Source organism: Cupriavidus sp. MPR-AND1C, assembly GCF_058809705.1.
Genome location: NZ_JBXASU010000016.1, coordinates 55,266 through 106,052, shown reverse-complemented (window position 1 = coordinate 106,052; position 50,787 = coordinate 55,266). Strand labels below are relative to the sequence as shown.

The following is a 50,787-nucleotide window of genomic DNA, read 5'->3' as shown; positions in this document are numbered from 1 at the left end:
AGCCCGGTCTCTTCCAGCGTGACCGCCACCTGGGCCAGCAGCGGTCCCTGCGAGGTGCCGTTGACGAACCAGTCGTAAATCTGCGCGGCAATCAGCGTCGGCGTGGAAAAGAAGAAGGGATCGATCCAGTTCATCCGTCCCGCCAGCTCCCAGCCGCCCAGTCCTGCCACCAGCAGGCCGATGCGCAAACTGACGATCAGCCAGTACCGTTTGTTTATGCTGCGCTTGGCCTCGCGCTCGAAAATCTCATCGGAAATCGCGGTCATTGCTTCCATTGTCACTTCCATTGTCTTAGGTTCTTGGCCAGTCCACTAATCGATGTGGACTTCCTCGCGCAGGTCCGCCCAGATCTCACGTGACAGTTCGACAAAGCGTTTGTCATAGCGGATCTCCGAGGTCACGCGCGGACGCGGCAGGTTGATCTCGTAGACGCGCTTGAGCGTGGCCGGGCGCGCCGTCAGCACGAGGACCCGATCGGCCAAGGCGATGGCCTCTTCCAGGTCATGCGTGACAAACACCACCGAGCCGGTGTTTTGTGACCACAGCTGCAGCAACTCGTCCTGCATCAGCGTGCGGGTCTGCATGTCGAGCGCGCTAAAGGGCTCATCCATCAGCAGGATCTGAGGATTGTTGATGAAGGTCTGCGCCAGCGCCACGCGCTTGCGCATGCCGCCCGAGAGCTGGTGCCGGTAGTGGTTGGCGAACTTGGCCAGCCCGACCTTGCGCAACCATTGTTCGGCCAGGGCGTAGGCCGTGTCCTTACTGCTGCCGCGGAAGAGCGGTCCGGCGGCGACGTTGTGCAATACCTTGTTCCAGGGAAAGACCGCGTCGGCCTGGAACACGAAGCCGATGCTCGGATCGATCCCGTTGACGCGATTGCCATTCAGGCGGACCTCGCCCGCGCTGGGCTTGAGCAACCCTGTGATCAGGCTGAGGGTGGTCGATTTGCCGCAGCCGGTCGGCCCAACGATGGCGACGAACTCGCCTTTGCCCACACGCATCGAGAAGTCTCGCAGTGCGACGGTGGCGGTGCCATCGGGTGAAATGTACCGGCAGGAGACACGCTCGAACTCGATAGCCGGGGTGTCTGGTGACGTTGTCTTGATCATGGAGAATCCTTGCTGCCGCCGGCCGGTGGCGCGGGCGGGTTGTGACATCACGGGGTCAATCCACCGGTTCATTTGACCCGTTCGACAAACTCGTTGGAGTAGGTACGATTGAGCTCGACATGCTTGCCTTTAACGGTCGGATCGAATGAGGCGAGCACCTTGAGCACCGTTTCGGGGCCGCCGGCGGGCATCCTGCCGTCGTCCGTGAACATGGGCAGCGAGGCGCCCAGGGCCTTGACGTAGAGCTCGCGGTTATTGCCGTAGTAGTCCTTGGGCATCTTCTGCGCGATCTCCTCGGCGCTGTGGGCCTTGATGAAGCGCATGGTCTTGACGAAGGCGCGCGTCAGCTTCTGCACCTGCTCCTTGTGCCCTTCCACCCAGGCGCGCTGCATATAAAGGCTGGAGGCCGGATAAAGCCCGCCCAGTGCCTGGGTGGTGCCCTCGGCCGTGCGCATGTCGACCAGCACCTGCGCCTCGCCCGGCACCTTGCCGAACACCACCACGGCCTCTACTTCCTTGCCCTTGCTCTGCAGGTCAATGGTGTGATCGTAGAAGCCCACCACGCCCTGCACCGCGCCGGCCAGCAGTTCGTTTTCGGCGTCGACCCCGGCCGGCTTCGAGAGGATCTCGACGTCGAGCCCCTCCTCCTTGAAGTAGCCCAGCTGCTCGGTCAGCCTGGCTGGCAGGTAGATGATCTTGGTCGCGCCGCCCACCATGATCGACAGCTTGCCATCGGCCGCGCGAACCGTGCCCGCCGCCGCCAGCGTTGCGAACATGACCGCGAACACGCCCTTGCTGATTGCATTCATGCCTGTCTCCTTTGTTTGGGTGCCCGGGCCCGGCAACCGAGCCGTTGCGGGTCCTGGTACCCGGGCGACCTCTGCCATGCTTGCCCGGGCCACCGCACTGAGGTCGACTCATTCTAGGCAGCGAAATCCTTCAGCCAGCTTTCTCCACCGTTAAGGGAAAGTCCCGAGGACATAGCAGCCGCATTGACAGGTAGTTGACAGCCTTCCCTTCGTAGAATCTGGCCCGTGGTTGGCTGAATCAGCCAGCAATTCCGGCAGCAGAAGGCCACGTCCGGTTCGCAAGGCATAGCCGGCGCAAGAGCTAGGACCTCGCTGGCGGACGCGTTTCGCGTCCCTTCACCACAAGAGGCGCTCCTGACCCAAGGGCACAGGCCGGCCGACAAACTTCAATGAGACTGCCATGGCTCGCGCCGTTGCTAAGGAGCGCGTATGCCACACGGCTAGCCGGTGCAGTCTCTCACATCGCAATAGGAAAATAGATGGAATACCGCGCAAGCGAAAAAATCCCCACCACCCTGATCCCTGGCGATGGAATCGGACCAGAAGTGGTGGAGGCAACCGTCAAGGTCCTCGACGCGCTCGGCGCCCCCTTCGCGTGGGACATCCAGCAGGCCGGCATGGCTGGTATCGAGTGCGGCGGCGATCCGCTGCCGGACGCTACGCTGGACAGCATCCGCCGCACCGGCCTCGCCCTCAAGGGACCACTGACCACGCCGGTGGGGGGTGGCTTTCGCTCGGTCAATGTGCGCCTGCGCGAGGCATTCAATCTCTATGCCAATGTGCGGCCGGCCCGCACGCTGGTGCCGGGACGCTTCGAGGATATTGACTTAGTGCTAGTGCGCGAGAACGTGGGCGGTTTCTACGTGGCGCATGATTACTACATTCCGGTCGGCGACGATCCGCATGCGGTGGCGGTGTCCACCGGCACCAACACGCGCGACGCGTGCCGGCGAATTGCTCGCTTCGCCTTCGAGTATGCCGTCAGGAACGCGCGCAAGAAGATCACGGTGGTACACAAAGCCAATATCCTCAAGGCCCTGACCGGCATCTTCCTTGATGCCGCGCGTGAGGTGGCCAAGGACTACGCCGATCGCGTGATCATGGACGACCGCATTGTCGATGCCTGCGCCATGCAACTGGTGCTGAACCCCTGGCAGTTCGACATGCTGCTCTGTACCAATCTGTTCGGTGACATTCTGTCGGACCAGATCGCCGGTTTGGTGGGCGGGCTAGGCATGGCGCCGGGCGCCAATATCGGCGAGCATGCGGCAATCTTCGAAGCCGTGCACGGCTCGGCTCCCGATATTGCGGGCAAGGGCATCGCCAATCCGATTTCGCTGATGCTTGCCGCTGGCCTGATGCTCGAGCACGTTGGCCGACAGGACATGGCCTTGCGGCTGCGCCAGGCCATCGAGCAGACGCTCAACGTGGATCAGGTGAAGACCGGCGACCTCAAGGGCACGGCCTCCACGCTGCATTTTGCCGACGCCGTGGCGAAGCGCATCGCTTTGTCCCGCTGAGGCGCGAGTTCCGAACGCCATACCGATGATCAGACCAAGGGCCGGGCTGCTGGATAGTTTCGTTGTACCGCAGCACCGGCCTTCAACCGCAAGGAGACACTTCATGCAAACCACCTCACATACTTTACCTCCCGCCGAGGCGCAGCAAACCGCAATCAAGCCGCGCTTCTGGCCCGAAGGCTGGTGGAAGTTAATGGAGTTCCGGATCGGTATCATCCCGCTGCCGGTTTACGTGATCCTGCTCGCGCTGATCGCGGGCTTCGCAGTCACTGGCAAGGTCCCCGGCGAGATCTCGATGGCGATCGCCGTGCTCGCCTTCTTTGGCTTCACCTGTGCGGAAATCGGCAAACGCCTGCCGATCATTCGCAACATCGGTGCCGCTGCGATCTTCGCGACCTTCATTCCGTCGGCGCTGACTTACTATCACCTGCTGCCCAAGCCGATCCTGAGCCTCACGACGGAGTTCACCAAGTCCACCAACTTCCTGTATCTGTTCATCGCGTCAATCATCGTTGGCAGCATTCTCAGCATGGACCGAAGGGTGCTGATACAGGGCTTCATCAAGATATTCATTCCACTAGCGGTCGGCTCGATCGCAGCCGGCATCGTCGGGACGGCCGTGGGCACGGCGCTTGGACTCGGCGCGCACCATACGTTCTTCTACATCGTGGTGCCGATCATGGCGGGCGGTGTCGGCGAAGGCGCGATTCCGCTGTCGATCGGGTACTCGGAGATCCTCCATCTGCCTCAGGGCGACCTGTTCGCGCAAGTGCTGCCGCCCGTGATGCTTGGCAGCCTCACCGCGATCATCCTGTCCGGCGTGCTCGACAAGGTTGGCAAGCGCTTTCCGCACCTCACCGGCGAAGGGCGCCTGCAAGTCGGCGAAGAAGACGAAATGGACCCGGTTCAGGAGGAGATTCGCGGGCATATCGACGTCACCCATATCGCGGCGGCGGGGATCACGGCCATTACGTTGTACCTGCTCGGGCTGATGTGCCGCAACCTGTTCGGGCTGCCGGCGCCGGTCGCCATGCTGTTCCTCGCGGTGCTGGTCAAGATCACCCGTGCCGTGTCTCCACCGCTGCAGGAAGGTGCCTTCGTCGTCTACAAGTTCTTTTCGACGGCGGTGACTTATCCGCTGCTGTTCGCGATCGGCGTGGCGATGACACCGTGGGACAAGCTGATCGCCGCGTTCACGCTCGCCAACATCGTAACGATCGTCGCGACCGTGACGACGCTGATGGGCACGGGCTTCGTGGTTGCGCGGATGCTGAAGATGCATCCGATCGATACGGCGATCGTGAACGCATGCCACAGCGGGCAGGGCGGAACCGGTGACGTCGCGATCCTGACGGCTGCCAACCGGATGACGCTGATGCCGTTTGCGCAGATCGCCACGCGCATCGGCGGCGCGATCGTCGTGACGCTTACGCTGATCGTGCTGGCGCATATGGGGTGATGCGCAGATATCGGCGTACTGACGGTTGGCGCGGGTGTGCATAGTTGGCCATGCACCTTGAGAGAAGCCTCGTATGCACAACGACATCCGGACTATTTTCTATGCGACGGACTTGAGCGAGCGCTGCGAAGAGGTACTTGCTCACTCCATCGGCATGGTCAACCAATGTCGTGCGAGGCTACAGGTGCTCACCGTCATTCCGGACCAGCGCGAGACCTCATTGATTGAGGTCGACTCGCTCGTGCCACACGCGGTCCTGAACAAATACCACGATGGTCGCACCCAGCGGGTCAAGCAGCATATCGAATCACGCATTGATGCCTTTCATGCCGTGCGCGCATTCGCTAACAACGAGGAAATTGCATGAGCACTTCGAACTCGCAACTCACGACCACCGTGCTGATGACACCGGATATGGCAAACTTTTCTGGCAACGTCCATGGAGGAGCGATTCTGAAACTTCTCGATCAGAACGCTTATGCTTGCGCAAGTCGATACGCCGGGCGCTATGTGGTCACGTTGAGCGTTGATCGAGTTACGTTTCTGGAGCCGATACACGTTGGCGAACTTGTCACATTTCTGTCCAGCGTCAACTACACGGGCACGTCTTCCATGGAGATCGGAATCAAGGTGCTGGCCGAAAACATTTGCTCGCAGCAGACGCGGCACGTGAACAGCTGCTTCTTCACAATGGTCGCGGTCGACGCCGAGCGCAAGCCGGTCGCAGTAACGCCGTTAGTGCTGACGACAGCGGAAGAAAAAAGGCGCTTTGCTGCAGCCCAAATCAGACGGACTATCCGCCAGGAACTCGGTGCCCGCTGCCAGGCCGCGGAAGCCATTGCGGCAGTCTAGACGGCATAGCGCCGTCATCATCCAATGCATTTCATTCCGGAATGCATGTCCAAATATGCGCCCAAAAGCGAGCGCGGATGATTGGCCCTGCCGTGGCCGGCGCGTCGACGCCGGGCGCCTGCGCCTGAGCTTGGACGAACACATGCTCAAGCCGAAGGCGTGAGCTGCCTGCTACACGGCCTCGTCGCCCACGGCGCTGCGGATCCGCGCGGCAAGCTTCGCCAGTACGCCCGCCCGGCCGCTACCGGCATCCCGAAACTATCGTCACGACAAGCGGCCGCGGCAACATTCCGGATGCATCAAGATGCCGCTCCACGTAGTCACGCAGGTCGGCCTCAATGGCGGCGTGGAGCGATGTCGGCACCTCTTCCCACAAACGCATCGACCGCGCATGCGCAACCGCCTGGTCGATGGTGAGCGACTCCATCGTTTGGATCCGTTCTTCCCGGACCGCGTGAAAACCGCCGGCGGCCAGCGTCCCGGCAGGCTGGTACTCGGCTTTGGGCCGCGCGTGGCTCAGTGCCACGTGGCGGCCGACAATGTCAACGATGGCCTCTCGAAAATCGCCTGCGTCGTTCTTGTTGACGACGGCGAAGGCCGCGCCTGGCATCAATACACGGCGGATGTTGCGCACTGATGCACCGTCCGAGAACCAGTGGAACGCGCCGAAGGCGGTAGCCCCGCCGAATGCCGCATCGGCAAAATCCAGGCGATCGGCACCCATTACGTGGTACGCGCCCGCCCGCCCCAGCCGGCGCGCCTCGTCGATCATGTCAGGGTCAACGTCGATCCCGACCGGGCGAAAGCCGCTCGCGGTCAGTTGCCGGGTGGCGATGCCCGTGCCGCATCCGATGTCGAGGATGGCTTGCGTCTGTGCGGCCGCCAGAATATCTGCGACCTTGTCCATCACTGCCGTGCTGTAGGACTGGCGTGCCTGGTTGTAGATGGCTGCGGATTCGCCGAATGACATGCGTGGGGTACCCCTGAGATGATGGCCGGTCAGGCCAATCCATGAAAGACAGTCAGCCCGGGTACACAGACGACGCCACCGGGTCGTGCATCATGAAGCGGTCGCGGCCGTTGCGCTTGGCCTGGTACATGGCAGCGTCGGCCTTTTCGAGCAGGAACTCCAGCGACGGCGACGCCGGGATTTCGCAAACCGCGCCGACACTGATGGTGACGCACGGGTGCTCTGGCCAGCCGCCGTGCGGCAGCGCCAGCGAGCGCACGGCATTGAGCAGGCGCAAGCCGACTTCCCGCGTCTCGGCGGGCGCGATCGCCGGCAGCACGATGACGAACTCTTCGCCGCCAACGCGGGCGCAGAAGTCGCTGGGGCCGTTGCGCATGGCTTCGCCGATGGCGGCGGCAACACGGCGCAGGCATTCGTCGCCGTGCACGTGGCCGTGGAGATCGTTGTACTGCTTGAAGTAATCGACGTCGATGATCAGCAGGCCGACGGGAATGCCGCGCTCAAACGCGTCGGCTATCGCGACGGCGGCCTCGCGCTGGAAGTAGCGCCGGTTGAGCGCGCCGGTGAGCGCATCGCGATACAGGTCCGCCTCGATGCGCGAGAGCTTTTCCTCGGTCTCGCCGAGCCGCACCGCCAGGCTGGAGTTTTCCTCCGTCAACGCATGCTCGCGCGAGCGAAAGCGCGTGACGTCGCGCAGGAACACAATGATCCCGACCGGCTGCCGGTGCAGGTTGCGCACCGAATCCACGGTGAGCTCGTAGTCGACGCGCGCCTGCGAAATCAGGTGCGAGCCGCCGCTGCCGGGTGCGCCGCTGCGGCTGGCGGCAATCGCGTCCCGCCAGGCAGGCGGAAACGCGCTGCCCCGCTCTACCCCCGCCAGCAGGCGCCGCGCGGCAGGGTTGAAGTCGACGATGATGTCGTTGGCATTCACGATCACGCAACCCTCTTGCAAGGCATCGAAGACCCTGAGCCTGGCGTAGTGGCCAACGTCATCCAGGTGCCTGCGCAGCGCGCATACCCACACCAGCACCGCCGTCACCGCGAAGGTGGCGGGGGTCAGGTCGCCGCCCAGCGGACCCGTCCATCCGCGCAAGTACGCGATATTGGCCACCAGCGGCAACGCCAGGCCGCCCGCAAGCACCGCCCTTCCCCCGCGGGGCAGGCTGCTGTTTGGCACCCGGGCCGTCAGCAGGAAGTAAACGCTGATCAGCAACAGCAGGTAGGTGTAGGCAGCCGCAGCGGCGTATCCCGGGCCATGGCCGAAGACGGCGCCCGGCGGTGCGCCCCCCGGCACCAGCCGGATCGATGTCCAGATCAGGTGATGCCGTTCGTTGGTAAAGACCAGGGCCAGCGTCACGATATTGATGACGATGGGCAGGGATAGCAGCGACCAAGGGATGACGAATCTTGGCCGGCTGAGCTGGACGATGGCGCAGAGCCAGCCGATGGGCACGGCGACAATGCCGACATATTGCACCTTGGCCCACAGGATGCGGGTTTCCAGGTCGACGGAGTTCAACTCGAGCAGGCGGCCGCCGCTCCATAGCGCGCTCCCCAGGGCCAGCGCCAGGAAGGCCTTGACGATGGGATCGTCCCGCCGTGTCCAGGTTGCGACGGCAACCGTCAGACTTCCGACGACCGCAAAGGTGAGGCAGAGGACAAGGGGGTACGAAGGCATTCGGCCGGTTCCAGGACACGCCCGCCGGCAGCGCCAGCGGTGGATTCTCCGGTCGGATTATAAAGCGGCGCAGCGCGGCCGATCCGTGTCGCGGAAAGACTGAGGCGCTTGCCTGGACGAATGCGCTCTTGTGCAGGCAGCTATGCGGCCGGACTTCGAACTGGCCGTCTAAGCCGATCGGACATCTCCTTGAGCGGCATGGCCAGGATGGCATCGAGCAGCCGGGCCTCGCCGCCATCCGGCGTGGCCTCAGCTTCGACTTGCGACCGGACCTCATTCGTGGCCTGCGCTACGGCAGCCATCACTGCGTCGAGCTCATAGGCCGCCGCCGTTGGACTCAAGCCAAGTTCCTGCCCCGCTTGAATCAGGTCGGTGCGCTGGAGGTCGCCGTAGTGCCTGGCGGCCCCGATCGGCATGGACAATTCGGAATCCGGCCAGTACGGCGCGGTGTCGCGAAAGTTCTTGGTGTCGTACACCACGGTGCTGACGATATCGTAGAACGGTGCAAGGCTGGCCCCCACCCCACTCCGCGCTCCTCCCTCAAAACCCCAACTGCCGCGCGGCCAGGTCTTTCATGATTTCCTCCGACCCGCCGCCGATCATCATGACCTTGACCTCGCGGTACACCCGCTCGCTCAGGGTGCCGCGCATGAAACCCATGCCGCCCAGGATCTGCACGGCCTGGTCTGCGCAGAACTGCATGGCCTGGGTGGCCTGGATCTTGGCCATGCAGGTGCGTGCCACCAGTTGCGCCGGGTCGCCGGCCTGGTGCTGCACGCGGTAAGCCAGGTCGTAGACGAGGTTGCGGGCGGCTTCGATGCGCAGGGCCATGTCGACCAGCTTGTGGCGGATCACCTGGCGCTCCACCAGCGGGTGGCCGAAGGTGCTGCGCTGGCGCGCCCAGTCGAGTGCTTCGTGCAGGCAGGCTTCGGCATAGCCATAGGCGCTGGCGCTCATCCCCAGCCGCTCGGCGTTGAAGTTGCGCATGATGACCTGGAAGCCGCGGTTCTCTTCGCCGATCAGGTTGGCGGCCGGGATCCGGCAGTTGTCGAAATGCAGGTGGGCGGTGTCGGAGGCGAGCCAGCCCATTTTCTTGAGTTCGGTGCGGGTCAGGCCGGGCGGGTTGCCTTCGATCAGGAGCAGGGAAATGCCGCCTGCGCCCTTGTTGGCGGGATCGGTGCGCACCGCGGTGGTGATGAAATCGGCGCGCATGCCGGAGGTGATGAAGGTCTTCTCGCCGTTGACGATGTAGTGGTCGCCGTCGCGCACGGCGGTGGTCTTCAGGCTGGCCACGTCGGAGCCGCCGCCGGGCTCGGTAATGGCCAGGGCGGCGATCTTGTCGCCAGCGATGACCGCGGGCAGCACGCGTTCCTGCAGCGCCTGGCTGCCGGCCGCGACGATGGGCGGCACGCCGATGGAGTGGGAGTGCAGCGACGCGTTGACGCCGCCGGAGCCGCAGCGGGCAAACTCTTCGGCCTGGATCAGGTGATAGAAGATGTCGCCGGGCGTGCCACCGAAGTGTTCCGGGTAACCGAGCCCGAGCAGGCCGACTTCCCCGGCGCGGCGGTACAGCGCGCGGGGAAAGGTCCCGGCTTCGTCCCAGTCATTCACGTAGGGTGTGAGCTCGCGGGCGACGAAGTCGCGCAGCGTGCTGCGGAACTGCGCGTGCTCGGCGGTGAAATAGTGCGCAAGGGGCGGCAGGGTCAGGAGGCTCATCGTGGGTCCTGTTAATGGAGCTGTCGGTGGGGCTGTCAGTGGGCTTTCGGGTCGGGGGTGGCGTGCGGCATGCAAGCCGGCATCCCTCGACCATAGGCCGCGCCGTGCGCTTCGTCTTGCGCAAAGTGGTTGGCCCCGCCAGACCCCAACCAACCACTTAACCACTTAACCACTTAGCCAGGCGGCATGCGATCGAGCTGCCGGGCGGATGCCTCCAGCCCTTGCAGGATGCTGTCCGCCACCTTTTGCGGGAAGCCGTCCGGCAAGGCGGCGCTGACCGTGGCAATGACCGCCGGCGTCTGCGCAACGAGCCGCTGGATGATGCCTTCCGCATCCGGGCCGTGGAAGCACTTGGGCGCCATGGCGTTGAAATGCCGGCGCTGCACGTCCTTGAACAGGTAGTGCCGGTTCTTGCCGGCCACCGCCATGGCCAGCTTGGCCTTGTGCCATGACCACTGGTTTGCCCCAAAGCCAACCACCGGCCAGATCGACATCACGTCATAGAGCGGCGTCATCCGGTAGCGCCCGCCCGGCAGCAGGCGGATGCTGAAATTCTTGGCATGCCCATCGGGCGCCGCCAGCATCCAGAACAGGATCTGCGTGGCGAGGAAGATCTCCAGGTCTTCGTCGGCATGGGTGGATTGCCGCAGGATCTGGGCGATGTCGCGCATGCCCGGGCCGCCGTCCGCTTCGTACTTCAGGTGCGGGGCGACGCCGAGCGCCTGGCAGAAATCCTCCTGCGGCAGGCGCAGGATCCAGCCTCCCGAGGAATGCATCTGCCGGTCGAAGCGCTGCACGCTCAGGACCTTCTGGCTGGCGAAGGTCTTGATTTCGCTATGCGCCACCGGCAGGCCATAGGCGGCGAGGATGGTCAGGCAGAGCCACTCGTTCTCGACCGAGGTACTGAGGTCGGCCCGCTTGTTGCCCACCAGCCCGAGCGGCAGCTTGAGGATGTGCGTGGTGGGCGTGGCGCCGTGGGGCTTCATCCACTGGTTGCCGTGCCACAGCAACGCGGTCTTTTCCTGCGCGCCGGCCAGGGAGATGCGGAAGTCGTCGGCATCGTCCTGCGCGCCCATGCCGGCGGGGCTGACCGTCTGCCGCAGCAGCTTCTCAATGTCGGAGTCGGATTGCGGCGTGCCGTCGATGCGGTCATGGCCTACCGGCTGTTCGTTCTCGCCGAGCAATTGCACGGCGCCGACGCAATCGCGGCCGATGGCTTCCAGCAGGTCGAAGGCTTCCGTGGTTGCCGCCTTGAAGCGCGTGGCCAGGCGCTTGCGGATGGCGTCGCTGTCGGGCAGCAGGTTGTCGAAGTAGTTGCGCACCCGGTCGCCCTTGAGCGGGGAGGTATCTACACCGAAGGGAAGCGACAGGGAAAGTGGGCGTCCGGCGGGCGAGGCCAGCCAGCCTGGGTCGTACTGCAACGCCATGTCGCCCCGCGTGGGGATGCGCCACGTCCCTACCCGCTCGCCATTGGCCCATATCGACAACGCCCGCGCATGCGATCTGCGGCCCATGGCTACCACTCCACCGGCGAGGCTTCGGCGCCCGCCGCGCGCCTATCCTGCACGACGAGTTCCAGGCCGAGGACGCCGATCAGCGCCAGCAACTGGTCGGCGCTGATGCTGCCCGGGTTGAGCTCCATGTGGGAGATGCGGCTCTGGCTGACATCCAGCCGCACGGCCAGGTCCGTCTGCGACAACTTGGCGGCGCGCCGTGCGGATTGCAGCACTTGCCCGAGCTGGCTAGGGGTGGTGAGCAGCTGTTTCATCTTGGTGATCCGGAGTTACCCATCAAATGCGTAATCTCACTTTACAAACAATATGGGTAAATTGCAAATACCAACTAAATGGGTATTTTTCAATTACCCATGTCATGCGTAACCCATGTCCACCGCGATGACGCTGCCGCCTTGCGCAGCGACCCAGCCACTTTCCGCAAGCCTTGCCCCACGCTACTTGGCTACGCTTGCCGCTCTGACCTGCCCCGGGTCTTTGCCGCATCCAATTTGCCATCCAACGCCAGGAGAGTCCGCATGACTGCCAACCCGCCGCCCGCCACCATTGGTGCCGCCCTTCGCCAGGCCAGCCAGCGGTGGGGCCAGCGCACCGCCTACCTCTGCGGGCAGCAGGCCCACAGCTTTGCCGGGATGGAGGCCAGCTCCGCGCGGCTTGCCTGCGGGCTGCTTGGCCTGGGCATCGCCCGTGGCGAGCGCATCGGCGTGATCGGCCTGAACCAGATCGAGTGGCTGCAACTGTTCTTTGCCGCAAGCCGCATCGGCGTGGCGGTGGTGGGCCTGAGCGTGCGCTACCGCGACAACGAGATCGAGCATATGGTCAACGACAGCGCGGTCAAGGCGGTCTTCACGGTGCCGGAGTGCGAGGGCTTTGATTTTCCAGGCATGCTGGCACGGCTGGCGCCGCGCATGCCGGGCTTGTCGCATGTGGTGCTGATCGACCCAATCGACCCAATCGACACGGCGCCATCGGCCGACACCAGCTCACTGCGGCTTTCCACGCTGCTGGCTACCGCGCCGGACCCGGCCGTGCTGGCAGCCGCCGAGGCGCAGGTCGTGCCGCAGGACCTGGCCATGGTGATCTACACCTCGGGCACCACCGGGCGGCCAAAGGGTGCGGGACTGTCCCACCGCAGCATGCTGGCGGCGGCCCTGGCGCAAGCGCGCCATGTGCGCACGACCGAGGCCGACCAGATCCAGCTGGCCCTGCCCTTGAACCACGTGGGCGGCATCACCTGCGGGGTGCTGAACTTCCTGTTGGGCGGCGGCACTTGCGACCTCGTGCCAGCCTTCAAGGCGGACCTGGTGCTCGCCAGGATGCGCCAGCACCCGCCCACCATCTTCTCGGGCGTGCCAACCATGGCCACGTTGCTGCTGATGCACCCCGACTCGGCCAAGGTGGATTTCTCCTCCGTGCGGCTCGTGATCGTGGGCGGCGCCACCGTGGATGCCGCCCTGCTGGAGCAACTGCAGGCCCGCATGCCGCAGGCGACGGTGATGAACCTGTACGGCCTCTCGGAATCCTCCGGGGCGATCGTCATGACGCCCTGGGACGCGCAGCGGCAGGACCTGATGCAATCGATCGGCCGCGTGTTCGACAGCGCCGAGGTGCGGGTGGTCTCGTTTGCCGGCGAAAGCCTGGCCACGGGCGAAATCGGCGAGCTCTGTTACCGTGGCGCGGGCGTTTGCCCGGGCTACGTCGGCGGCGCGGCCGGGGAGGATGGATTCGATGCCCAGGGCTGGCTGCACTCGGGTGACCTGGGTTTTGTGGACGAACGCGGCTATATCCACCTGAAGGGACGCAAGAAGGATATGTATATCCAGGGCGGCTTCAACGTCTATCCGGCCGAGATCGAAGGCGTGATCGCGCGGCACCCGGCGGTGATGATGGTCGCCGGCATCGGCGTGCCCGACCCCGTGCTGGGCGAGATCGGCCGCTACTACATCGTGCCCAAGCCAGGCTGCCAGGTCTCCGAGCAGGAAATCCGCGCGTACTGCGGGACCCGCCTGGCCGATTACAAGGTGCCGCGCCAGGTAGTGCTGCGCGAAGCGCTGCCGCTCACGCCGGCCGGCAAGATCCATAAGGCGGCCTTGCGTACTGAGGGCGCGCCGGATACCCCTGCCCGGCGCGCCTAGCCGGGCATGCCGCTGCCCACCTCCGCACGCTCGCCAATCAGGGCGAGCTTGCGCGAGCCGGCAAAGATATCGCTGGGCTTGAGCCCGAAGGCCTGGCGGATGGAATGGCTGAAGTGGGTGGAGTCCGGATAGCCGGCATCGAGCGCCACATGGGCCAGGTTGGAGTCCTGGGTGACATAGTGCAGCAGGCTGCGGGCGCGCTTCCAGGTCCGGAAGCTGCGAAACGGCGTGCCGACATCCTCCTTGAACAAATGCAGGAAGCGCGAGAAGGACAGATGGGCCGATGCGGCGCATGACTCGGCCGTGGCCGTGGCAGACGGCGCATTGCGGATGCGCTGCACCGCGGCCTCGATACGCGGGTCCAGCTTGCGCGGCGCCAGCGCGTGCCCGAAGAAGATCTGGTCGAAGCTGTCCGCCTGCAGTTCCAGCTCCCGGCCGCGCTCGCTCAGGTAGGCATGCGCCTGGCGCACATGGCGCACAAAGGCCGGATCGTCCACCGGCCCTGCCCGCTCGCGTATCACCGGCGGCAGGCGCGCCAGGTCGATGCTCTCCGCTTCCAGTGCGAGGTCGCAGATCATGCGGTCGTCGCAAGCGACCGAGTGCGGCATGTACGCCGGCACCACCGCCAGTTCCGTGGATGCCCAGGGTCCGTCGTCAAACCGGATGCGGATAGGGGCGCGCAACGCCACGTAAATCAACAGCCCACCCATGGTGCGGACCGAAGGCGAGCCAAGCAGGCCGGCGTAAAACAGCCTGTCGGGGGTGAGCCACATCACCCGGCCGGCGCCGTTCCGGGCGCCAGGCGCCACGGTCGTCGCTGGCGGGCACGCAATGCCTGGTGCTTGCATCTGCATGTCCTTGTCTCCTGCTGGCACCGTCCGCGCCCCGATGGGGGCGTCGTCAGGCCTGCTGGTTATTTGCTCTCGGTGCGCCGCCATGATGCGATGCAAAAATGCGACGCAAAAAGCAGCGTAGCCGGGGCTACCGGCTACGTCTTGCGTCAGGTGGCTATGTCAGGTGGCTATGCCGGCCGCAGGCGGGCCCGGTGCTCAGCCCTTGTCATGGTGCTCATGGTGCGCTTCGTGGTGCTCATCGTAATGCTCGCGATACCGCTGGCGCAACGCGAACTTCTGGATCTTCCCGGTGGACGTGGCCGGCAATGCCGCCAGCAGCAGCACCGCCTTGGGCACCTCGAAGCCGCCCAGGTGGGCCTTGCAGTGCGCGCCCAGTTCGTCCTCCTCGACCCGCGCGCCGGGCTTCAGGGTCACGAAGGCCGTCACCGCCTCGCCCCAGCGCGCATGCGGCAGCCCAACCACCGCCACATTAGCGACGGCGGCATGGCGCAGCAACACTTCCTCGACCTTGATCGAGGGCACGTTTTCGCCGCCGCTCTTGATCATGTCCTTGATCCGGTCGAGGAAAAGCAACTGGCCATCGTCGTCCAGCACGCCAAGATCGCCGGAGTGATGCCAGCCAAAGCGCTGCACGCGGGCGGTAGCCTCGGGGTCCTTGTAATAGCCCAGCATCACGTTCGGCCCGCGAAACACGATCTCGCCGGGCTCGCCCGGGCCGAGCAGCCGGCCGTCGTCGCTCATCACCGCCACCTCGTTGACCACCGTGCCCACGCCCCAGAAGGCGCCAAAGCGCTTGCGCTGCTCCTGCGCCTCGAAAATGGTGGCCGCCGGATACATCTCGGTCTGGCCCGAGCACAGGACGAAGTTGGGGCAGAACGCATCAAGCAGGCGCAGCAGCAGGTTCTTGGGCAGCGGCGCCATGCCGTAGATGCACAGCCGCACGCTGGAGAGATCGGTCGCGGCGAACCGCGGGTGCTCCAGCATGGCCCGGTACATCATCGGCAGCGCCACCACCACGGTGACGCGGTGCCGGGCCAGGTCCGCCAGCACCCGGGCCGGATCGAAGCCGCGCCCGATCACCACGGCATGGCCGCCCAGCAGCGCGCTCATGGTATTGCCATGCTGCGCGCAGTGGAACATCGGCAGCAGGCAGGTAAAGACTTCACTCGCCGTCCCGCAGCCGGTATCGACCAGGTTGGCCGCCAGCACCGAATGCACCGAGGCGTGGGAGTGCATGACACCCTTTTGCGGGCCGGTGGTGCCGCTGGTGTACATGATCTGCGCCAGTTGGCCGCTGGCGATGTCCACATCCGGCAGCGTGGCCGGCTGGCCGGCCAGCGCGTCGGCATGCCGGGTAATGGCTAACCCGGCCAACCCGGCCAGCCCGGCCATCTCATCGGCCACCTCGCCCGCCGGCTCCAGCAACACGACGGCAATGCGCGACGCCGCGACCAGCTCGCCGATGCCGGGCCGCGCCAGCACGGACGCGTCCGCCACCAGGCGCGTCACTTGCGCGTGTTCCAGGATGTACTGGATCGCATCCGGCGCCAGCGCCGTGTTGATCGGCACCCACACCATGCCTGCTTTCTGGATGCCCAGCAGCGCCACGATCATGTCGATCGAGTTGTTGCACAGCATGCCGACACGCTCCGCGCTGCGCATGCCCTGGGCCAGCAGGTAGTGGGCAAACTGGTTGGTGGCGGCGTTCAGCGCTGTATAGCTAAGACTGTGGTCGCCCTCGATCAATGCGGTCCGGGCGCCGAAGCGCCGGGCGCCACGGTGGATCACATCGCCCAGGGCGATGCGCCCGATGCGCTCGCGCGCCTGTTCCGTTGCCGTGCTCATGGTTGTCTCCGGTTGCTCATGGATGCCGCGCGCGCTCAGTTCATCTTGGGCGGCGCAAGCAGGTCGCTGGCCGGGATCCACTTGTCGCCAGCCACCTTCATGATGCGGATGCGGTCGTTGCTCAGGCGGTTGCTGGCGGAGACATTGAAGCCCGGGTTGCCCAGCGCGTCCTGCGGTAGCTTGGTCGACTCCATGACGGCATTGAAGGACTCCGCGCTCAGGTTGCGCCCGGCCTTGTCGGCGATGGTGGCGAAGGTGGTGTAGGCGTAGTAGCTGAACATCGAGTACACGCCCGGGTCTTCATTGAAGCGTTTCTTGTAGGCGGCTGCCCATTGCCGTACCGCCGGGTTTGCATCGTCCGCATAGGGCAGCATGATGAAGGCTGCCGCATGCAGGCCCTCCATGGCCTTGCCGCCCAGCAATGGCACCTGGTGCGCGTAGTTGGCCGAGGTGCCGGCGAAGACCGGGTTGAAGCCAATCTTGCGCGCTTCCTGGACGGAGGCGATGTACTCGCGCATCGTGGAGGCGTTGAACACCAGGTCGCAGTTAGCCGCCTTGAGCCGCGCCATCTGCGAGGAAAAATCGGTGGCGCCGCGCTTGTACGACACCTTCTCCACCAGGGTCATGTTCCTGCTCTTGAGGTAGGCCTGCACGCCTTCCACGGATTCCCGCCCGTAGTCGTCGTCCTGGTACAGCGCGCCCACCCGCTGGTAGGGCTTCTGTTTGAAGAAATAATCCATGATGGTGGTGGACATCAGGAAGTTGGACGGTCCCAGCGCGATCTTGTATGGGCTGGCCGGCTCATACATGTCGCGCGCGGCGCTCTGCGGCATGAAGTTGAAGACCTTGCTTTGCACCAGGAACGGCAGCGTGGCCATATTGGGCGCGGTGCCCAGGTGGCCGATGATGGCAAACACGCCATCCTGCGTGACCAGCTTCTGCGCGGCCAGCACGGCCCGCTTGGGCTCGTAGCCATTGTCTTCCACCACCACCCGCAGCTTGCGGCCCTGCACGCCGCCGCGGGCGTTGATCTCTTCCACGGCCATGGTCATGCCGTTGCGCGACTCCTTGCCGTAGTTGACGATCGGGCCTGACATATCGGTGATCAGGCCGAGCACGATTTCCTTGTCGGTGACGCCGCGCGTCTGCGCGCTCGCGCCGGCGCTGAGCGCGAGCGCAATGGCGGCGATGGTGGTCTTCAAGATCATGGTTGTCTCCTTGTCTTATCGGTTCGTTGCTTTCTTGGTGGTTGCCTTGGCTTCAATGCACGCTCTGCGGCGGCTTGGGTCCCGACTGGATCCTGCTTTGCACGGACCGCGAGTCCGGCGGAAATGAGATAGGCGCCTGGGAGATAGGCGCCTGGGAGATAGGCGCATGGGAGATAGGCGCATGGGAGATAGGCGCATGGCCCTGTGCCTGGCCGCCCGGTGCCGCGGCATCGGCTGGGGCTTCGGCTGCGGGCGGCGGTGCGGACCAGTCGGACAAGCGCTGCCCGCTTTGCGCCAGCGCCGCCAGCAAGGGGGAGATGTCCCAGTAGTCGTAAGGATTGCCGCGCAGGCGGGCGTAGCGCTCCAGCCCGGCTTTGACGCGGGGCAGGCCAATGCTGTCCGCCTGCCACACAGGGCCCCCGAGATAATCGGGAAAGCCATAGCCGGCGGTCCACACCATGTCGATGTCTGCGGGCCGGCAGGCCACGCCCTCCTCCAGCAGCTTGGCGGCCTCGTTGATCAGCGGAAAAATCAGGCGCTCGACGATCTCGGCATCGGTCATGTCGGTGCGCCGGGCGATGCCGTGCGCGCGGCCCAGCGCGGCGCAGATGCGCTCGGCCTCCGGGTCCGCCACCGGTTCGCCGTCCGGATAGCGGTAGTAGCCCGCGCCGCTCTTGCAGCCGAGCCGCCCCAGCATGAACAACGTACGCACCACCGCGCGATAGGCGGGATCCGGCGGCAGCCCCCCGGCCTTGCCGTACTCCAGCACGATCCTGGCGCCCGTGTCGATCCCGGCCAGGTCCAGCATGCGGCACGGCCCCATCGCCATGCCGTAAGCCTGCATCACGGCATCCAGCCGCGCCGGGCTCACGCCCTCCATGAGCAGGAACTCGCTCTCGCGCAGGTAGGCTTCGGCCATGCGGTTGCCGATAAAGCCGAAGCACACGCCCGTCACCACCGCTACCTTGCCGAGCCGCCGGGCCAGGTGCATGGCCGTCATCAGCACATCCGGCGCGGTGGCGCTGCCGCGCACCACTTCGATCAACCGCCCGCCATTGGCCGGGTTGCGGAAATGCAGCCCGGCGAAATCGTGCGGCCGGCCGCAGGCCTCGGCCAGCACCTCCACGTCCAGCGTGGAGGTATTGGTGGCAATGATTGCCCCGGGCTTGCAGGTCTGGCCGAGACGGGCGCACACCTGCTGCTTGAGCGCCATGTCCTCCACCACCGCTTCGATCACCAGTTCGCAGCCGGCCAGTGCGGCGTAGTCCAGCGTGCCGGCGATCAGGCCCATGCGCCTGGCCACCTGATCGGGCTGCAGCCACCCGGCCGCGGCACTGGCCTCGTACTGGGCGCGCACGCACGCCAGGCCCTTGGCCAGCGCCGCGTCGCTGGCCTCGACCAGCGTTACCGGCAAGCCGGCGTCCGCCAGGCTCATGGCGATGCGCCTGCCCATGGTGCCGGCGCCCACCACCCCGGCCGTATGCAGCGCGCGCGGCGTGGTGCCCGAGGGCAACCCGGGCACGCGGGCCGCCTGGCGCTCGGCAAAGAACAGGTGGCGCAGCGCCCGCGATTCCGGCGACGCCACGCAGGCGGCAAGCAAGGCGGCCTCCACCGCCTCGCCCTCGGCGAACGGCAGCGTCGCTGCCGCCTCCACCGCTTGCACAATTGCCGCTGCCGCGGGATAGCGCGCACGCTCCTGCGTGGCGCGCTGCAAGGCCCGCGCGAAGAAGTCCGGCGGGAGCCCGGCAACAGGCGCGGACAGCGTGGACAGCCGGCGCGGCGGCGCCAGCCCCTCCAGCAGGCCTTCCAGAAAATGAAGGCCAGCGGCCAACGGCTCGCCCGGCACCAGCGCATCGACGATGCCGGCGGCCAGCGCCGCCTCGGCGTCGAGCATGCGCCCGCTCAGCATCAGGTCCAGCGCCAGGTCCGCCCCGCAGGCGCGCGGCAGCCGCTGGGAGCCCAGCGAGCCGGGCAGCAGCCCCAGCTTGATCTCGGGCAGCCCGACCCGCGTGCCGGGCACGGCCACGCGGTAATGGCACGCCAGCGCCAGTTCCAGCCCGCCGCCCAGCGCGGTGCCGTGCAGCACGGCCACCACCAGCCGTTCGCTGGCTTCGATCCTGGCCAGGATACGGTTGTAAGGCGCAGCCGTGAAATCCGGGGCATCGAACTGGGCGATGTCGCCGCCCGCCACGAAGGTCCGGCCCGCGCACCAGATCAGCAAGCCATCGAGGGAGGAATCGGCCTCGAAGGCGGCCACCTTGGCATCCAGCCCCGCCACCGTCGCCACCGAGAGCGCGTTCACCGGTGGATGGTCGATGCACAGCAGGCCGATACGGCCGTGCCGGACCAGGCTGACGGGAACCGCTTTGTCTGCGTCGCTCATGGCGCCTCCTGTCGGGGCCGCTTGCTTTCAGGCCACCTTGGGTTCAGGCCACCTTGGCCAGGTACATCGACTCGATCAGCGCGCTGTATTTGTCGTTGACCAGCTTGCGCTTGAGCTTCATGGTGGGCGTCAGTTCCTCATCTTCGGCGCCAAGGCGGGTCTCGATCAGCCGGAATGCCTTGATCTGCTCGACCCGTGCGAACTGCTTGTTGACACGGTCGATCTCCTGACCCACCAGCGCGATCACCTCCTTGCTGCGGCACAGCGAGCCGTAGTCGGAGAAATGCACATCGTGTTCCTGCGCCCACTGCTCCACGTTGTCCTGGTCGATCATCACCAGGCAGCTCAGGTAGGGCCGGCGGTCTCCGATCACCACGGCGTCGGTCACATAGGGGCTGAACTTGAGCTGGTTCTCCCACTCGGATGGCGTGACGTTCTTGCCGCCGGCGGTGATGATCAGGTCCTTCATGCGATCGGTGATATAGAAGTAGCCCTGCTCGTCCACCCGGCCCACGTCGCCCGTGCGCAGCCAGCCATCGGCCATGGTCTCGGCGGTCTTGGCGGGCAGGTTCAGGTAGCCCATGAAGACCTGCGGGCCCCGCACCAGCAGCTCGCCTTCCTGCGAGACCTTCACCTCGGTATGCGGCAAGGCAATGCCGATGCTGCCCGGGCGCGTCCGCCCGGGCGGGTTGCAGGTAGCCGCGCCGGTGATCTCGGTCATGCCCCAGAGCTCGTGCAGCACGATGCCCAGCGCCATATACCAGCGGATCAGGTCGGGCGAGATCGGCGCCGCGCCGGTCACCGCCAGCTGCACGCGGTTCAGGCCCATCATGCGGCGCACGTTGCCCAGCACCAGCGTATCGGCCAGCCAGAGCTTCAGGCGCGCGGCCAGAGGCAACACCGTTGCCTGCCCGTCCTCGCGCACGCGGGCCTGCCCGGCGGCCAGCGCCCAGTCATAGGCCCAGCGCTGCAGGCGGGTCGCTTCCCGGACCGCGATGGTCACGCTGGAATACAGCTTCTCCCACACCCGCGGCACCGCCAGGAAGGCGTCGGGCTGGATCTCGCGAATGTTGTCGAAGATGGTGTCGGGGTTCTCGACAAAGTTGACGACGGCACCGGACAGGATTGAGTAGTACTCGCCAAAGATCCGCTCCGAGACGTGGCACAGCGGCAGGAAGGCCATGCGCTCGCCGATGGTGGTGGCCGGGAGGAACTCGCGCAGCGTCAGGCAGCTGCGCAGCACATTGCGGTGCGACAACATCGCGCCCTTGGGCCGTCCCGTGGTGCCGGAGGTATAGACCAGCACCGCCAGCGCGTCGGCGCTGCCGGCGGCCAGCCGCGCCGCCACCAACCCCGGCTGCCGCGCCCGCGCTTGCCTGCCGAGCGCCAGCAGCGCGTCAAAGCTGAGCACGCCGGGGTCATCGAAGCCGGCCAGCCCTTCCATGTCGTACACGATCACCTTGCGCAGCCGTGGCAGGCGCTCGCGCACCTCCAGGTACTTGTCGAGCTGCTCCTCGTTCTCGGCGAAGAGCATGACGCTGCCCGAGTCGTGGCAAAGATACGCCACCTGCGAAGGCGAGTCGGTGGGATAGATGCCGCTGACCACCGCACCGGCGGTGAGCGCGCCAAGGTCGCTCCACACCCATTCGCGGTTGGTGCTGGACAGCACCGACACCACCTCGCCTGCCTGCAGGCCCAGCTCGGCAAGGCCGGCGGCGACATCGGCCACGATCTCGCCCACTTCGCGCCAGCGATAGCTGCGCCAGACGCCGAGGTCCTTTTGCCGCATCATCACGGCGTCGGCGCGCTGGGCCACGGCGTGCCAGAACATCTGCGGCAGGGTCTCGAATGCCGCTTCGGAAAGGGGCTGCATGGTGTGCGCCGTCGCCATTGTCATTGCCTTTGCCATTGATTGCTCTCGACTTGGTGATCGGTTAGCGCGCTAGCGCCAGGTCTTGCGCTTTTTCCAGCGGCGCTCGCCGCGCACGCCGTTGTCCTTCATGCCCAGGTAGAACTCCTTGATGTCGTCCTTCTCGCGCAGCACGGCGCAGGTGTCCTCGGCCACGATGCGGCCGTTCTCCAGCACATAGCCATAGTCCGCCGCGTTGAGCGCCATATTGGCGTTCTGCTCCACCAGCAAGATGGTGGTGCCGCGCTCGCGGTTGATGCGCACCACGATTTCGAAGATGTCCTTGGTGAGCTTTGGCGACAAGCCCAGGCTGGGCTCGTCGAGCAGGATCAGCTCCGGCGCGGCCATCAGCGCGCGCGAGATCGCCAGCATCTGCTGCTGGCCGCCCGAGAGCAGGCCGGCATCCTGCGCGGCACGCTCGCGCAGCACCGGGAAGTAGTCGTAGACCATCTCCATGTCGCGCGCCACGCCGTCGCGGTCGCGCCGCGTATAGGCACCCATCAGCAGGTTGTCGCGCACCGACAGCAGCGGGAACACCTCCCTGCCCTCGGGCACGTGGCTCAGGCCGCGCCGCACGATCTGGGCCGGATCCATGGCAGCGATGCTCTCGCCCCTGAAGGTGATGCTGCCGCGCGTCGGGTCCAGCACGCCGGAAATGGTCTTGAGGATGGTGGTCTTGCCGGCGCCGTTGGCGCCCAGCACGGTGGCGATGCTGCCGCGCTGCACGGCAAGGCTCACGCCCCGGATCGCCTTGACCGGGCCGTAGGCGCTTTCCACGTTGGCCAGCGCGAGCACTGGCGCGTGCTGGATTTCGCGCATCTTGTCTGCGCCTTGCATCAGGTTCATGCCGCCCTCCGCAGTGAGGCTACGTCGTCCACGGTCCCCAGGTAAGCTTCGATCACGCCGGGGTGCGCCTGGACCTCGGCAGGCGTGCCCTGCGCCAGCACCTGGCCCTGGTTCATCGCCAGCACCCGGTCCGACACGCGCGACACCAGGCTCATGTCGTGCTCCACCATCAGCACGGTGATGCCCAGCTCGCTCTGGATATCGCGGATCCACCAGGCCATGTCCTCGGTCTCCTCCACATTCAGCCCGGAAGACGGCTCGTCCAGCAGCAACAGCCGCGGGCTGCTGCACAAGGCCCGTGCCAGCTCCACCACCTTGCGCACGCCATAGGGCAGGCCCGCCACCAGCGCGTCGCGGTGCGCCTGCAGGTCCAGCAGCTCGATCATCTCCTCGGCCGTGTGGCGCGCGGCCAGCTCCGAGCGGCGCGCGGCGGGGGTAAACAGCAGGTCCGCCCAGAAGCCGCTGGCGCGATGCGTGTGGTGGCCGATCAGCAGGTTCTGCAGCACCGTGGCGTGCTCGAACAGCTCGATATTCTGGAAGGTGCGCGCGATGCCCTGCGCGGCGATCGCGTGTGGCGGCAACCGTGTCAGGCTGCTGCCCTGCCACAGGATTTCGCCGCTGGTGGGTGGATAGATGCGGCTGATCAGGTTGAACACCGTGGTCTTGCCGGCCCCGTTGGGCCCGATCAGCGTAAAGACCTCGCCGCGCCGCACATCGAAGCTCACGCCGCCAAGCGCCAGCACGCCGCCAAAGCGCACCGACAGGTCGCGCACGCTGAGAAGAGTGTCTGTCATGCGGGCCTCCTTATTTCAGGCGCTCGGAGCGCTGGAAGGCCTTCTGGCGCCGGAACATGCCCTGGCGATAGAAGGGAAACAGTTCCAGGTATGTGCGGATCTTGCGCCAGCGTCCGTACAGCCCCATCGGCTCGAACAGCACGAAAGCCATCAGCACCAGCCCGTACACCAGCGCCTGCAGGCCGCTGGCCTGCCCGATGGCAGGCGGCAGGAGATCCTTCGCCAGCACGATCATCTGCGGCATGACGATCAGGAAGATCGCGCCAAGAAACGCGCCATGCACAGAGCCCAGCCCGCCCACCACAACCAGCAGCAACAAGTCGATCGACTGGGCAATGCCGAATTGCTCGGGCGAGATATAGCGCAGCTTGTGGGCATACAGCGCCCCCGCGATGCCAACCAGCGCGGCGGACAACGCAAACGACAAGGTCTTGTAGCGCGCCAGGTGGATGCCCATGCTCTGCGCCGAGATCTCCGAGTCCCGGATGGCGATGAAGGCCCGCCCCGTGGCGCTGCGCAGCAGGTTGAGCACGGCCAGCGTGGCCAGCAGGCAAACCGCGAGCGACAGGTAGTAGAACGCCACCGGCCCGTCAAGCACATAGCCCCACAGCTGCGGCGCGGCCACCGGCAGGCCGGCATTGCCGCCGGTCACGCTCTCCCAGCGCGCCAGGACCTCCTCGACGATCAGGCCGAAGGCCAGCGTGGCGATCGCCAGGTAGATGCCCTTGACGCGCAACGCCGGCAGTCCCACCACCATGCCCGTCAGTGCCGACAGCGCAGCCGCGGCCAGCAAGGCCGGCACGAAGGGCACGCCGTGGCTGGTCAGCCAGGCCTGCGTATAGGCGCCCACGCCAAGGAAGGCCGCATGTCCGATCGACAGCAGCCCGGTGTAGCCGGACAGCACCATCAGGCCCAGGCCCGCAATGGCGTAGATCAGCACAAAGCCAAGCTGCGCGATCCAGTAGCTGCTGGCCCAGCCCGGCGCGATCAGCAGGCAAGCCATCAGCAAGCCGTACCAGAACACATGGCCCGGGTGCCTGGCCAGGCGCAGGTCCTGGCGATAGTCGGTCTTGAAGAGGAATCGCATCGTGTCTCTACACCTTTTTGCGCAGGTTCTCGCCGAACAGGCCGTTCGGCTTGACCACCAGCATGATCAGCACCACGACATAGGCCGCGACGTCCTTGAAGCCCTCGGGCAGGTAAAAGCCCGCCAGCGACTCCACCACACCGATCACCAGCCCGCCCACGATCGCGCCCGGCAGGCTGCCGAAGCCGCCCACCACCGCTGCGGGGAAGGCCTTGAGGCCGAGCATGCCCATGCTGGCGTGAACAAAGGTGATGGGCGCCAGCAGCAGGCCGGCGATCGCGGCCACCGACGCCGATAAGCCCCAGACCAGCCCGTTGAGCCGCCGCACCGGAATGCCCATGTAGTAAGCGGCAAGCTGGTTCTGCGAGCTGGCCTGCATCGCCACGCCGATGCGGCTGTAGCGGAACACCAGGTAAAGCACCACGCAAAGCGCCGCGGTGACGCCGATCACTGCCACCTGCTCCACGCTCAGCACCAGCGCGCCGGTGCGCCACACCATGCCCTGGTAAGGCACCGGCAAGGTATGCGTGCCGGCGCCGATGCCCGGCACCATGGTGATCAGCCCACGCATCACGTAGCCCATGCCGATGGTCAGCATCACCACGGTGAACTGCGGCTGGCCCAGGATGGGGCGAATCGCCAGGCGCTCGACCAGCATGCCGAAGCCAGCCATGCCCGCCACTGTCAACGGCACGGCAAGGACCAGCGGCAACCCGAGCATGGTCAGCACCACGCCGGCGAAGGCGCCCAGCATCATGAACTCGCCTTGCGCGAAGTTCACCGTCTCGGTCGCCTTGTAGATCAGCACAAAACCCAGGGCGATCAGCGCGTAGATGCAGCCCAGCGCGATCCCCGAGATCGTCAATTGCAGGATCTCCAATCTTGTCTCCTGTGCCGGCCGCCCCTTGCCGCGCGCGGTGCGCGGCAAGGGGCCGGTCTCGGAATTGGGTGAGTCAAGCGCGCCCGATGGCACCGGGTGCGATGCGTGCCGTCTTGCGCTTCGCCGCGTTGCGACTGCTGCGATTGCTGCGACTGCTGCCACCGTAACAAAACTACCGGTGCGGCTCTTGTGTGGACTGGCTGTATATGGATTGGGGATTACCCATGGGTAACGCGGCTGGCGCTGTGCGCCGCCAGGGGATCAGCGGCGCACCAGCACCACCGCAAGCTCGAACGCGCCGCTGGGATGCGCGACAGCGTCAAACGGCGGCTTGGGCCATTCCCATTGCTGGGCCGGGAACAGCGCGCGCATGGCGTTGATGTCGCAGTGATACGGCGGCCCTTCCACCATGCCCTGGCCTGCGCTGTCGCGGCGCATCTGCATGAACAGCGCCAGCAGGCGTGCGCCGGGACGCAGCCAGCCATGGAGCTGGGCGGCGTAACGGGTCCAGTGGTCGGGGTGCAGCGCGCACAGGCAGGTCTGCTCATAGATGGCATCCACCGGCGTGGCCGGCTGCCAATGCAACACGTCTGCCTGTTCCAGGTCCGCTTGCAGTCCGCCCGGCGCCAGCCGGGCAAGCGTGCGGGCCAGCGCCCCGGGCGCGTAGTCGATACCGATGACCCGCGCGCCATGCGCGGCCAGCGCGGCGACTTCCCAGCCACCGCCACAGCCGGGCACGATCACACGCTCCCCGGGCTGGATGGCGCCTTGGGCAAGCCAGGCCAGGAGTTGCGGGCTGGCGGCTTCGCGCTCCCAAGGGGTTTGCCCGGATTCGAAGCGGGCTTGCCAGAAGTCGATGGTTGGTCCTGCCATTGGGGCTCCTGCGGTTTTTTAGAATTTCCCAGCCGAGTTTGGAGGTTTGCGTTCTGCTGGTTCTTTCGCCATGCTCCACCCGTACCCCCTACCTCCTACCCTCTTACCCCTGCCCCATCTCCCTCAACCTGACCTTCAACACCTTCCCCGTCGGATTGCGCGGCAACGCCGCCACCACCCGCAACGCACGCGGCAGCTTGTAGCGCGCCAGGCGCGGTTGCGCGAAGGCCTGCAGTTCCTCCAGCGTCAGGCTGGCGCCCGGCTTGAGCGCCGCCACGGCTACCACATGCTCGCCCCAGCGCTCGTCGGGCGCGCCGATCACGGCGACTTCGGCAATGGCCGGGTGCTCGTACAGCACGCTTTCGACTTCGGCCGGGTAGACGTTCTCGCCGCCGGTAATCACCATGTCCTTCAAGCGGTCGCAGACGTAGTAGAAGCCTTCTTCGTCGACATAGCCGACGTCGCCGGTGCGGAACCAGCCGCCGTCGTAGAACGCCGCGGCGCTGGCGTCCGGGCGGTTCCAGTAGCCTTTCATGATGTTGCCGCCACGCGCGCAGATCTCGCCGCGGGCCTGCGGCTCGGTCAGTGGCTTGCCGTCGAAGTCGCGGATGCAGACTTCGGTCATCATGGCCGGCGTGCCACAGGAGCCGAGCTTGTCCTGCGCGCGCTCCGGGGCGAGGAAGGTCGTCGCGGCGGCGGTCTCCGTCAGGCCGTAGCCCTGGTTGACCGGGATGCCGCGCCCGGCGAACAGGGGCAGCAGCGGCTCGGGCATGGGGGCGCCGCCGACCGAAATGGTCCGCAGGCTGGACAGGTCCGCCTGCGCGAAATCCGGGTGCTGGCTGACGAACAACAGCATGGCGGGCACCGCGAAGCTGACCGTCACGCGGTGTTCAGCCACCGCCTGCATGACGGCTGCGGGGTCGAAGCTGCGCTGCAGCACGAGATGGCCGCCCGCCATCAGGATGGGCAAGCTCACGCAGCACATGCCGCCAACATGGAACAGGGGCGCGAAATTGAGCGCGACATCGGTGCTGGCGAGGTCGCTCAGCATCATCACGTTCAGGTTGTTGGCCCAGAAGTTGCCATGCGTGAGCATGGCGCCCTTGGGTTGTCCGGTGGTGCCCGAGGTGTACATGATCGCGGCCACATCATCCGGATCGGTGGGCACGGCCGGCGGCGCGGCACCGGCTTGCGCCATCCGCGGCAACAGGCCTTCCCAGCCCGGCGCGTCGGTGCGGCGCAGGTAGCGCTGGCACTCCAGCGCCGGGCGCGCTTCATCGATCAGGCCGGCGTAGTCCTCATCGGCGAACAGCGTATGCACGCCGGCATCATTGAGGATAAAGGCCAGCTCCGGCCCGGTGAGCCGGAAATTGAGCGGCACGAAGATGGCGCCCAGCCAGGCGCAGGCGAACTGCGTCACCAGGAACAGCGGGTCGTTCAGGCCAAGGTAGCCCACGCGCTGGCCGCGTCCGACGCCGCCCGCCGCCAGCACGGCGGCCATCTTCCCTGCGTCGGCCACCAGCTCGGCATAGGTCCAGGTCTGCCCGGCGCAGGTCAGCGCGGGGCTGCGGGGGCTGCGCGCAGCGCGGCGGCGCAGCCATTGCGCCATGCCGAGCGCCAGGAAGGCGGCGCTGTCCGCTTGGGTGGACGATGCTGTCGACGATGCTTTGTTCATAGGCTGCTTCCTCGTTCAATCGTTGCAGACACCGCCAGCGCGCCCTGCCCGGCGCGCGCCTCGCCGGTTGTCTTACCTGCCGGTCCAGACCGGCTTGCGCTTGTCGTTGAAGGCGGCCAGGCCTTCGCGTGCGTCTTCAGTCATCGCCAGCAGCGCGATCTGGCTTTCGGTATAGGCGATGCCTTCGGAAAAGCTCATCGACGCCATGGCTTGCATGGCGTACTTGCCGCGCCGGATCGCGGTGGGCGACTTGTCGGCCACGCGGGCGACCAGCCATTCGGTGCGCGCGTCCAGCTCGCCCGGCGCGGCCAGGTGGTTGACCAGGCCGGCGGCCTTGGCCTCGGCGGCGGAAAACGGCTCGCCGCTGATGCACCACTCGCGCACCAGCCGGGGCGGCGCCAGCGTTTGCAGCAGGCTCAGCACCTGCATCGGGAACACCCCCACCTTGACCTCCGGCAGGCCAAACACGGCGTTGTCGGCGGCCACCGCCATATCGGTCATGCACAGCAACCCCATGCCGCCGGCCATGCAGGTGCCGTTGATCCGCGCGATGCTGGGCAGCGTGGCTTGCTGGGATTCGCGCAGCATGTCGGCATAGTCCACATTCGGCTGCGAGAGGTCGAAGGCAAAGCCCTTGCCCGGCTGCAGGTCGCCACCGGCGCAGAAGGCCTTGTCGCCGGCGCCGGTCAGCACGATGGCACGGATGGCGGGGTCTGTGTGCGCGGCGCGGTAGCCCGCCCGGATGCCGGCCACGACTTCCTTGTTGATGGCGTTGCGCTTGTCGGGCCGGTTGATGGTGATCCAGAACGCGGCGCCGCGTTTTTCATGGAGGACGGCTGGGGTTTCCGATTCGCTCATGGTGCTCCGCTGGTTAGGCTGTGTCGGTGTGTTGAAACTCGGCCTGGCGCGTGACGTGGCAACGGGCTCAGGCCACTCGGAGCGCTCAGGCGGCAGCCTTGACCGGTTCCGCCGGCGGCGCCTCGAACTCGATTTCCGCGATCACGCGCATGGCAGCGGCCTGGTCGCCAACCTGCACGTGCACGGCGCCGACCCGGCCGGCGGCCGGGGCCACGTGGATGTGCTCCATCTTCATGGCTTCCAGCGTGACCATGGGCTGGCCCGCCTCGACCTGGTCGCCGGCGGCCACCATCACGTTGACCACCCGGCCGTTCATCGACGCGCGCAGCTTGCCGTCCCCGGCAGCCTCGCCAGCCCTGGCGGCGGCGGCCCGGGTGTGGTCCTCGATGCGCAGCGGCGTGCCCTGGTAGTGCAGCAGCAGCGTGCTGGCGTCGCGATGGAAGGTGGCGCTCTCGACCAGGCCATCGCAGCTGAAACGTACCGAATGCGCGCCTAGGGCGATGGTCTCGAAGGCAAAGCGCGACTCGCCCATGGCAACCGCGAAGCGATTGCCTGCGCCATATGCCAGGCTGGCCTGATGCTCCGCCCCGTTGACCCGGTAGCGCAGGCCGATGGGCAGCGTGGGGGCCAGGCTCGCGGCTGGCGCGCCCGGCTGGCGCTCCGGCGAGGTTTCATACAGGAGCAGCGCCGCCAGCGCGGCGGCGCGCTGGCGTAAGGCCGCATCGGGCTGCAGCAGCGCGTCCTGGTGCTGGCCGATGAAGGCGGTGGTGGCCTCTCCCGCGGCAAAGGCGGGATGGGCGAGGCAGCGGCCAAGGAACACCTGGTTGGTGGTCACGCCAAGCGCCACCAGGTCTTCCAGGCCTTGCGACAGCTTGCGCCGCGCTTCGTCGCGTGTTCCGCCGTAGCTGATGAGCTTGGCGATCATGGAGTCGTAGTACGGCGGGATTGCGGCGCCACTGCCCAGCGCATGTTCCACGCGCAAGGCGGGCGGGGCCTGCCACAGTGCAATCTCGCCGCTTTGCGGCATAAAGCCTTGATCGGCGTCTTCGGCGCACAGGCGCACTTCGATGGCGTGGCCGGAAAAGCGCACGTCTTCCTGCCTGAGCGGCAGCGGCTCGCCTGCGGCAATCCGCAGTTGCAGCGCCACCAGGTCCAGGCCGGTGATGGCCTCGGTCACGGGATGCTCCACCTGCAGCCGCGTGTTCATCTCCATGAAGTAATAGTTGCCGTCGCGGTCGAGCAGGAACTCCAGCGTGCCCGCGCCTTCGTAGCCGATCGCCTTGACGGCGGCCACGGCGGTGGCGCCCATGCGGGCCCGCAGCTCGGCGCTCACCGCGGGCGATGGCGCCTCTTCGATCAGCTTCTGGTGGCGCCGCTGCACCGAGCAATCGCGCTCGCCCAGGTGGATGGCGTTGCCATAGCGGTCCGCCAGGATCTGGATCTCGATATGGCGCGGTTCCACCACGGCCCGCTCCAGGATCACCTCAGGGTCGCCGAAGGCGCCCTGCGCTTCCGAGCGCGCGCTGCGCAGCAGCTCGGGAAAGGCCCGCGCGTGCGGCACCAGCCGCATGCCGCGCCCGCCCCCGCCTGCCGTGGCCTTGATCATGACCGGGAAGCCGATGCGCTCGGCCTCGGCGCACAGGCGCGCCTCGTCCTGGTCCTCGCCCTGGTAGCCCGGGATGCACGGCACGTCCGCGGCCATCATCAGCCGCTTGGCGCCGGCCTTGTTGCCCATCGCCACGATGGACTCGGCCGACGGGCCGATGAATACCAGCCCCGCCTCGCGGCAGGCGCGGGCAAAAGCGGCATTCTCCGCCAGGAAGCCGTAGCCGGGATGCACGGCGTCGGCGCCGCAACGCCGCGCTGCCTCGATGATGGCGTCGATGCGCAGGTAGGACTGCGCCGGCTGCGCCTGGCCGATATACACCGCCTGGCCGGCTTCCTGGACATGGCGCGCGCCGGCATCGGCGCTGGAGTAGACCGCCACCGTGCGGTAGCCCAGCGCGGTGGCGCTGCGCATCACGCGCAAGGCGATTTCGCCCCGGTTGGCGATCAGGATCTTTTGAAATGGCGTGGGCTGCTTCATGGTGGCCTGGTCTGCTCTCTTGTCTTTTGCTTTGAACGCTTACTTCGACTGGGGGAAGGTGCCCATGAACTTGCACAGGATCTGCATCATGACCTCGTCGGCGCCGCCGCCGATGGAGGTGAGCCGCCCATCCCGGAAAATGCGCGAGATCGGGCTTTCCAGCACGTAGCCCATGCCGCCCCAGAACTGCAGGCAGCGGTCCGCCACCTCGCGCGACAGCCGGCCGGCCTTGAGCTTGGCCATGGTGGCCAGGCGGGTGGCATCCTCGCCGCGCACCATCATCTCCACGGCGCGCCAGCACAGGGCGTGCAGCGCTTCCACCTCGGTCTGCAGCTCGGCCAAGGTGTAGTGCACCCACTGGTTGTCCAGGATGGAGCGGCCAAATGCCTTGCGCTCGCGGGTGTACTCGATGGTGAGGTCGATCGCCTTGGCGCATCGGCTGGCGGAGCTGAGCGCGCCCCACAGGCGCTCTACCTGGAACTGTTCCATCTGGTAGGTAAAGCCCATGCCTTCCTCGCCGATGCGGTAGCGCTGCGGCACCCGCACGTCGTCGAAGTACAGCTGCGCGGTATCGGACGAGTCCATGCCGATCTTGCGGATCTTCTTGGCCACCGAAACGCCGCGGGTCTTCATGGGCACCACAATCAGCGTCTTGTTGCGGTGCGGCGCTGCGTCCGACGTATTGGCCAGCACGCAGCAGAAGTCGGCCTGGGTGCCATTGGTGGTCCACATCTTGCCGCCGTTGATGATGTAGTCGTCGCCGTCGCGCCTTGCGGTGGTCTTGATCGAGGCCACGTCGGAGCCGCTGCCCACCTCCGAGACGCCCAGGCAGGCCACGTACTCGCCGCGGATCGCGGGCGCCAGGAATTCGCGGCGCAGCTCCGCGCTGCCGTGGTGGGCCAGGGCCGGAGTGGCCATGTCGGTCTGCACCCCGATGGCCATGGGCACGCCGCCGCAGTTGATGTCGGACAGCGTCTCCGCCAGCACCGCGCTGTAGGAGTAATCGAGGCCCATGCCGCCATCGGCTTCCGGCTTGGACAGGCCCAGCAGGCCCAGATCGCCCATCTTGCGGAAGACCTCATGCGCGGGGAAGATCTCGGCCTCTTCCCAGGCGTCGACGTGCGGATTGATCTGCTCGGCGATAAAGCGCTTGATGGTGGCGCGCAGCGCCTCGTGTTCGGGTGTCAGTAGCATGTCGCTGGTCTCCGTTTGTTCTTTTGCATGTCTGTTCCGGCTGAGTCCGTGGCTAGTCCGTGGCTGTCAGGGCCGGGCAACCCCGAATTGCATGGCTTGCGGCGTCCTGGCATCGCCCTCGCGGCAGATCGCCAGCACATTGGCCAGCACTGCGCGCGTATTGCGCGGGTCGATCACGCCGTCGTCCAGCACGTGGGCGCTGGTGACAAACACGCTCATCTGGCGGTCGAAGCGCTCGACGATGCCTTTCTGCAGTGCTTCCAGCTGGTCGGCATCGGCCTGCCCGCCTTTGCGCTTCATGGCGGCCTCGGTCACGATGGCCATGGTGCGCGCGGCCTGCTCGCCGCCCATCACCGCGGTCTTGGCGTTGGGCCAGGAGAAGCAGAAACGCGGATGGAAGCCGCGCCCGCACATGCCGTAGTTGCCCGCGCCGAACGACGCGCCGCAATAGATCGTGATCTGCGGCACTGTGGCGTTGCTCACCGCCTGGATCATCTTGGAGCCGTGCTTGATGATCCCGGCTTCCTCATAGCTGCGGCCCACCATGAAGCCGGTGGTGTTGTTCAGGTAGAGGATGGGCGTGCGCGACTGGCAGCAGGCCTGGATAAAGTGCGTGGCCTTGGTCGCGCCGGCCGGATCGATCGGGCCGTTGTTGGTGATGATGCCCAGCGGCCAGCCCTCGATCTTGACATGGCCGCACACGGTGGCGCCGCCGTAGTTCTCGCCGAACTCCAGGAAGTCGGAATCGTCGGCAATGCGCGCGATCACCTCCTTCATGTCGACCGGCCGCTTATGGTCCATCGGCATCACGCCGAGCAGCTCCTCGGCATCGAAGCGCGGCGGTTTGTAGCTGCGCGGCGCGGCGGCGGGCTGCTCGCGGTGCCAGTCGATCTTGCCCAGGATCTCGCGGGCGATGCGCAGCGCATCGCGGTCGTCCTCGGCCAGGTAGTCGCCCAGGCCGGAGACCGAGGTATGCATCACGGCGCCACCGAGTTCCTCCTCGGTGGCCACTTCGCCCGTCGCTGCCATCAACAGCGGCGGGCCTGCCAGGAAGGCGCGCGAGCGCCCGCGCACCATGATGATGTAGTCCGACAAGCCGGTCTGGTAGGCCCCACCCGCGGTGGACGAGCCATGCGTCACCGTCACCACCGGCAGCCCGGCGGCCGACAGGCGCGCCAGGTTGCGGAACAGGTTGCCGCCCCGCACGAAATCCTCGACCTTGTAGGTCATCAGGTTGGCGCCGGCACTCTCCACCAGCTGCACATAGGGCAGCTTGTTCTCGAGCGCGATCTCCTGCACTCGCAGCTGCTTGTCCAGCCCCTTGGGTTGCAAGGCGCCGGCGTTGATGCCCGAGTCCGAGGCGCTGATCATGCAGCGCAGGCCCGACACAAAGCCGATGCCCGCGATCAGGCCGCCGCCGGGCACGCTCTTGTCCAGGTCTGGGTTGTCCAGCCCCAGCCCAGCTAGCGACGACAACTCGATAAACGGTGCGCCCGGGTCCAGCAACAAAGCCAGCCGGTCGCGCGGCAGCAACTGCCCGCGTTTCTCGAAGCGCTCGCGCGAGGCGGCGGACAAACTGGCGGCGCGCTGCTCGAAGGCGCGGATACGCTCCAGCAGTGCCAGCATGCCGGCGCGGTTGGCCTGGAATGCTTCACTGCCGGCGGAGAGTCTGGATTCGATATTTGCCATGTGGGTTCACTGTTCGGGGCGGTGCGCCGGTGTGAAGCCATGGTAGGGGTGGGAGCCGGCAGGGTCTTGCGAGAACTGGCTGTGCTGCTTTGCGCCTATGTGCCTATGTGCCTATGTGCCTATGTGCCTATGTGCCTATGTGCGACCGGCGCCGGAAGTCCGTCAACCCACCCGCAATCGCACCCTGAACTTCGGCAGCAACGCGCTCGGCGCATAGGAAAGCTTGGTCTGACGGAAGTTGTCCAGCCCCATGTCCTGCTCGAAATTCAGCCACGCTACCGGGCGTGGATACGCCGTGCAGAAGTGGTGGAACATGTACTGGTAGATGCCCTTGCAGGCCGCCAGGCCTTTGGCGAAGCGCATGGCGAAAACCGTCGGGCGGATCTCCTGCGCCAGCACGAAACCCACGGGCTGCCCCGCTATCTCGTACAGGAAGCCTTCCAGGCCGAGTCGTTCGGCGTGTTGGAGGGCCTCAACGCAGGGGGTGTCGTCGGCTTCGCCGTGCGCCTTGTGCTTGGCTTGCATCCAGCCTTCATGCACGGCCAGGGCCTGGTCGGCCAGCCCCGGGTGGTAGGCGCGCGCGGTGACGGCATGCGTGGCCAGCAACTGCTTCATCAGGTTGCGCTTCTTGGCCAGCGTCGTGCCGCGATAGGCCGTGAAGTTGGCGGCGGGATAAAGGTAGTCGGCGTCGGCGCGCGATGCCGTCCAGGTGAAGATGGCGGGGTCGAGCCGCGCGACCTGGGCCGTGGACAGCGGATAGAAGCAGGCGTGTTCGCAGAGCAGCGCGCGCAGCACGTCAACCGGCGTGGTTTCCAGCGCGAACAACGGCAGCACGTGGCGCGCGCCGTCATAGGTTACGCCGCTGATATGCGGATAATCGCCGCCGACATAGCGGTAGGCGTGCGCTTGCCGGAACAGGTACAGGTTGGCGAAGGCGTGCTCGGAGAGGCAGGTTTCGCCGGGATCGGCGCTGAGCCGGCGCAGCGCTGCGTCGATCCCGGCGGCGAGCGCCGGCACCAGCGGATCGCCGTGCGCGGCCTGAACGGGCGCTGCGGGGCCGTTCACCCTGCCGAAGCCATGCGCAACACGCGCGTGCCGGCAGCCGGCCCGTTGGCGGGCGGCCCGGCAAAGCACTGGGCCTGCGCCAGCCATTGCCGGGCCGGCCCGGCGCTATATTGCAGGCGGGTATCGTCCAGATGGCGGCGCTGCGTGACCAGCAGGCAGAAATCTTCGGCGCTGCCGCGCACGTAGTTGTCCTGCTGCGGTTCGTTCCAGGTCCACTCGCTGCCGTCGGGCGCGCTCAGCGCGATATAAGGCGCGAGCCCCGGCACCGGCTCGCCGCGGTTGACGAAGGTCCAGCCGTAGGTGGTGGCGCCGATATGCGCGACGTGCTTGAGGCGGGCTGTGGGCGCGCGGGCCCGGCCTGCCGTATCCCAGACGTCCTGGCCATGGGCCCAGGTCTCCATCAGCCGCGCGGTGGCAAAGCTGCGGGCGCTCATGGGTGGACCGTACCAGGGCAGGCGGGCCTTGGGGTCGAGCGCGGCCAGCGTGCGCACCAGTTGCTCGTACAGTGGCTGCCAGTACGCCAGCAAGGCGGGGCCGTCCAGGTGGCCATAGGTATCGCGCGCCACGGCGCTGATATGCCCGCCTCCTGCCATCAGCGCGTTGAGCGCTTGCGCGTCGCGCAGGAAGGCTTGCGGGTCGTTGGCAGCCTGCAGCGCGGTCTGGTCGAAGTAGCACAGGTGGGCGATCTCGTCCCAGGCGCTCCAGTCATGGAAAGCGCTCGGCTCGCGCCATTGCGCGGCGGTGAGCGTGGCGCAAAGGGCGGCCAGCTCGCGGTATTCGTCCAGCAGGTCCTGACAGGTTGCTTTCATGGGGAGTATCCGGTTGCCGTCGGCTGCCGTTGGCGGCAGGCCTGGCGAGGTTCTATGGCTTCGATTCTGGCGCGCGGCGCGCCGTTGGTCTTGTGCAAAGTGGTCGCCGCCCGGCCAGCTACGCGGGGCGATAGGCAGTCATTGGCGGCAGGCCATGCAGCGCGAGCTTGCGCGAACCCGCAAAGATATCACGCGGCTTGAGCCCGTACACGCGGCGGATGGAGTGGCTGAAGTGCGTGGAATCCGGATAGCCGGTATCCAGCGCGACCTCGGCCAGGTTGGCCTGCTGGGTGACGTAGTGCAGCAGGCTGCGGGCGCGCTTCCAGGTGCGGAATGTGCGGAACGGCGTGCCGACCTCCTCCTTGAACAGGTGCAGGAAGCGGGAAAACGACAAGTTGGCGTCGCGCGCATGGTCGCTGGCGGCGCTACGCCCACCCGGGTCGGCCTTGATCTGGCGCACCGCCGCATCGATGCGCGGATCGAGCGAGCGCGGCGCCAGCGGCTCGCCCAGCAACAGCGCATCGAGCAGCCCGGCGCCCAGCTCTGGCCGCCGCATGCCGCGCAGCTGGGCGATCAGGTCGCGTGCATGCTGCGCCATCCGCGGCGCTGCCAGCGCGCCGCCCGGACCGCGCAGCGGCAGTGGCAAGCGGGACATATCGACGGTCTCGGGCTCGATCAGGAAGCCGCACAGGCTGCGGCTGTCGGAGGCGATGCGGTGCGCGGCGTAGGGCGGCACGAAGGCGATCTCGGCGGTTTCCCACTCGCCATCCGCCACGCTCAGGCGAAACGGCGCGTCCAGCGCCACATAAAGCAGGATGGCGCCGATGGAGCGCACCGACGGCGCGCCGAGCAGCCCGACGTAGAGCACGCGGTCGGGGTCGATCCACATGAAGCTTCCGCTCGAGCGCCCGCATGGCAGGCCCGCGGCATCCGGTGTGCATGGCAAAACTGGCTGCATCTGGGTCTCACTGTTCGCGGCGCCGCGCGTGGCCGATGTGGCCGATGTGGCTGATGTGACTGACGGCTGGCGCCTGGTTCGGCAAGAGCGCGCGGGCAGCCGCCCGGCGGCCTTGCGCGCCTGCGTCATGATGCCAGCGAAGGGGGCCAAACAGCCGCCGGATGGGGGTTTATCCCGATGCCGCATGCCGTCGGGGTCGGGGTCAGGACAGACCCCATCCGGCCTGGCTCAGGCGCCCAGTGACCGCGCCAGCGCCGGCGGCACCCGCACCGGCATGGCCAGCAGGACCTGGCCCATCCCCTTGCCCAGCGGATCGTTGCGCAGCGACGCCATGCCGCCGCCGCCCAGCGCCTGCTCGCACAGGAAATTGAAGGCGCCGATGCCGGGCAGGAAGTAACGCGTCACCCTGCCCTTGACGTTGTGCGCAAGGAACGCGGCCACGGCGGCCTCCGTCAGCTGCGCGTCGATCAGCGGCAGGTAGGCGGCGTCGCGCGCGATGATGCCGATGTTGGAAAAGTCGCCCTTGTCGCCACTACGCCCGTACGCCAGCCGGATCAGCGGCACATCGACCCAGTCTGCAGCAGGCTCAGTGGCCGCCGCAGAAGGCGTCGATGCGCGGGCTGGCCTGCCCGCCGGCACCGGGCCGGTTGGCGTATCGCTTGCGCAGGCCAAGGCCGCGGGCAGCGGCACCGGCTGCTCGTCAAGCCACACGGCGGGCTGGACCCGCGTTTTTGGCACCAGGAAGGGAAACTGCTTGATGGCCATGCTGACCGATGGCCGCCCGCCTACCCCGGTGGTGCCGGGCGACCACGAAGTGCCTGCCGGCGCGATTTCTCGCGCGAACATCTCCAGTGCGCGCTTGTCCGGATGCGTCACCGCCAGCCACATCACCGCCTCGAACAAGGCCGGTTGCGGCACATGCGGGCCAAAGGCCGCGGCGGTGCCCAGCACGTCCAGCCGGGTCTCGGTAAAATCCGGCTGCCCGGCCCGTGCCAGCATGCCGCGCGTGCGCGCCAGGAAGGCCTCGCCGCTGCGCCGTGCCTTGCGCACGGCATCGAAGCCCACGATGGTCAGTTGCGCCGAGCAGCGGTAGCCGTCGGCATAGGTGGCCGAGACCTTGTAGCTGGCGGTAGGCGGGCGACCCTTGGCGCCCCGCACTTCCACCAGGTCCGGCCCGGCGTGGCGCAGCGTGACGCCGGTGAAATCGCAGATCACGTCAGGCAGCAGGTAGGCAGCGGGATCGCCTATCTCGTACAGCATCTGCTCGCCGACGGTGGCGGGGCTGACCAGCCCGCCGGTGCCGGGCGGCTTGCCGACCAGGAAGGTGCCATCCGCCCGGCAGGTCACCACCGGGTAGCCGATATTGGCCCAGTCCGGCACCTGCTCCCAGTCGGTGTGCAGGCCGCCGGTGGCCTGGCAGCCGCACTCGATGATGTGCCCCGCCAGGCTGCCCGCGCACAGCAGGTCGTAGTCGGTGGGGCTCCAGTTGAACTCGTGCATCAGCACGCCCAGCGTCACCGCGCTGTCCACGCAGCGCCCGGTGATCACGATATCCGCGCCGGCATCCAGCGCGGCCCGGATCGGCACGGCGCCCAGGTAAGCGTTGGCCGTCAGGATGCGGGCCGGCATCGCGGCGCCGCTCTGCATGTCGCGCGTGCCTGCCTCGCGCAGCGCGTCGAGCTGCGGCAACAGGTCGTCGCCATCGACCACCGCCACCCGCACCGTCACGCCGAGTTCCTCGGCCAGCTTGCGCACCGCCGCCGCGCAGGCCCGCGGATTCACGCCACCGGCATTGCTCACGATGCGGATGCCCTTTTCCATGGCTGGCTTGAGCACCGAGCGCAGCGCCCCGCTGACAAAATCCAGCGCATAGCCGGCTTCCGGGTTCTTCAGCCGCGCCGCCGCCAGCAGCGACATGGTGAGCTCAGCCAGGTAGTCGAACACCAGGTAGTCGATGTCGCCCTTGTCCACCAGCTGGACCGGGCCGATTGCGCTGTCGCCCCAGAAACCGGAGGCGCCGCCTATCCGCACGTTTTCCTTGCCCTGCCGACTTTGCTTGTTCATGGACGCGCTTCCCCTTTCGCCTCAGTCTTCGATTGCCATTGTCATCGGCGAGTCATGGCTCGCCGGCCTTGCAGGAACGATAGCCACTTGCAGGCGTGGCGTCTTGCGTCAATTGGCTTCGGCGCCGCGCGCCCGGGCGGATCCATATATGCAAAGTGCAAATCGTTATTTCCCAAAAAGAGACGCCGGCTTTATATTCGACCGCTTTCTTTCGACCGCCCTCGCCGGCTTGCCTTGCCCGCCGGCGCCCCCCCACCCCCGCTGTTGGAGCATTGCCTTGAGTCACGTCCTTACGCTGGGCGACACCCTTTCCTGGCCCGCGCGCTACCTGCCACGCAAGATCGCGCTGGTCGCCGGCGTGGGGCCAAGCCGCCGCACCTGGACCTATGCCGAGCTGGATGCGCAGGTGAATCGCCACGCTCATGCGCTGCTGTCGATCGGCGTAGGCCATGGCGATGTGGTTGCGGCCTTCCTCTACAACACGCCAGCCTTCGTCTTCAGCATGCTGGCTGCGGCCCGCGTGGGCGCGATCTTCAATCCGATCAACTACCGGCTGGCCGCCCAGGAACTGTCCTTCATCCTGGAGGATGGCAAGGCCAGCGCCCTGCTGTTCGAGCAGGAAGGCTGCGCCGTGGTGGAAAAAGCCGCCGAGCTGGCCCCGGGCACAACACGCTGGATCTATGCGGACCCCGAACCGGCACCGGCCTTTGCCACGCACCACCTGGCCACGCTGGCCGCGGGGCAGCCGCATGACGCGCCAGGCATCGCCGTGGACGAAAACGATCCCTGCATCCTGATGTACACCAGCGGCACCACCGGCCGCCCCAAGGGCGTGCTGCACACGCATCGCAGCAAGCTCGCGCACAACGCGATGATGCATCAGGCCATGACGCTCTCGCGTGAGGACGTGGGCTTGTCGATTGCGCCGCTGAACCACACGGCGGAGCTGCACACCAGCTTCCTGCCGCGCCTGCAGCTGGGCGCCACGCAGGTGCTGCAGCGGCGCTTCGATGCCGGCGAGGCCTGGCAACTGGTCGAAGCCGAGAACGTCACGCACTTCTTCGCCGCGCCGACCATGGTCGGCATGATGCTCAACCACCCGGACGCCCACACGCGCGATGTGTCGTCGCTGCGGCTGGTGGAGTACGGCGGCGCATCGATGGCGCCGCACCTGATCCGCGAGTGGGACCGCGTGGTTGGCGCGGGCTTGGTGCAGGTGTATGGCACCACCGAGATGGGGCCCTGCATGTCCGTGCTGTATCCGCATGAGCAGCTCAGCCACGCCGGCTCGGCCGGCCTGCCCTCGCTCAATCACGACCTGGTGGTTGCGGTGCTGCGCGAGGACGACGCCCCGACCGATCCGGCCCGGCCTTGCGCACCCGGAGAAGTTGGCGAGATCCTGGTGCGCGGCCCGTGCATGATGGCCGGCTACCTGAACCGCCCGGACGCCAATGCGCGCGCTCTGGCCCATGGCTGGTACCACACCGGCGACCTCGGCAGCCTGGACGAGGACGGCTACCTGTGGGTACGCGATCGCATCGACTACATGATCAATTCGGGCGCCGAGAATGTGTATCCGCGGGAAGTCGAGGATGCGCTGATCGAACACGCCGCCGTGCTGGAAGTGGCGGTCATCGGCGAGGCGGATGCTACCTGGGGACAGGTTGTCGGCGCCTATGTGGTGCTCAAGCCCGGAGCGCAAGCTACCGCGGCACTGCTCGACGGCTTCCTGGTGCATGGTGACCGGCTGGCCGCCTACAAGCGGCCGCGCCGGTATCACTTCGTCGATGCGCTGCCAAAGACCACAAGCGGGAAAATCCAGAAACACTTGCTGCGGAGGACATAAAGCAGCCTGGCCATCGGAACGCATGAAAATCAATGGTTTATCGGCGTGTCCTGATGTCAGGCGTCAGGTATTCCGGTGTGGAAACATTGTGAAAATTTCCAATGAATTCAACTGGTTGCACCCCGCTGTCAAAGCTGGATCTAGCATTAAGATAGACCCGCCTTGTGGCACGGAGCGTCGCACGGTCGCACTACCTGGTGACGGTATCTGTACCGCAGTGCAGCTTGCATTCGTCGCGCCGTTGCCCTAGAAATAATTAAATATTTCCAAAAATATCGGCGGTAGTCATCGCCGCGTGGCCCCACCGGGGCTGCGGCCGCAAGCATGCCCCCATGCCAACGACCACGGAGTGCCGGCGACCCGCGACGGGCATCGCGATCGCAATCCGCAGGAGGGGGGATCATGTCCATCACGCGCAGAGAGTTCCTGAAGGCCACCGGCGGCGCGGCCGCCGGCATTGGTGTTTCTGGAAGCTTGCCCACCCCGGCGCAAGCTGCGCCGCCCCCAAGCGATCCGGGCCGGACGACGCTGCCTTTCGCCCCTAGGGTGGTTGCGCAGATCGGACAGCTGCGGGTCAATACGCCGGTCAGTTTCCTCTACCCGGACGCGTCGTCGCCCTGCGTCGCCATCAAGATGGGGATGCCAGTGCCAGGCGGGGTTGGCCCCGACCGCGACGTGGTGGCCTACAGCACGCTCTGTACGCACATGGGCTGCCCGGTTGCCTACGACGCTGGCGCCCGCACCTTCAAGTGCCCCTGCCATTTCAGCATCTTCGACCCCGAGAAAAGCGGGCAGATGGTGTCGGGACAGGCAACCGAAAACCTGCCCATGGTCCAGTTGCAGTACAACGCCAGCGATGGCACGGTGAAAGCCGTCGGTGTCGAGGGGCTGATCTACGGGCGTCAAGCCAACCTGCTGTGAAGGGGGCGTACTGCCATGGCAACCAACAAGGACCGGGTGGCCCTGCCACCCGTGAATGCGCAGCGGACCAACCTGACCTGCCATTTCTGCATCGTCGGGTGCGGCTATCACGTCTACAAATGGCCGGAGAACATCGAGGGCGGCCGAGCGCCCGGCCAGAACGCGCTCGGGCTGGACTTTCGCAAGCAACTGCCTGCGCTGGCGGTGGTGATGACGCCGAACATGCAGAACACCGTCACCGACCGGGACGGCCAGCGCCACAACATCCTCATCGTGCCCGACAAGCAATGCAGCGTGAACCAAGGCTTGTCGTCAACGCGAGGCGGTCAGTTGGCCAAGGTGATGTACAACCCGGACGGCGTGGCCAGGGCCCGCTTGCGCAGCCCGCGCGTCTATATGGCCGACCAATGGGTCGATACCAGCTGGGATGACGCGCTGGCCCTTTACGCCAGCGTAACCAAGCGGATCCTGGATCGCGACGGGCCCGCAGCGCTGGCGTTCGATTGCTTTGACCACGGTGGCGCGGGCGGCGGCTTCGAGAACACCTGGGGCACCGGCAAGCTGATGTTCACGGCGCTCAAGACGCCTCTGGTCCGGATCCACAATCGGCCGGCCTACAACTCCGAATGCCATGCCACCCGCGAAATGGGCATCGGCGAACTCAACAACAGCTATGAGGATGCCGAACTCGCCGATGTGATCATGGCAATCGGCTGCAACTCCTACGAGACCCAGACCAACTACTTCCTGGCGCACTGGCTGCCGAATCTGCAGGGCCAGACCATGGACAAGCGCAAGGCGCGCTTCCCGGGCGAAAGCATCGCCGCGGCCAAGGTGATTTTTGTGGACCCGCGCCGCACCACCACGATCGCGGTGGCGGAGCAGGCGGCCGGCAAGGACAACGTGCTGCACCTCGATATCGAGCCCGGCACCGACATTGCCCTGTTCGATGGGTTGCTGACCCATGTGGTCGACCAGGGCTGGCACGATCAGGAATTCATCGCGGGCTATACCAAGGGATTCGATGCGGCGCTGCGCGCGAACCGGTTGTCGCTGGAAGACACCAGCCGCATTACCGGCATCCCGGTCGACAAGCTCAGGCGCGCGGCCGAGTGGGCCTACAAGCCAAAGGCGTCCGGCCACCGGCCGCATACGATGCATGCCTACGAGAAGGGCATCATCTGGGGCAACGACAACTACCTCATCCAGTCCGCGCTGGTGGACCTGGTCCTGGCCACGCACAACGTCGGCCGGCGCGGCACGGGCGTGGTGCGCATGGGCGGGCACCAGGAGGGTTATGCCAGGCCACCCTATCCTGGCAGCACGAAGATTTATGTGGACCAGGAGATCATCCACGGCAAGGGGCTGATGTACACGGCGTGGGGCGCCAATCCGTTCCAGACCACACTCAATGCGCAGGAGCACCGCGCCGTGATCCTGCGGCGCACCGCGGTTGTGCGAGAGGCGATGGCACGCCAGCGCGGGGCCACCGTGCCGCAGATGGCGGATGCGATCTACGACGCCGTGAAGAGCAAGGGCGGGCTGTTCCTGACCAACATCAACCTGTATCCCACCAGCCTGGCTGACGCCGCCCACCTGATGCTGCCGGCCGCGCATCCGGGCGAGATGCACCTGACGTCGATGAACGGCGAGCGCCGGATGCGCTTGTCGGACAAGTTCATGGATCCACCGGGCACCGCGCGCCCGGACTGCCTGATCGCCGCCGGTATCGCCAATACGCTCAAGCGCTTGTACGAGGCCGAGGGCAAGGGCGAGATGGCCGCGCGCTTTGGCGGCTTCGACTGGCGGACCGAAGAGGATGCCTTCAATGACGGCTTCCGTCAGGCGGGCCAGCCCGGCGCCGTCCCGATCGATAGCCAGGGCGGCAAGACCGGCAACCTGGTCACATACGAGCGCCTGCGTGCGATGGGCAACAATGGCGTGCAGCTGCCTGCGAAGGCGTACCGCAACGGCCAGTTGGCCGGGACCGAAATGCTCTACATGGACGGCAAGTTCGATACGCCCGATGGCAAGGCCGAGTTCAAGCCGGCGACCTGGCCCGGGCTGCCGAAGCCTGTCGCCGAGCAGAAGGCCAAGTATCACTTCTGGATCAACAACGGCCGGGTCAACGAAGTGTGGCAGACGATGTACCACGACCAGTTCAACGAATTCGTGCGTGCGCGGGTGCCCATGGCCTATCTCGAGATCCATCCAGCGGACGCGCAAGCGCTGGGCGTGGCCTCCGGCGATGTGGTCGAAGTCTATAACGACTACGGTTCCACCTATGCCCTTGCCTACCTGGAGCCAGACATCAAACGCAACCAGACCTTCATGCAGTTTGGTCATTTCAACGGGGTCATGGGCAACGTGACCACGCCGTGGACCGACCGCAATGTGGTGCCGTACTACAAGGGCACCTGGGCGGACCTGCGCCGCGTTGGCAGCATGCAGGACTTCAAGGACACCGTCAGCTTCAAGCGGCGACGGTTTGACCGCGCCTAGCGCGAACCCGGTTGGCGGCGCGAATGTTAAACGGCGACGCTCAGCAGCCACCCGGCGGCTCCGCTGCAAATGACAACCAGCCACGGCGGGAGCTTCCAGAACATGAGCGCCACAAACGCGATCACCGCGAGTCCGAAGTCTGCGGGCCCGTGCACGGCGCTGGTCCAGACGGGATGATAGAGCGCGGCCAGCAATAACCCGACCACACCCGCGTTCACGCCGGCAAGCGCCGCCTGCGTGCGCACGTTGCGGCGCAGCTGCTCCCAGAACGGCAACGTGCCGGCTACCAATAGAAACGACGGGACAAAAATAGCCACCAGGCACACCAGCGCACCGATCCATCCGCTCGGCGCAACCGTCATGGACGCGCCGAGAAACGCTGCAAACGTGAATAGCGGCCCCGGCACCGCCTGCGCTGCGCCGTAGCCCGCCAGGAAGGTGTCATTCGTTACCCAGCCGCTGGGCACCACCGCGGCTTGCAAGAGCGGCAGCACCACGTGCCCCCCGCCAAAGACCAGCGATCCCGCACGATAGAATGCACCCGCTACAGCCAGAGTCTGATTGGGCCACGCCTGCACGGCCAGGGGCAGGCCCGCCAGCAGGATGAAAAAGGCGCCCAGCAGCAAGCCCCCGACACGCCGGCTGATTGAGATCGGAAGCGGATCGTGGGTTACATCGCGGGCTGGCTTGAACATCGCCAGGCCCACCACGGCGGACGCAGCGATCACGCCGACCTGTCCCCACGCATTCGGCCAAAGCAGCGCGATGCAGGCGGAGAACGCCGCAATGGTGATACGGGTAGTGTCCGTGCAGAGACTGCGGGCCATGCCCCAGACGGCCTGCGCGACCACGGCCACGGCCACCACCTTCAGGCCATGCAACGCACCGGCCGGTATCACATCGCCCCACGTCGAAATGCTCAGAGCGAACAGCACCAGGGCCACTGCGGACGGCAACGTGAACCCGACCCAGGCCGCCACCGCGCCCATGAAGCCGGCGCGCGACAAGCCTATCGCCATGCCAACCTGGCTGCTGGCGGGACCGGGCAAAAACTGGCAGAGGGCAACCAGATCCGCATAGCTGCGCTCGCTCAGCCAGCGTCGACGCGTGACGAATTCCTCTCGGAAGTAGCCTAGGTGGGCAATCGGCCCCCCAAAGGAAGTCAGGCCCAGCCGGAGGAAAGCGAGAAGCACCGCCCAGGCATTGGCAATGGCATCCCTATCCCTCTTGACCTCATTCTCGGTGGCTAGCATCCATTCAACTCCACTTCGGTTGGCAAACAATCGATTTTCGCTATCGAAGATCGATAACCCTCCCATGCTAACGATCTTGGATGACAGGCGTCAAACCATCGCGCCGGCGCGCACAGAATCCACACACGGTCGGCTTGGCACGCGCCTCGCCCGCATTCGCCGCCCTTGTTTTTGTCCAACATTTCCAATACTATGGAAATATGGAAGAAAACGATGCAATCCGCTCTCTCGCCGCCCTGGCCCATGGCCTGCGGCTACAGGTTTTCCGCTTGCTGGTGGTGGCCGGGCCATCCGGGTTGACGCCCGGCGCGATGACCGAACAGATCGGGGTGCCCGGTGCGACGTTGTCCTTCCACCTGAAGGAATTGATGAATGCCAGTCTGATCACGCAAGAGCGTGAAGGCCGGCATCTGATCTATCGCGCAGCGTTTGAGCACATGAACGACCTGCTTGGCTTCCTGACAGCCAACTGCTGCCAAGGGGAGGCCTGTTTCGACAATACCGCCGCCACCGTTTGTGCGTGTTAAAGGGGAAATCCAATGAAGCGCTTTCACGTCCACCTCAACGTCCAGGACCTCGGCAAGAGCATTGCCTTCTACTCGAAGCTGTTCGCGGCCGCGCCCACGCGGGTCGAGAGCGACTACGCGAAGTGGATGCTAGAGGATCCGCGAGTGAACTTCGCCATCTCCACCCGTGGCGGTGAGTCTGGCGTGGATCACCTGGGATTCCAGACCGACAACGCGGAGGAACTGGTGGCGCTGAAAGACCGTGCGGAAGCTGCCGATATGGCGCTGCTTGATGAAGGGCAGACGACCTGCTGCTACGCACGTAGCGAGAAGCACTGGGTTACGGATCCGCAAGGCATCGCGTGGGAGCATTTCCACACGCTCGGGAATGTGCCGGTGTTCGGTGAAAGCCGGCCCGCGGAGTCCGCGAACGCAGACTCGGCATGTTGCGCGCCGCGCGCCCCGCAGGGCAAGCCGATCGGCATCGCCGTGAAATCCAACGCATCGTGCTGCTGAAGGCTCATCATGAGCGACAGGGTCACCGGAGAAATGTGCCCGGTATGGCCCGGTCAACCGATGACGGCGCACTGAAATGTGCCGGACCCGGCCACATGCGAAGGGACCGAGGCGCAGAAGCGGTAGGCGATCAACGATGCCGCCATCACGCTGAAACGCCGCATCGAATTGTTCCTGTCCCTACCTATCCTCAAGCTCGATGCCGTTGCCCTTCAAAAGGCAGTGCGCGATATCGGGCAAAGCTGACCATCACCGGGCGGTTCCCATGACGACCAACGTTCTGATTCTTTGCACCCACAATTCGGCTCGCAGCGTGTTGAGCGAGGGCATGCTCAACCATCTGGCAAAACAGCTTGATAGGGATGTCCGGGCCTATAGCGCCGGCAGCGCGCCAAGCGGTCGCATCAACCCGTTTGCGCTCGAAGCGCTGAGCCAGGCCGGCGTCGATGTGGAGGGCTATCGCAGCAAGAGCTGGGACGAGTTCGTCGGCGACGATGCACCCAAGATGGATATTGTGATCACCGTCTGCGATAGCGCCGCGGCCGAGGCGTGCCCATACTGGCCGGGCAGCCCGGTCAAGATGCACTGGGGGTATGCCGACCCCTCGCACGCGCAGGGCGGTGACGACGCAAAGCACCTTGCGTTCGAGCTGACGCGGCAGGCGATCGGCTACCGCATGCTGCAACTGCTCATGCTGCCGCTTGAGGCAATGAGCAATGCGCAACTGCAGGAAGCCTTGACCAAGATAGCGCGGAGCTAACCGCCATGATCGGTCTGCCACGCCAGATTGCAGGGGAAGTGATCGGTACCGCGCTACTGCTTGCCGTGGTGATCGGTTCGGGCATCATGGCCGAGCGCCTGGCCGGCGGCAATGTTGCCGTTGCCCTGCTGGCCAACACGCTAGCTACGGTAGGCGGCCTGTACGTGCTCATCGAGGTATTCGGCCCGATCAGCGGCGCGCATTTCAATCCGGCCGTGAGCATGGTGATGGCGGTGAAGGGCGAACTGCCTCGATACGCCCTGGCCCCCTACATCGTCGCGCAGTTGGCCGGTGCGGTGCTGGGTGCCTGGCTGGCACACGCGATGTTCGATGTGAGCATCCTGCAGCTATCGGCCAAGATGCGCAGCGGGCCAGGCCAATGGATCGCGGAAGCCGTGGCGACGGCCGGCCTGATACTGGTCATCCTCCGCGCCCCTGACGGACGCGCCCCGGCAATGGTGGCAAGCTACATCGGTGCGGCTTACTGGTTTACCGCCTCCACCTCCTTCGCTAATCCCGCTGCTGCCTTCGGGCGGATGTTCAGCAATAGCTTCGCCGGTATTGCGCCGGCAAGCGTGCCGGGATTCGTGCTCGCCGAGCTGCTCGGCGCCTGTATCGGGCTGCTGCTGCATACCGCATTGCTGCCACGCGTGCAGGAACAGGGTCACCCAAACGTGATCGAGGCGTCAGGCCAACAGGAAGACTCGCCCGCAACGGGTGGGCACATCTGAGGAATGCCGTCGTTGCGTGGCACCTGCCGGTCAGATCCATCGGAGCGCGCTCGAAGGTCCGCGCTCTTCGGCCCGCAATTCAATCTGACTTGGCTGTGGCCTTTGTTCGTGCTGGGCGCTTGGGCTGGCACGCAAAGGAGGGAACGTCGCAGCCCTTCGGATCCCCTTCACAGCAGTGTTCCATCAGGAAGCCTAGCAGCTCGTTCATCTGCTGGTACCGGGCCTGGTAGATGACGTTCCGGCCTTCCTGCCTGCTCGCGACCAGGCCGGCATTGGCCAATTCCTTGAGATGAAAGGACAGGGTTGCCGGGGGCAGGCCCAACGCCTCGCCAATCCGCCCGGCATGCACGCCGGCTGGGCCAGTTTGGACCAGCAGGCGGAAGATCGCCAGGCGAGATTGTTGCGCGAGCGCGGCCAGGGCCTTTACGGCGGAAGCACTGTTCATTGCTTGTTGCATTCAGAGCGACGATTCCACGTATTCTCCTTCAGTTTTCGGATGGACGGTTACTACCTCGATCTTCCTGCAAGGCGACGAGGTTAAACGGGCGCGCCCGATGGATCAGGCCTTTGCTACCCGGTGACCAGTTTCTGGCCGGGGTCCCGAGCGCTCAGCGTGCAATATTGTCCGTTTTCTGAAGCGCCTGCGCCTCCCATTACACCTTGAACCTCGGTGGCCGGGCGGGCCGGATCGGGCGACTCTTTCGTATCAGCGGGCGTGCTGCCCGCGCGATATCCGCGTCCGGCTCCCCTCGGTTTTCCAATTGCTGCCGGTACTCGGCCAGCAAGCCATCCTGCTGCCGGACCCGCTCATCCAGCACAGCCACGGCATTCCCCACCTTTGCCAGTTCCTCGGCTTGCCGCCCCGCGGCTTGTGCCGCGTCCGCCAGCTTTTGCTGGGCCGCCTTGCGCTCGTTGTCCATCTGGCGCTGCCCTTCGCGCAGCGCCACCCGCGCGCCGTCCAGTTCCAGCGCCATGCGCCGCTCATTGGCGCCAAAGCGATCCGCCATGGTTTCGCGCTCCTTGTCCCAAGCGGCGCGCTGGCTAGCGGTATCGCGCAGCAACGCGTCCTTCTCTTCCTGCGCGCGTCCCAGCGCGGCGCGCACGGCGTCGTTCTCGGCCTGCTGCGCCACCAGTTGCGCCTCGGCACGGGCAGCGCGTTCGCTGGCTTCATCCCGGGCGCGCGCCAGTTCGGCCAGGGCGTTGTCGGCAGCGTCCAGCTTCGCCATCAGGATGGCGCGTTCCTGCGCCAGCGCGGCCTGCTCCGCCTCGACCGCTGCCCTTGCCAGCGCCAGTTCCGATTCCCTGGCGGCATAGCTCGCCGACACGGTGGCCCGGGCCTCGGCTTGCGCCGCATCCCACAAATAGCGTGCAGCCTGGTTCACCGGCTCGGGCAGGCTCGCTGGCGCCGCAAATGCCTGCGGGTCCTGCAAACGCGCGCCCAGCCCGGCAAACCAGGCGTCCAGGTGCGGGCTGACGGTGTTTGGCGAGCCGCGCCCAAGATGCAGCCGGATCCGTTCGATAGTCGGGCGCTGGCCGGCCAGCAGCAAGGCATCGGCGGCTTGCCAGACATCTTGCTGGGTGATGGAGCGGGAGCGCGTGGCGGGCAGATTGGCGTTTTGCATGGTCCGGGCAGGTTTTTTGGCGGCGTTGGATCTCGCCTCCAAGATAAGGCACGATAATGAATAGTTATCGCGCCTTATCTGATACTGGTGTATAATTTAATACAGCATACATCATATTTATTATGATTTCTCAAGAACCACCCCTATTCCTCGGTGACAAGGCCGAAAACCTGCCAAATCGCCCCGATTCCCTCAGCCTGAAGCCCGTTCATGCCGATTTTCCCGCGCCGCTCCGCCCGTCCGAACTCGACCCGCTGGGCCGCCAGGCCGCCGAAGCGCTGTACCGCGAGGGCGAATCCGCCAACACGGTGGCCAGCTATCGCTCCGCCTTACGGTATTGGGCTGGTTGGTTCGCGCTGCGCTACGGCCAGCCGATCGCCCTTCCCTTGCAGCCGGCGGTCATCATCCAGTTCGTCGTAGACCACGCCACGCGGACCACGCCCCAGGGCCCGGTCAGCGAATTGCCGCCGGCCATCGACGCGGCACTGGTCGCCCGTGGCCTCAAGGCGCGTACAGGCCCGCCGGCGTTAGCCACGCTGATGCACCGGCTGGCCGTTATTGCCAAGGCGCATCGGCTGGAAAACCTGGATAACCCCTGTGCCGACCCGGCCGTGCGTGAACTGGTGGCGCGCACGCGCCGGGCCTACGCCAAGCGCGGCGAGCGCCCGGCGCGCAAGGCGGCGCTGACGCGTGAGCCGTTATCCCGGCTGCTGGAAACCTGTGACGATTCGCTGATCGGCCTGCGCGACCGTGCGCTGCTGCTGTTCGCCTGGTCCAGCGGTGGCCGGCGGCGCTCCGAGGTGGCGGGGGCCACCCTGGCTAACCTGCGGCGCCTCGCGCCGGGCGAGTTTGTCTATCAACTGGGCTGGTCCAAGACCAACCAGGCCGGGGCCGACCTGCCGGACAACGCCAAGCCGGTGATCGGCGCGGCGGGCACGGCGCTGGAGGCCTGGCTGAAAGCAGCGGGGATTGGCGATGGCGCGATCTTCCGGCGCGTACGCCGTGGCGGGCATGTGGGCCAAGCGCTGTCCGACGCCGCCGTGCGCAAGATCGTCAGGCAGCGTTGCGAGGCGGCCGGGCTGGAGGGAGATTTCTCGGCGCATTCGCTGCGCTCGGGTTTCGTGACCGAGGCAGCGTCGCGCCAGGTGCCGATGGCCGAGGCCATGGCCATGACGGGGCACACCAGCGTAGCGACACTGGTGCGGTATTTCCGGGCGGCGGATGCGCGGCGCTCGGTGGCGGCTGACCTGATCGGCGTGCCGGACGAGGATGCCGAGCCGCCCCCGCCCGG

43 protein-coding genes and 2 pseudogenes (1 of these 45 cut by a window edge) are annotated in these 50,787 nt (G+C 66.3%); 14 read left to right on the top strand and 31 right to left on the bottom strand.

What is annotated here, in order from left to right:
* The 3 genes and pseudogenes from AC1RWI_RS12095 to AC1RWI_RS12085 all read right to left on the bottom strand — a co-directional run.
* Positions 1–287: pseudogene (locus AC1RWI_RS12095) on the bottom strand (ABC transporter permease); the annotation flags it as partial.
* A gap of 24 nt (positions 288–311) precedes the next feature.
* Positions 312–1,109, bottom strand: coding sequence for an ABC transporter ATP-binding protein (locus AC1RWI_RS12090; RefSeq protein WP_492866627.1), 798 nt, complete (start codon positions 1,107–1,109; stop codon positions 312–314).
* A 68-nt stretch (positions 1,110–1,177) separates the two neighbouring features.
* Positions 1,178–1,918 carry an ABC transporter substrate-binding protein gene (locus AC1RWI_RS12085; RefSeq protein WP_492866625.1) on the bottom strand — a complete coding sequence of 247 codons (741 nt, stop codon included), beginning with the start codon at positions 1,916–1,918 and terminating at the stop codon, positions 1,178–1,180.
* A 479-nt stretch (positions 1,919–2,397) separates the two neighbouring features.
* Here AC1RWI_RS12085 and AC1RWI_RS12080 point away from each other — a divergent pair, with 479 nt between their 5' ends.
* The 4 genes from AC1RWI_RS12080 to AC1RWI_RS12065 all read left to right on the top strand — a co-directional run bounded on the left by AC1RWI_RS12080 (position 2,398) and on the right by AC1RWI_RS12065 (position 5,749).
* Entirely contained in the window at positions 2,398–3,438 is a 1,041-nt protein-coding gene (locus AC1RWI_RS12080) for an isocitrate/isopropylmalate dehydrogenase family protein (RefSeq protein WP_492866623.1), read from the top strand.
* 103 nt (positions 3,439–3,541) lie between these two features.
* Positions 3,542–4,897 carry a 2-hydroxycarboxylate transporter family protein gene (locus AC1RWI_RS12075; RefSeq protein ID WP_043355215.1) on the top strand — a complete coding sequence of 452 codons (1,356 nt, stop codon included), beginning with the start codon at positions 3,542–3,544 and terminating at the stop codon, positions 4,895–4,897.
* Between the two features lie 73 nt (positions 4,898–4,970).
* Complete coding sequence (locus AC1RWI_RS12070; protein WP_492866621.1) at positions 4,971–5,264, top strand: hypothetical protein; 294 nt, start codon at positions 4,971–4,973, stop codon at positions 5,262–5,264.
* The gene (locus AC1RWI_RS12065) at positions 5,261–5,749 is read left to right on the top strand and encodes an acyl-CoA thioesterase (RefSeq protein WP_492866619.1); all 489 of its coding nucleotides are present in this window, start codon (positions 5,261–5,263) and stop codon (positions 5,747–5,749) included. The genes AC1RWI_RS12070 and AC1RWI_RS12065 overlap by 4 nt, the downstream gene beginning before the upstream one ends.
* Before the next feature lie 241 nt (positions 5,750–5,990).
* On the opposite strand, the gene AC1RWI_RS12060 is transcribed toward AC1RWI_RS12065, so the two are convergent.
* The 6 genes from AC1RWI_RS12060 to AC1RWI_RS12035 all read right to left on the bottom strand — a co-directional run bounded on the left by AC1RWI_RS12060 (position 5,991) and on the right by AC1RWI_RS12035 (position 11,881).
* Positions 5,991–6,719, bottom strand: coding sequence for a class I SAM-dependent methyltransferase (locus AC1RWI_RS12060; RefSeq protein WP_492866617.1), 729 nt, complete (start codon positions 6,717–6,719; stop codon positions 5,991–5,993).
* A 52-nt stretch (positions 6,720–6,771) separates the two neighbouring features.
* Complete coding sequence (locus AC1RWI_RS12055) at positions 6,772–8,397, bottom strand: histidine kinase N-terminal 7TM domain-containing protein (RefSeq protein ID WP_492866615.1); 1,626 nt, start codon at positions 8,395–8,397, stop codon at positions 6,772–6,774.
* Positions 8,398–8,537: 140 nt separating this feature from the next.
* A complete protein-coding gene (locus AC1RWI_RS12050; RefSeq protein WP_043355206.1) occupies positions 8,538–8,918 on the bottom strand; it encodes a HipA domain-containing protein in 381 nt (126 codons plus the stop codon).
* Between the two features lie 19 nt (positions 8,919–8,937).
* Positions 8,938–10,113 carry an acyl-CoA dehydrogenase family protein gene (locus AC1RWI_RS12045; RefSeq protein ID WP_492866613.1) on the bottom strand — a complete coding sequence of 392 codons (1,176 nt, stop codon included), beginning with the start codon at positions 10,111–10,113 and terminating at the stop codon, positions 8,938–8,940.
* A 173-nt stretch (positions 10,114–10,286) separates the two neighbouring features.
* Entirely contained in the window at positions 10,287–11,627 is a 1,341-nt protein-coding gene (locus AC1RWI_RS12040) for a type II toxin-antitoxin system HipA family toxin (RefSeq protein ID WP_492866611.1), read from the bottom strand.
* Positions 11,628–11,629: 2 nt separating this feature from the next.
* Positions 11,630–11,881, bottom strand: a complete 252-nt coding sequence (locus AC1RWI_RS12035; protein WP_492866609.1) for a helix-turn-helix domain-containing protein — start codon at positions 11,879–11,881, stop codon at positions 11,630–11,632.
* A 264-nt stretch (positions 11,882–12,145) separates the two neighbouring features.
* Between AC1RWI_RS12035 and AC1RWI_RS12030 the strand changes: the two genes are divergently transcribed.
* Positions 12,146–13,762, top strand: a complete 1,617-nt coding sequence (locus AC1RWI_RS12030; RefSeq protein ID WP_492866607.1) for a class I adenylate-forming enzyme family protein — start codon at positions 12,146–12,148, stop codon at positions 13,760–13,762.
* On the opposite strand, the gene AC1RWI_RS12025 is transcribed toward AC1RWI_RS12030, so the two are convergent.
* From AC1RWI_RS12025 to AC1RWI_RS11935, 19 genes are all read right to left on the bottom strand, one after another.
* Positions 13,759–14,616: a helix-turn-helix transcriptional regulator gene (locus tag AC1RWI_RS12025; RefSeq protein WP_236702072.1), complete on the bottom strand. Its 858-nt coding sequence runs from the start codon at positions 14,614–14,616 to the stop codon at positions 13,759–13,761. The two genes, AC1RWI_RS12030 and AC1RWI_RS12025, sit on opposite strands and share 4 nt — an antisense overlap.
* A gap of 195 nt (positions 14,617–14,811) precedes the next feature.
* Entirely contained in the window at positions 14,812–16,461 is a 1,650-nt protein-coding gene (locus AC1RWI_RS12020) for a class I adenylate-forming enzyme family protein (RefSeq protein WP_492866605.1), read from the bottom strand.
* Between the two features lie 35 nt (positions 16,462–16,496).
* On the bottom strand, positions 16,497–17,669 hold the full coding sequence (locus tag AC1RWI_RS12015; RefSeq protein ID WP_492866603.1) for an ABC transporter substrate-binding protein: 1,173 nt from the start codon (positions 17,667–17,669) through the stop codon (positions 16,497–16,499).
* 52 nt (positions 17,670–17,721) lie between these two features.
* Complete coding sequence (locus AC1RWI_RS12010) at positions 17,722–20,052, bottom strand: 3-hydroxyacyl-CoA dehydrogenase NAD-binding domain-containing protein (RefSeq protein ID WP_492866601.1); 2,331 nt, start codon at positions 20,050–20,052, stop codon at positions 17,722–17,724.
* 43 nt (positions 20,053–20,095) lie between these two features.
* Complete coding sequence (locus AC1RWI_RS12005; RefSeq protein ID WP_043358175.1) at positions 20,096–21,925, bottom strand: AMP-dependent synthetase/ligase; 1,830 nt, start codon at positions 21,923–21,925, stop codon at positions 20,096–20,098.
* Positions 21,926–21,994: 69 nt separating this feature from the next.
* Entirely contained in the window at positions 21,995–22,807 is an 813-nt protein-coding gene (locus AC1RWI_RS12000; protein WP_492866599.1) for an ABC transporter ATP-binding protein, read from the bottom strand.
* Entirely contained in the window at positions 22,804–23,601 is a 798-nt protein-coding gene (locus AC1RWI_RS11995; protein WP_492866597.1) for an ABC transporter ATP-binding protein, read from the bottom strand. The genes AC1RWI_RS12000 and AC1RWI_RS11995 overlap by 4 nt, the downstream gene beginning before the upstream one ends.
* A 10-nt stretch (positions 23,602–23,611) precedes the next feature.
* Positions 23,612–24,688 (bottom strand): branched-chain amino acid ABC transporter permease, encoded by a 1,077-nt coding sequence (locus AC1RWI_RS11990; RefSeq protein ID WP_492866596.1) that lies wholly within the window; start codon positions 24,686–24,688, stop codon positions 23,612–23,614.
* A 7-nt stretch (positions 24,689–24,695) separates the two neighbouring features.
* A complete protein-coding gene (locus AC1RWI_RS11985; protein WP_043355187.1) occupies positions 24,696–25,568 on the bottom strand; it encodes a branched-chain amino acid ABC transporter permease in 873 nt (290 codons plus the stop codon).
* Between the two features lie 261 nt (positions 25,569–25,829).
* The gene (locus AC1RWI_RS11980; RefSeq protein WP_492866594.1) at positions 25,830–26,441 is read right to left on the bottom strand and encodes a methyltransferase domain-containing protein; all 612 of its coding nucleotides are present in this window, start codon (positions 26,439–26,441) and stop codon (positions 25,830–25,832) included.
* Positions 26,442–26,544: 103 nt separating this feature from the next.
* Complete coding sequence (locus tag AC1RWI_RS11975; RefSeq protein WP_492866592.1) at positions 26,545–28,116, bottom strand: acyl-CoA synthetase; 1,572 nt, start codon at positions 28,114–28,116, stop codon at positions 26,545–26,547.
* A 72-nt stretch (positions 28,117–28,188) separates the two neighbouring features.
* Positions 28,189–28,974 (bottom strand): enoyl-CoA hydratase/isomerase family protein, encoded by a 786-nt coding sequence (locus AC1RWI_RS11970; RefSeq protein WP_492866590.1) that lies wholly within the window; start codon positions 28,972–28,974, stop codon positions 28,189–28,191.
* An 85-nt stretch (positions 28,975–29,059) separates the two neighbouring features.
* Positions 29,060–31,060, bottom strand: coding sequence for an acetyl-CoA carboxylase biotin carboxylase subunit (locus AC1RWI_RS11965; RefSeq protein WP_492866588.1), 2,001 nt, complete (start codon positions 31,058–31,060; stop codon positions 29,060–29,062).
* Positions 31,061–31,099: 39 nt separating this feature from the next.
* A complete protein-coding gene (locus AC1RWI_RS11960) occupies positions 31,100–32,254 on the bottom strand; it encodes an acyl-CoA dehydrogenase family protein (RefSeq protein ID WP_043355180.1) in 1,155 nt (384 codons plus the stop codon).
* Positions 32,255–32,320: 66 nt separating this feature from the next.
* Positions 32,321–33,943, bottom strand: a complete 1,623-nt coding sequence (locus AC1RWI_RS11955; protein ID WP_492866586.1) for an acyl-CoA carboxylase subunit beta — start codon at positions 33,941–33,943, stop codon at positions 32,321–32,323.
* Positions 33,944–34,105: 162 nt separating this feature from the next.
* Entirely contained in the window at positions 34,106–35,008 is a 903-nt protein-coding gene (locus AC1RWI_RS11950; protein WP_043355177.1) for a phosphatidylglycerol lysyltransferase domain-containing protein, read from the bottom strand.
* The gene (locus tag AC1RWI_RS11945; RefSeq protein WP_043355175.1) at positions 35,005–35,817 is read right to left on the bottom strand and encodes a TIGR03084 family metal-binding protein; all 813 of its coding nucleotides are present in this window, start codon (positions 35,815–35,817) and stop codon (positions 35,005–35,007) included. Before AC1RWI_RS11945 ends, AC1RWI_RS11950 begins: the two co-directional genes overlap by 4 nt.
* Before the next feature lie 118 nt (positions 35,818–35,935).
* Complete coding sequence (locus AC1RWI_RS11940; RefSeq protein ID WP_052495054.1) at positions 35,936–36,706, bottom strand: AraC family transcriptional regulator; 771 nt, start codon at positions 36,704–36,706, stop codon at positions 35,936–35,938.
* Between the two features lie 297 nt (positions 36,707–37,003).
* Positions 37,004–38,839 (bottom strand): acyclic terpene utilization AtuA family protein, encoded by a 1,836-nt coding sequence (locus tag AC1RWI_RS11935; RefSeq protein WP_492866583.1) that lies wholly within the window; start codon positions 38,837–38,839, stop codon positions 37,004–37,006.
* A gap of 277 nt (positions 38,840–39,116) precedes the next feature.
* On the opposite strand from AC1RWI_RS11935, the gene AC1RWI_RS11930 reads away from it, so the two are divergent.
* From AC1RWI_RS11930 to AC1RWI_RS11920, 3 genes are all read left to right on the top strand, one after another.
* Positions 39,117–40,685 carry a fatty acid--CoA ligase gene (locus AC1RWI_RS11930; RefSeq protein ID WP_492866581.1) on the top strand — a complete coding sequence of 523 codons (1,569 nt, stop codon included), beginning with the start codon at positions 39,117–39,119 and terminating at the stop codon, positions 40,683–40,685.
* Positions 40,686–41,087: 402 nt separating this feature from the next.
* Entirely contained in the window at positions 41,088–41,606 is a 519-nt protein-coding gene (locus tag AC1RWI_RS11925) for an arsenate reductase (azurin) small subunit (RefSeq protein ID WP_043355169.1), read from the top strand.
* 15 nt (positions 41,607–41,621) lie between these two features.
* Positions 41,622–44,108: an arsenate reductase (azurin) large subunit gene (locus tag AC1RWI_RS11920; protein WP_492866579.1), complete on the top strand. Its 2,487-nt coding sequence runs from the start codon at positions 41,622–41,624 to the stop codon at positions 44,106–44,108.
* Between the two features lie 26 nt (positions 44,109–44,134).
* On the opposite strand, the gene chrA is transcribed toward AC1RWI_RS11920, so the two are convergent.
* A complete protein-coding gene (gene chrA / locus AC1RWI_RS11915) occupies positions 44,135–45,361 on the bottom strand; it encodes a chromate efflux transporter (RefSeq protein ID WP_492866577.1) in 1,227 nt (408 codons plus the stop codon).
* Between the two features lie 200 nt (positions 45,362–45,561).
* Here chrA and AC1RWI_RS11910 point away from each other — a divergent pair, with 200 nt between their 5' ends.
* The 5 genes and pseudogenes from AC1RWI_RS11910 to AC1RWI_RS11890 all read left to right on the top strand — a co-directional run bounded on the left by AC1RWI_RS11910 (position 45,562) and on the right by AC1RWI_RS11890 (position 47,874).
* Positions 45,562–45,888, top strand: coding sequence for an ArsR/SmtB family transcription factor (locus AC1RWI_RS11910; RefSeq protein WP_492866633.1), 327 nt, complete (start codon positions 45,562–45,564; stop codon positions 45,886–45,888).
* 12 nt (positions 45,889–45,900) lie between these two features.
* A complete protein-coding gene (locus AC1RWI_RS11905; RefSeq protein ID WP_043355163.1) occupies positions 45,901–46,383 on the top strand; it encodes an ArsI/CadI family heavy metal resistance metalloenzyme in 483 nt (160 codons plus the stop codon).
* Between the two features lie 15 nt (positions 46,384–46,398).
* Positions 46,399–46,629, top strand: a pseudogene (locus AC1RWI_RS11900) (low molecular weight phosphatase family protein); the annotation flags it as partial.
* A 19-nt stretch (positions 46,630–46,648) separates the two neighbouring features.
* Positions 46,649–47,143: an arsenate reductase ArsC gene (locus AC1RWI_RS11895; RefSeq protein WP_043355161.1), complete on the top strand. Its 495-nt coding sequence runs from the start codon at positions 46,649–46,651 to the stop codon at positions 47,141–47,143.
* 5 nt (positions 47,144–47,148) lie between these two features.
* On the top strand, positions 47,149–47,874 hold the full coding sequence (locus AC1RWI_RS11890) for an aquaporin (RefSeq protein WP_043355159.1): 726 nt from the start codon (positions 47,149–47,151) through the stop codon (positions 47,872–47,874).
* Between the two features lie 79 nt (positions 47,875–47,953).
* Here AC1RWI_RS11890 and AC1RWI_RS11885 read toward each other — a convergent pair whose 3' ends face one another.
* Both AC1RWI_RS11885 and AC1RWI_RS11880 read right to left on the bottom strand, forming a co-directional pair.
* The gene (locus AC1RWI_RS11885) at positions 47,954–48,319 is read right to left on the bottom strand and encodes an ArsR/SmtB family transcription factor (RefSeq protein WP_043355157.1); all 366 of its coding nucleotides are present in this window, start codon (positions 48,317–48,319) and stop codon (positions 47,954–47,956) included.
* A 208-nt stretch (positions 48,320–48,527) separates the two neighbouring features.
* The gene (locus AC1RWI_RS11880; RefSeq protein ID WP_492866574.1) at positions 48,528–49,496 is read right to left on the bottom strand and encodes a DNA-binding protein; all 969 of its coding nucleotides are present in this window, start codon (positions 49,494–49,496) and stop codon (positions 48,528–48,530) included.
* A 122-nt stretch (positions 49,497–49,618) separates the two neighbouring features.
* On the opposite strand from AC1RWI_RS11880, the gene AC1RWI_RS11875 reads away from it, so the two are divergent.
* Positions 49,619–50,787: the 5' portion of a site-specific integrase gene (locus tag AC1RWI_RS11875; protein WP_236702228.1), read on the top strand. 28 nt of this gene lie beyond the right edge of the window; 1,169 of the gene's 1,197 nt are visible here — the first part of the coding sequence; it begins with the start codon at positions 49,619–49,621; its stop codon lies beyond the right edge, outside the window.

What these genes read in the sequence shown, in the direction of transcription:
- AC1RWI_RS12045 (WP_492866613.1), bottom strand. Translation starts at nt 10,113, where the DNA reads ATGAGCCTCCTGACCCTGCCGCCCCTTGCGCACTATTTCACCGCCGAG.
- AC1RWI_RS11890 (WP_043355159.1), top strand. Translation starts at nt 47,149, where the DNA reads ATGATCGGTCTGCCACGCCAGATTGCAGGGGAAGTGATCGGTACCGCG.
- AC1RWI_RS12015 (WP_492866603.1), bottom strand. Translation starts at nt 17,669, where the DNA reads ATGATCTTGAAGACCACCATCGCCGCCATTGCGCTCGCGCTCAGCGCC.
- AC1RWI_RS12030 (WP_492866607.1), top strand. Translation starts at nt 12,146, where the DNA reads ATGACTGCCAACCCGCCGCCCGCCACCATTGGTGCCGCCCTTCGCCAG.
- chrA (WP_492866577.1), bottom strand. Translation starts at nt 45,361, where the DNA reads ATGCTAGCCACCGAGAATGAGGTCAAGAGGGATAGGGATGCCATTGCC.
- AC1RWI_RS12010 (WP_492866601.1), bottom strand. Translation starts at nt 20,052, where the DNA reads ATGAGCGACGCAGACAAAGCGGTTCCCGTCAGCCTGGTCCGGCACGGC.
- AC1RWI_RS11990 (WP_492866596.1), bottom strand. Translation starts at nt 24,688, where the DNA reads ATGCGATTCCTCTTCAAGACCGACTATCGCCAGGACCTGCGCCTGGCC.
- AC1RWI_RS12040 (WP_492866611.1), bottom strand. Translation starts at nt 11,627, where the DNA reads ATGGGCCGCAGATCGCATGCGCGGGCGTTGTCGATATGGGCCAATGGC.
- AC1RWI_RS12025 (WP_236702072.1), bottom strand. Translation starts at nt 14,616, where the DNA reads ATGCAGATGCAAGCACCAGGCATTGCGTGCCCGCCAGCGACGACCGTG.
- AC1RWI_RS12005 (WP_043358175.1), bottom strand. Translation starts at nt 21,925, where the DNA reads ATGCAGCCCCTTTCCGAAGCGGCATTCGAGACCCTGCCGCAGATGTTC.
- AC1RWI_RS12060 (WP_492866617.1), bottom strand. Translation starts at nt 6,719, where the DNA reads ATGTCATTCGGCGAATCCGCAGCCATCTACAACCAGGCACGCCAGTCC.
- AC1RWI_RS12085 (WP_492866625.1), bottom strand. Translation starts at nt 1,918, where the DNA reads ATGAATGCAATCAGCAAGGGCGTGTTCGCGGTCATGTTCGCAACGCTG.
- AC1RWI_RS12080 (WP_492866623.1), top strand. Translation starts at nt 2,398, where the DNA reads ATGGAATACCGCGCAAGCGAAAAAATCCCCACCACCCTGATCCCTGGC.
- AC1RWI_RS12090 (WP_492866627.1), bottom strand. Translation starts at nt 1,109, where the DNA reads ATGATCAAGACAACGTCACCAGACACCCCGGCTATCGAGTTCGAGCGT.
- AC1RWI_RS12055 (WP_492866615.1), bottom strand. Translation starts at nt 8,397, where the DNA reads ATGCCTTCGTACCCCCTTGTCCTCTGCCTCACCTTTGCGGTCGTCGGA.
- AC1RWI_RS12075 (WP_043355215.1), top strand. Translation starts at nt 3,542, where the DNA reads ATGCAAACCACCTCACATACTTTACCTCCCGCCGAGGCGCAGCAAACC.
- AC1RWI_RS11975 (WP_492866592.1), bottom strand. Translation starts at nt 28,116, where the DNA reads ATGAACAAAGCATCGTCGACAGCATCGTCCACCCAAGCGGACAGCGCC.
- AC1RWI_RS11980 (WP_492866594.1), bottom strand. Translation starts at nt 26,441, where the DNA reads ATGGCAGGACCAACCATCGACTTCTGGCAAGCCCGCTTCGAATCCGGG.
- AC1RWI_RS11965 (WP_492866588.1), bottom strand. Translation starts at nt 31,060, where the DNA reads ATGAAGCAGCCCACGCCATTTCAAAAGATCCTGATCGCCAACCGGGGC.
- AC1RWI_RS11960 (WP_043355180.1), bottom strand. Translation starts at nt 32,254, where the DNA reads ATGCTACTGACACCCGAACACGAGGCGCTGCGCGCCACCATCAAGCGC.
- AC1RWI_RS11945 (WP_043355175.1), bottom strand. Translation starts at nt 35,817, where the DNA reads ATGAAAGCAACCTGTCAGGACCTGCTGGACGAATACCGCGAGCTGGCC.
- AC1RWI_RS11895 (WP_043355161.1), top strand. Translation starts at nt 46,649, where the DNA reads ATGACGACCAACGTTCTGATTCTTTGCACCCACAATTCGGCTCGCAGC.
- AC1RWI_RS11995 (WP_492866597.1), bottom strand. Translation starts at nt 23,601, where the DNA reads ATGACAGACACTCTTCTCAGCGTGCGCGACCTGTCGGTGCGCTTTGGC.
- AC1RWI_RS12035 (WP_492866609.1), bottom strand. Translation starts at nt 11,881, where the DNA reads ATGAAACAGCTGCTCACCACCCCTAGCCAGCTCGGGCAAGTGCTGCAA.
- AC1RWI_RS12020 (WP_492866605.1), bottom strand. Translation starts at nt 16,461, where the DNA reads ATGAGCACGGCAACGGAACAGGCGCGCGAGCGCATCGGGCGCATCGCC.
- AC1RWI_RS11955 (WP_492866586.1), bottom strand. Translation starts at nt 33,943, where the DNA reads ATGGCAAATATCGAATCCAGACTCTCCGCCGGCAGTGAAGCATTCCAG.
- AC1RWI_RS11935 (WP_492866583.1), bottom strand. Translation starts at nt 38,839, where the DNA reads ATGAACAAGCAAAGTCGGCAGGGCAAGGAAAACGTGCGGATAGGCGGC.
- AC1RWI_RS11880 (WP_492866574.1), bottom strand. Translation starts at nt 49,496, where the DNA reads ATGCAAAACGCCAATCTGCCCGCCACGCGCTCCCGCTCCATCACCCAG.
- AC1RWI_RS11970 (WP_492866590.1), bottom strand. Translation starts at nt 28,974, where the DNA reads ATGAGCGAATCGGAAACCCCAGCCGTCCTCCATGAAAAACGCGGCGCC.
- AC1RWI_RS11910 (WP_492866633.1), top strand. Translation starts at nt 45,562, where the DNA reads ATGGAAGAAAACGATGCAATCCGCTCTCTCGCCGCCCTGGCCCATGGC.
- AC1RWI_RS11925 (WP_043355169.1), top strand. Translation starts at nt 41,088, where the DNA reads ATGTCCATCACGCGCAGAGAGTTCCTGAAGGCCACCGGCGGCGCGGCC.
- AC1RWI_RS11940 (WP_052495054.1), bottom strand. Translation starts at nt 36,706, where the DNA reads ATGTGGATCGACCCCGACCGCGTGCTCTACGTCGGGCTGCTCGGCGCG.
- AC1RWI_RS11905 (WP_043355163.1), top strand. Translation starts at nt 45,901, where the DNA reads ATGAAGCGCTTTCACGTCCACCTCAACGTCCAGGACCTCGGCAAGAGC.
- AC1RWI_RS12065 (WP_492866619.1), top strand. Translation starts at nt 5,261, where the DNA reads ATGAGCACTTCGAACTCGCAACTCACGACCACCGTGCTGATGACACCG.
- AC1RWI_RS12000 (WP_492866599.1), bottom strand. Translation starts at nt 22,807, where the DNA reads ATGAACCTGATGCAAGGCGCAGACAAGATGCGCGAAATCCAGCACGCG.
- AC1RWI_RS12070 (WP_492866621.1), top strand. Translation starts at nt 4,971, where the DNA reads ATGCACAACGACATCCGGACTATTTTCTATGCGACGGACTTGAGCGAG.
- AC1RWI_RS11920 (WP_492866579.1), top strand. Translation starts at nt 41,622, where the DNA reads ATGGCAACCAACAAGGACCGGGTGGCCCTGCCACCCGTGAATGCGCAG.
- AC1RWI_RS11885 (WP_043355157.1), bottom strand. Translation starts at nt 48,319, where the DNA reads ATGAACAGTGCTTCCGCCGTAAAGGCCCTGGCCGCGCTCGCGCAACAA.